This is a genomic window from Pseudomonas sp. IPO3749, from assembly GCF_013386605.1.
Lineage (GTDB): Bacteria > Pseudomonadota > Gammaproteobacteria > Pseudomonadales > Pseudomonadaceae > Aquipseudomonas > Aquipseudomonas azotoformans_A.
The window spans coordinates 1-54,280 of sequence record NZ_JACARN010000008.1; the positions used below are offsets into that span (position 1 = coordinate 1).

The 54,280-nt window shown below is 60.0% G+C and carries 60 protein-coding genes (1 of these 60 cut by a window edge); 20 read left to right on the forward strand and 40 right to left on the reverse strand.

Translation table 11 applies throughout. The features are described from left to right. Positions 1 to 19 precede the first annotated feature (19 nt). Together HX812_RS02140 and HX812_RS02145 are read right to left on the reverse strand one after the other, a co-directional pair. Complete coding sequence (locus tag HX812_RS02140) at positions 20 to 1,438, reverse strand: mechanosensitive ion channel family protein (protein ID WP_038846978.1); 1,419 nt, start codon at positions 1,436 to 1,438, stop codon at positions 20 to 22. Continuing rightward, positions 1,438 to 2,367, reverse strand: a complete 930-nt coding sequence (locus HX812_RS02145; RefSeq protein WP_038846980.1) for a LysR family transcriptional regulator — start codon at positions 2,365 to 2,367, stop codon at positions 1,438 to 1,440. The genes HX812_RS02140 and HX812_RS02145 overlap by 1 nt, the downstream gene beginning before the upstream one ends. Positions 2,368 to 2,783: 416 nt before the next feature. Here HX812_RS02145 and HX812_RS02150 point away from each other — a divergent pair, with 416 nt between their 5' ends. The 4 genes from HX812_RS02150 to HX812_RS02165 all read left to right on the forward strand — a co-directional run bounded on the left by HX812_RS02150 (position 2,784) and on the right by HX812_RS02165 (position 6,773). After that, complete coding sequence (locus tag HX812_RS02150) at positions 2,784 to 4,322, forward strand: sensor histidine kinase (protein WP_080642395.1); 1,539 nt, start codon at positions 2,784 to 2,786, stop codon at positions 4,320 to 4,322. Beyond that, complete coding sequence (locus tag HX812_RS02155) at positions 4,319 to 4,990, forward strand: response regulator transcription factor (protein WP_038846984.1); 672 nt, start codon at positions 4,319 to 4,321, stop codon at positions 4,988 to 4,990. The genes HX812_RS02150 and HX812_RS02155 overlap by 4 nt, the downstream gene beginning before the upstream one ends. Positions 4,991 to 5,071: 81 nt before the next feature. After that, positions 5,072 to 5,440, forward strand: a complete 369-nt coding sequence (locus HX812_RS02160; RefSeq protein WP_038846986.1) for a response regulator transcription factor — start codon at positions 5,072 to 5,074, stop codon at positions 5,438 to 5,440. Positions 5,441 to 5,573: 133 nt separating this feature from the next. After that, a complete protein-coding gene (locus HX812_RS02165; protein ID WP_038846988.1) occupies positions 5,574 to 6,773 on the forward strand; it encodes an NAD(P)/FAD-dependent oxidoreductase in 1,200 nt (399 codons plus the stop codon). A 72-nt stretch (positions 6,774 to 6,845) separates the two neighbouring features. On the opposite strand, the gene aqpZ is transcribed toward HX812_RS02165, so the two are convergent. Next, complete coding sequence (gene aqpZ, locus HX812_RS02170; RefSeq protein ID WP_200864522.1) at positions 6,846 to 7,547, reverse strand: aquaporin Z; 702 nt, start codon at positions 7,545 to 7,547, stop codon at positions 6,846 to 6,848. A gap of 261 nt (positions 7,548 to 7,808) precedes the next feature. On the opposite strand from aqpZ, the gene HX812_RS02175 reads away from it, so the two are divergent. After that, positions 7,809 to 8,096 (forward strand): DNA-binding transcriptional regulator, encoded by a 288-nt coding sequence (locus HX812_RS02175; protein WP_038846993.1) that lies wholly within the window; start codon positions 7,809 to 7,811, stop codon positions 8,094 to 8,096. Positions 8,097 to 8,125: 29 nt separating this feature from the next. On the opposite strand, the gene HX812_RS02180 is transcribed toward HX812_RS02175, so the two are convergent. The 3 genes from HX812_RS02180 to HX812_RS02190 all read right to left on the reverse strand — a co-directional run bounded on the left by HX812_RS02180 (position 8,126) and on the right by HX812_RS02190 (position 10,878). Next, a complete protein-coding gene (locus HX812_RS02180) occupies positions 8,126 to 9,310 on the reverse strand; it encodes a sugar transporter (RefSeq protein ID WP_038846995.1) in 1,185 nt (394 codons plus the stop codon). Positions 9,311 to 9,433: 123 nt separating this feature from the next. After that, positions 9,434 to 9,793, reverse strand: a complete 360-nt coding sequence (locus HX812_RS02185) for a type 1 fimbrial protein (protein ID WP_038846997.1) — start codon at positions 9,791 to 9,793, stop codon at positions 9,434 to 9,436. 86 nt (positions 9,794 to 9,879) lie between these two features. Then, entirely contained in the window at positions 9,880 to 10,878 is a 999-nt protein-coding gene (locus HX812_RS02190; protein ID WP_038846999.1) for a bile acid:sodium symporter family protein, read from the reverse strand. Positions 10,879 to 10,964: 86 nt separating this feature from the next. On the opposite strand from HX812_RS02190, the gene HX812_RS02195 reads away from it, so the two are divergent. Continuing rightward, positions 10,965 to 11,753 (forward strand): helix-turn-helix domain-containing protein, encoded by a 789-nt coding sequence (locus tag HX812_RS02195; RefSeq protein WP_038847002.1) that lies wholly within the window; start codon positions 10,965 to 10,967, stop codon positions 11,751 to 11,753. Here HX812_RS02195 and HX812_RS02200 read toward each other — a convergent pair. The 7 genes from HX812_RS02200 to HX812_RS02230 form a co-directional block, all read right to left on the reverse strand. After that, a complete protein-coding gene (locus HX812_RS02200) occupies positions 11,750 to 12,985 on the reverse strand; it encodes a Zn-dependent hydrolase (protein WP_080642396.1) in 1,236 nt (411 codons plus the stop codon). The two genes, HX812_RS02195 and HX812_RS02200, sit on opposite strands and share 4 nt — an antisense overlap. Continuing rightward, the gene (locus HX812_RS02205) at positions 12,978 to 13,460 is read right to left on the reverse strand and encodes an L-2-amino-thiazoline-4-carboxylic acid hydrolase (protein WP_016977290.1); all 483 of its coding nucleotides are present in this window, start codon (positions 13,458 to 13,460) and stop codon (positions 12,978 to 12,980) included. The genes HX812_RS02200 and HX812_RS02205 overlap by 8 nt, the downstream gene beginning before the upstream one ends. 57 nt (positions 13,461 to 13,517) lie before the next feature. Then, positions 13,518 to 14,657: a branched-chain amino acid ABC transporter substrate-binding protein gene (locus tag HX812_RS02210; RefSeq protein ID WP_038847005.1), complete on the reverse strand. Its 1,140-nt coding sequence runs from the start codon at positions 14,655 to 14,657 to the stop codon at positions 13,518 to 13,520. Between the two features lie 63 nt (positions 14,658 to 14,720). Next, positions 14,721 to 15,437, reverse strand: a complete 717-nt coding sequence (locus HX812_RS02215) for an ABC transporter ATP-binding protein (protein ID WP_033896752.1) — start codon at positions 15,435 to 15,437, stop codon at positions 14,721 to 14,723. After that, positions 15,430 to 16,203 carry an ABC transporter ATP-binding protein gene (locus HX812_RS02220; RefSeq protein ID WP_016977293.1) on the reverse strand — a complete coding sequence of 258 codons (774 nt, stop codon included), beginning with the start codon at positions 16,201 to 16,203 and terminating at the stop codon, positions 15,430 to 15,432. The genes HX812_RS02215 and HX812_RS02220 overlap by 8 nt, the downstream gene beginning before the upstream one ends. Further along, positions 16,200 to 17,285 (reverse strand): ABC transporter ATP-binding protein, encoded by a 1,086-nt coding sequence (locus HX812_RS02225; RefSeq protein WP_038847009.1) that lies wholly within the window; start codon positions 17,283 to 17,285, stop codon positions 16,200 to 16,202. Before HX812_RS02225 ends, HX812_RS02220 begins: the two co-directional genes overlap by 4 nt. After that, positions 17,282 to 18,229, reverse strand: a complete 948-nt coding sequence (locus tag HX812_RS02230; protein ID WP_038847012.1) for a branched-chain amino acid ABC transporter permease — start codon at positions 18,227 to 18,229, stop codon at positions 17,282 to 17,284. The genes HX812_RS02225 and HX812_RS02230 overlap by 4 nt, the downstream gene beginning before the upstream one ends. Before the next feature lie 172 nt (positions 18,230 to 18,401). Here HX812_RS02230 and HX812_RS02235 point away from each other — a divergent pair, with 172 nt between their 5' ends. Further along, the gene (locus HX812_RS02235) at positions 18,402 to 19,298 is read left to right on the forward strand and encodes a LysR substrate-binding domain-containing protein (protein WP_038847015.1); all 897 of its coding nucleotides are present in this window, start codon (positions 18,402 to 18,404) and stop codon (positions 19,296 to 19,298) included. Here the strand turns inward: HX812_RS02235 and HX812_RS02240 are convergent. After that, entirely contained in the window at positions 19,295 to 20,296 is a 1,002-nt protein-coding gene (locus HX812_RS02240; protein ID WP_038847017.1) for an ABC transporter substrate-binding protein, read from the reverse strand. The two genes, HX812_RS02235 and HX812_RS02240, sit on opposite strands and share 4 nt — an antisense overlap. A gap of 164 nt (positions 20,297 to 20,460) precedes the next feature. Here HX812_RS02240 and HX812_RS02245 point away from each other — a divergent pair, with 164 nt between their 5' ends. Continuing rightward, the gene (locus tag HX812_RS02245) at positions 20,461 to 20,889 is read left to right on the forward strand and encodes a hypothetical protein (RefSeq protein ID WP_038847020.1); all 429 of its coding nucleotides are present in this window, start codon (positions 20,461 to 20,463) and stop codon (positions 20,887 to 20,889) included. Here the strand turns inward: HX812_RS02245 and HX812_RS02250 are convergent, their stop codons facing one another. After that, positions 20,890 to 21,639: an SDR family NAD(P)-dependent oxidoreductase gene (locus HX812_RS02250; RefSeq protein WP_038847023.1), complete on the reverse strand. Its 750-nt coding sequence runs from the start codon at positions 21,637 to 21,639 to the stop codon at positions 20,890 to 20,892. A 130-nt stretch (positions 21,640 to 21,769) separates the two neighbouring features. Between HX812_RS02250 and HX812_RS02255 the strand changes: the two genes are divergently transcribed. Next, on the forward strand, positions 21,770 to 22,696 hold the full coding sequence (locus tag HX812_RS02255) for a LysR family transcriptional regulator (RefSeq protein WP_038847026.1): 927 nt from the start codon (positions 21,770 to 21,772) through the stop codon (positions 22,694 to 22,696). On the opposite strand, the gene HX812_RS02260 is transcribed toward HX812_RS02255, so the two are convergent. Further along, complete coding sequence (locus HX812_RS02260) at positions 22,690 to 23,439, reverse strand: SDR family NAD(P)-dependent oxidoreductase (RefSeq protein ID WP_038847028.1); 750 nt, start codon at positions 23,437 to 23,439, stop codon at positions 22,690 to 22,692. The genes HX812_RS02255 and HX812_RS02260 overlap by 7 nt on opposite strands. Before the next feature lie 147 nt (positions 23,440 to 23,586). Between HX812_RS02260 and HX812_RS02265 the strand changes: the two genes are divergently transcribed. Further along, on the forward strand, positions 23,587 to 24,453 hold the full coding sequence (locus HX812_RS02265; RefSeq protein ID WP_038847030.1) for an AraC family transcriptional regulator: 867 nt from the start codon (positions 23,587 to 23,589) through the stop codon (positions 24,451 to 24,453). A 59-nt stretch (positions 24,454 to 24,512) separates the two neighbouring features. On the opposite strand, the gene HX812_RS02270 is transcribed toward HX812_RS02265, so the two are convergent. The 4 genes from HX812_RS02270 to HX812_RS02285 are packed head-to-tail and all read right to left on the reverse strand — an operon-like array spanning position 24,513 to position 27,114. After that, entirely contained in the window at positions 24,513 to 24,977 is a 465-nt protein-coding gene (locus tag HX812_RS02270; RefSeq protein WP_038847032.1) for a nuclear transport factor 2 family protein, read from the reverse strand. A gap of 19 nt (positions 24,978 to 24,996) precedes the next feature. After that, positions 24,997 to 25,956, reverse strand: a complete 960-nt coding sequence (locus tag HX812_RS02275) for a trans-acting enoyl reductase family protein (RefSeq protein WP_038847034.1) — start codon at positions 25,954 to 25,956, stop codon at positions 24,997 to 24,999. Next, positions 25,953 to 26,354 carry a VOC family protein gene (locus HX812_RS02280; protein WP_038847037.1) on the reverse strand — a complete coding sequence of 134 codons (402 nt, stop codon included), beginning with the start codon at positions 26,352 to 26,354 and terminating at the stop codon, positions 25,953 to 25,955. The genes HX812_RS02275 and HX812_RS02280 overlap by 4 nt, the downstream gene beginning before the upstream one ends. Before the next feature lie 16 nt (positions 26,355 to 26,370). Then, positions 26,371 to 27,114, reverse strand: coding sequence for an SDR family NAD(P)-dependent oxidoreductase (locus HX812_RS02285; protein WP_038847039.1), 744 nt, complete (start codon positions 27,112 to 27,114; stop codon positions 26,371 to 26,373). 138 nt (positions 27,115 to 27,252) lie between these two features. On the opposite strand from HX812_RS02285, the gene HX812_RS02290 reads away from it, so the two are divergent. Then, the gene (locus tag HX812_RS02290; RefSeq protein WP_177128210.1) at positions 27,253 to 28,137 is read left to right on the forward strand and encodes an AraC family transcriptional regulator; all 885 of its coding nucleotides are present in this window, start codon (positions 27,253 to 27,255) and stop codon (positions 28,135 to 28,137) included. A gap of 125 nt (positions 28,138 to 28,262) precedes the next feature. On the opposite strand, the gene HX812_RS02295 is transcribed toward HX812_RS02290, so the two are convergent. The 6 genes from HX812_RS02295 to HX812_RS02320 are packed head-to-tail and all read right to left on the reverse strand — an operon-like array spanning position 28,263 to position 34,186. After that, a complete protein-coding gene (locus HX812_RS02295) occupies positions 28,263 to 30,005 on the reverse strand; it encodes an ABC transporter substrate-binding protein (RefSeq protein ID WP_038843653.1) in 1,743 nt (580 codons plus the stop codon). 32 nt (positions 30,006 to 30,037) lie between these two features. Continuing rightward, positions 30,038 to 30,310: a DUF2160 domain-containing protein gene (locus HX812_RS02300; protein ID WP_016977309.1), complete on the reverse strand. Its 273-nt coding sequence runs from the start codon at positions 30,308 to 30,310 to the stop codon at positions 30,038 to 30,040. A 10-nt stretch (positions 30,311 to 30,320) separates the two neighbouring features. Further along, the gene (locus HX812_RS02305; protein WP_003174634.1) at positions 30,321 to 31,121 is read right to left on the reverse strand and encodes a carbohydrate ABC transporter permease; all 801 of its coding nucleotides are present in this window, start codon (positions 31,119 to 31,121) and stop codon (positions 30,321 to 30,323) included. Positions 31,122 to 31,131: 10 nt separating this feature from the next. After that, on the reverse strand, positions 31,132 to 31,998 hold the full coding sequence (locus tag HX812_RS02310; RefSeq protein WP_010209674.1) for a carbohydrate ABC transporter permease: 867 nt from the start codon (positions 31,996 to 31,998) through the stop codon (positions 31,132 to 31,134). After that, entirely contained in the window at positions 31,995 to 33,092 is a 1,098-nt protein-coding gene (locus tag HX812_RS02315; RefSeq protein WP_038843655.1) for an ABC transporter ATP-binding protein, read from the reverse strand. The genes HX812_RS02310 and HX812_RS02315 overlap by 4 nt, the downstream gene beginning before the upstream one ends. Next, on the reverse strand, positions 33,092 to 34,186 hold the full coding sequence (locus HX812_RS02320; protein ID WP_038843658.1) for an ABC transporter ATP-binding protein: 1,095 nt from the start codon (positions 34,184 to 34,186) through the stop codon (positions 33,092 to 33,094). Before HX812_RS02320 ends, HX812_RS02315 begins: the two co-directional genes overlap by 1 nt. A gap of 248 nt (positions 34,187 to 34,434) precedes the next feature. Here HX812_RS02320 and HX812_RS02325 point away from each other — a divergent pair, with 248 nt between their 5' ends. After that, positions 34,435 to 36,252 carry a sigma-54-dependent Fis family transcriptional regulator gene (locus HX812_RS02325; protein ID WP_038843661.1) on the forward strand — a complete coding sequence of 606 codons (1,818 nt, stop codon included), beginning with the start codon at positions 34,435 to 34,437 and terminating at the stop codon, positions 36,250 to 36,252. On the opposite strand, the gene HX812_RS02330 is transcribed toward HX812_RS02325, so the two are convergent. The 3 genes from HX812_RS02330 to HX812_RS02340 form a co-directional block, all read right to left on the reverse strand. Next, positions 36,249 to 37,181, reverse strand: a complete 933-nt coding sequence (locus HX812_RS02330; protein ID WP_038843664.1) for a FecR family protein — start codon at positions 37,179 to 37,181, stop codon at positions 36,249 to 36,251. The two genes, HX812_RS02325 and HX812_RS02330, sit on opposite strands and share 4 nt — an antisense overlap. Next, positions 37,178 to 37,720, reverse strand: coding sequence for a sigma-70 family RNA polymerase sigma factor (locus HX812_RS02335; protein ID WP_038843667.1), 543 nt, complete (start codon positions 37,718 to 37,720; stop codon positions 37,178 to 37,180). Before HX812_RS02335 ends, HX812_RS02330 begins: the two co-directional genes overlap by 4 nt. A gap of 75 nt (positions 37,721 to 37,795) precedes the next feature. Next, positions 37,796 to 39,913, reverse strand: coding sequence for a TonB-dependent receptor domain-containing protein (locus HX812_RS02340; protein WP_038843670.1), 2,118 nt, complete (start codon positions 39,911 to 39,913; stop codon positions 37,796 to 37,798). A gap of 223 nt (positions 39,914 to 40,136) precedes the next feature. Between HX812_RS02340 and HX812_RS02345 the strand changes: the two genes are divergently transcribed. Both HX812_RS02345 and HX812_RS02350 read left to right on the forward strand, forming a co-directional pair. Then, positions 40,137 to 40,295: a hypothetical protein gene (locus HX812_RS02345; protein WP_177077981.1), complete on the forward strand. Its 159-nt coding sequence runs from the start codon at positions 40,137 to 40,139 to the stop codon at positions 40,293 to 40,295. 5 nt (positions 40,296 to 40,300) lie between these two features. Beyond that, entirely contained in the window at positions 40,301 to 40,927 is a 627-nt protein-coding gene (locus HX812_RS02350) for a helix-turn-helix domain-containing protein (protein WP_038843672.1), read from the forward strand. A 50-nt stretch (positions 40,928 to 40,977) separates the two neighbouring features. Here HX812_RS02350 and HX812_RS32050 read toward each other — a convergent pair whose 3' ends face one another. From HX812_RS32050 to HX812_RS02375, 5 genes are all read right to left on the reverse strand, one after another. Next, on the reverse strand, positions 40,978 to 41,475 hold the full coding sequence (locus tag HX812_RS32050; RefSeq protein WP_080642349.1) for a hypothetical protein: 498 nt from the start codon (positions 41,473 to 41,475) through the stop codon (positions 40,978 to 40,980). A 270-nt stretch (positions 41,476 to 41,745) separates the two neighbouring features. Next, positions 41,746 to 42,015 (reverse strand): hypothetical protein, encoded by a 270-nt coding sequence (locus HX812_RS02360; RefSeq protein WP_038843675.1) that lies wholly within the window; start codon positions 42,013 to 42,015, stop codon positions 41,746 to 41,748. Positions 42,016 to 42,149: 134 nt separating this feature from the next. Beyond that, positions 42,150 to 42,863 (reverse strand): hypothetical protein, encoded by a 714-nt coding sequence (locus tag HX812_RS02365; protein ID WP_152514696.1) that lies wholly within the window; start codon positions 42,861 to 42,863, stop codon positions 42,150 to 42,152. A gap of 422 nt (positions 42,864 to 43,285) precedes the next feature. Next, positions 43,286 to 43,603 carry a hypothetical protein gene (locus HX812_RS02370; RefSeq protein WP_038843679.1) on the reverse strand — a complete coding sequence of 106 codons (318 nt, stop codon included), beginning with the start codon at positions 43,601 to 43,603 and terminating at the stop codon, positions 43,286 to 43,288. A 5-nt stretch (positions 43,604 to 43,608) separates the two neighbouring features. Beyond that, positions 43,609 to 43,770, reverse strand: a complete 162-nt coding sequence (locus HX812_RS02375) for a hypothetical protein (RefSeq protein ID WP_177077983.1) — start codon at positions 43,768 to 43,770, stop codon at positions 43,609 to 43,611. A gap of 194 nt (positions 43,771 to 43,964) precedes the next feature. Here HX812_RS02375 and HX812_RS02380 point away from each other — a divergent pair, with 194 nt between their 5' ends. Next, positions 43,965 to 44,822 carry a sensor domain-containing diguanylate cyclase gene (locus tag HX812_RS02380; RefSeq protein ID WP_038843682.1) on the forward strand — a complete coding sequence of 286 codons (858 nt, stop codon included), beginning with the start codon at positions 43,965 to 43,967 and terminating at the stop codon, positions 44,820 to 44,822. A gap of 103 nt (positions 44,823 to 44,925) precedes the next feature. Here HX812_RS02380 and HX812_RS32055 read toward each other — a convergent pair whose 3' ends face one another. Next, on the reverse strand, positions 44,926 to 45,402 hold the full coding sequence (locus HX812_RS32055) for a hypothetical protein (RefSeq protein WP_235165401.1): 477 nt from the start codon (positions 45,400 to 45,402) through the stop codon (positions 44,926 to 44,928). Positions 45,403 to 45,635: 233 nt separating this feature from the next. Next, positions 45,636 to 46,277: a glycoside hydrolase family 25 protein gene (locus HX812_RS02390; RefSeq protein ID WP_038843683.1), complete on the reverse strand. Its 642-nt coding sequence runs from the start codon at positions 46,275 to 46,277 to the stop codon at positions 45,636 to 45,638. Between the two features lie 859 nt (positions 46,278 to 47,136). Between HX812_RS02390 and HX812_RS02395 the strand changes: the two genes are divergently transcribed. Both HX812_RS02395 and HX812_RS02400 read left to right on the forward strand, forming a co-directional pair. Further along, positions 47,137 to 49,398 carry a P-loop NTPase fold protein gene (locus tag HX812_RS02395; protein WP_050572388.1) on the forward strand — a complete coding sequence of 754 codons (2,262 nt, stop codon included), beginning with the start codon at positions 47,137 to 47,139 and terminating at the stop codon, positions 49,396 to 49,398. A gap of 50 nt (positions 49,399 to 49,448) precedes the next feature. Then, the gene (locus HX812_RS02400; protein WP_038843686.1) at positions 49,449 to 50,234 is read left to right on the forward strand and encodes a GIY-YIG nuclease family protein; all 786 of its coding nucleotides are present in this window, start codon (positions 49,449 to 49,451) and stop codon (positions 50,232 to 50,234) included. Positions 50,235 to 50,395: 161 nt separating this feature from the next. On the opposite strand, the gene HX812_RS02405 is transcribed toward HX812_RS02400, so the two are convergent. Continuing rightward, on the reverse strand, positions 50,396 to 51,031 hold the full coding sequence (locus tag HX812_RS02405; protein ID WP_235165405.1) for a 3'-5' exonuclease: 636 nt from the start codon (positions 51,029 to 51,031) through the stop codon (positions 50,396 to 50,398). 85 nt (positions 51,032 to 51,116) lie between these two features. On the opposite strand from HX812_RS02405, the gene HX812_RS32060 reads away from it, so the two are divergent. Beyond that, positions 51,117 to 51,242: a hypothetical protein gene (locus HX812_RS32060; protein WP_256353706.1), complete on the forward strand. Its 126-nt coding sequence runs from the start codon at positions 51,117 to 51,119 to the stop codon at positions 51,240 to 51,242. Positions 51,243 to 51,256: 14 nt separating this feature from the next. Here HX812_RS32060 and HX812_RS32065 read toward each other — a convergent pair whose 3' ends face one another. Further along, on the reverse strand, positions 51,257 to 51,661 hold the full coding sequence (locus tag HX812_RS32065) for a hypothetical protein (RefSeq protein ID WP_235165402.1): 405 nt from the start codon (positions 51,659 to 51,661) through the stop codon (positions 51,257 to 51,259). 120 nt (positions 51,662 to 51,781) lie between these two features. Here HX812_RS32065 and HX812_RS02415 point away from each other — a divergent pair, with 120 nt between their 5' ends. Beyond that, positions 51,782 to 52,111: a hypothetical protein gene (locus HX812_RS02415; RefSeq protein ID WP_038843687.1), complete on the forward strand. Its 330-nt coding sequence runs from the start codon at positions 51,782 to 51,784 to the stop codon at positions 52,109 to 52,111. Positions 52,112 to 52,116: 5 nt separating this feature from the next. Here the strand turns inward: HX812_RS02415 and HX812_RS02420 are convergent, their stop codons facing one another. Together HX812_RS02420 and HX812_RS02425 are read right to left on the reverse strand one after the other, a co-directional pair. Beyond that, entirely contained in the window at positions 52,117 to 53,178 is a 1,062-nt protein-coding gene (locus tag HX812_RS02420; protein WP_152514692.1) for a hypothetical protein, read from the reverse strand. After that, positions 53,150 to 53,866: a hypothetical protein gene (locus tag HX812_RS02425; protein WP_038843689.1), complete on the reverse strand. Its 717-nt coding sequence runs from the start codon at positions 53,864 to 53,866 to the stop codon at positions 53,150 to 53,152. The genes HX812_RS02420 and HX812_RS02425 overlap by 29 nt, the downstream gene beginning before the upstream one ends. An 84-nt stretch (positions 53,867 to 53,950) precedes the next feature. Here HX812_RS02425 and HX812_RS02430 point away from each other — a divergent pair, with 84 nt between their 5' ends. Then, positions 53,951 to 54,280, forward strand: the 5' portion of a protein-coding gene (locus HX812_RS02430) for a DUF4406 domain-containing protein (protein ID WP_235165403.1). The gene runs 183 nt beyond the window's last position; 330 of the gene's 513 nt are visible here — the first part of the coding sequence; it begins with the start codon at positions 53,951 to 53,953; its stop codon lies off the right edge, out of view.

Here is a 54,280-nt window from a genome sequence, read left to right on the forward strand (position 1 = left end):
GCAAGCCCGCTCACTACAATCAGTGTTTTTGGAGCCACCGCAGCAAGCCGGTCCGCTTGGCCGGCGCAGGCTTCTTCAGCACCACCGCATCACGGATGTCTTCGCGCTGATGCTGCAATCGGTCCAACGCCATCAACAAATCACTGCTGTGCTGCAACTGCGCGCCCAGCAGTGATTTTTCGATGCGGAACAACCGCCCGCTGGTGAGGCTGCGAAATTGCCCACGGGATCGCCCGTCCGCCAAGATGCCCTCCTCACCCATCACTTCGCCGGGGCCCATGCGACCGGCTTCGACCACGCGATCACCATCATGGATCGCTACCGACACCACGCCCGTGGCGATGATCATCAGGCTATCGGCGACTTCATCGAAGGCCAACAGCACCTGATTGGCCTGGAAGTCCACGGGGGTCATGGCGTCGGCCAGGCGGTCGCGTTCCTCAAGGCTGAGCGCACGCATCACCCGGACTTCCTCCAGCAATTGACGCTGGCGGCTCCAAGCCTTTGTGTTGGAGCCTTCACCCCAGGTCAGCCCAGCCGCTTCAAGGTGTCGATGGGCCAGGTCAAACATCAGGTTGCGCACGCCGCTGCGGGCCGAGCGTGAGGCGACGAAGCCCTTGAGTTCGTATTCGTTGAATTCCAGTTGCGAGCTCTTGATCGAGACTTTGGGCCCCGGCAGCAAGGCGTGAGTACCCTGCAAGGCTTTTTCCAAGGCCTCCAGTGCCAGGCGAGGCGCGATGCCGCTGGGCACCGCCAGGCTGACGCTGACGCCATGCGCCCCGCCCGGCCGGCTGTGGTTGAGGATCTTGGCCTTGGCCGCCAGGGAATTGGGCACCACAGCGGTGCTGCCCGCTTCCGTCTGCAAATGAGTAGAACGCCAATCGATGTCCAGCACCTTGCCCTCAACCCCATCGATGCTGACCCAATCATCGATCTGATAGGGCTTGGTGGTGTTGATCACGATGCCGCTGAACACGTCGCTCAACGTGCTTTGCAGCGCCAGGCCGAGGATGATCGCCATGGCGCCCGAGGTCGCCAACAGGCCCTTGACCGGAAGTTGCAGCACATAGGCCGCTGCGCCGACGATGGCGACCAGGAAGATCACCGCCCCCAGCACGTCATGCAGCAAGCGCGCGCTCTGCCCCACACGAGTGGTGAGGCCGTGGCCGAGGATCACGGTCAGGGTGCGTGCGGCGAACAACCACCAGCCGATGCCCAGCACGGTCGCCATCAGGTTGAGCACCGCGTCTTCCGGCCAAGGCGGTGGCTGCAAGGGGCTGATGCCGGCCGCCACCATGACCCAGCAAAACAGCGCGAACACCAGCACGCGCAACCCGCTGCGCAAGGTACGTCGCGCCGGGCCAAGGCCTTGCCACAACACCAGGTCCAGCAGGATCAGCACGCCGCCGAGCAGCAAGGGATGAGTAGAGAGGTTCATCAACTGGCCACCGCGAGCACCACCGGCTCGCCCAGGAACACGCTGCAGCGCGACCGCAACCAGCGCTCTCCCGGATCGTTATGGGTGGTGCCGCGCCACACCAGCGCCAGTTCCTGTTCGGGCAGCTCCAGCGGCGCACACTGCGCGCGAAGCCCACCGACTCCGGCCATGGCGCGCGCCACATAGTCGGGCACGATGGCGAGCATGTCGCTGTCGGCGAGCAGCACCGGTAACGCGCTGAAATGCGGCACAGTAAGCACCACTTTGCGCTGGCGCCCGATCAGGCCCAGCGCGCGGTCGGAGTCATCGATCACATTGCCCATGGACGACACGACCGCGTGGGGCCGCTGGCAGAACTCGTCCAGTCCCACGTCCCCTGGCCGGTGATCGGCGCGCAGCAGCATCGGACGCATCGGCCGCAGGCTTTTGCGGCGTGCATTGGCCGGCAGTTCCTGGGTATGGCTGATGCCCAGGGAGATCTCGCCACTGGTGAGCAGTTGCGACATCTGCCAGTGATCGGCACGGCGCACCACCAGGGTCATGTTGGGCGCCTCGATGCGCAGGCGCCGCAACAGGCTGGGCAGCAAGGCGTATTCCACGTCGTCGGACAGGCCGATATGAAAGGTGGCCTCGCTGGTCGCCGGGTTGAACGCCTGGCAGCGACTCAGCGCCGCCGCAATGCTGTCCAGCGCCGGGCCGAGATTGCTGAAGATTTCCTCGGCACGCGACGTGGGTTGCATCAGCCGCCCAGCGCGAATGAACAGCGGGTCATCGAACATCAACCGCAAGCGGCCGAGGGCACTGCTGATGGTCGGCTGGCCGAGGAACAATTTCTCGCCAACCCGGCTGACATTGCGCTCGTGCATCATCGACTCGAACACCACCAGCAGATTGATGTCAGCACGACGCAGGTCATTTCTGTTCATCATGTTAGCCACCCGGCCGCAGGGCCTTGGAGAGGAGTGAGAGGCCTCAGGTTATGGCGGCGCGGGCCGGGCGTCACTCCTACCTGGGGTCAAGGTGGTCATACCTGCGTATAGGGCTCTGAATGGAAAACATTCTCTGTGGTGAGTGGGCTTTTGGTAGTGAGCGAGCTTGCTCGCGCTGGGCTGCGAAGCGGCCCCAGTAAGACCACCGCATTTTTCCAGATAAACCCTAGGGCCTGGTTTTGGGGCCGCTTCGCGCCCCAGCGCGAGCAAGCTCGCTCACCACAAGGCCGCTGCTTGCAACAGAGAGGGCTTGGCAGGATTTCAGGGTTTTGTGTCCTACTCGGTGAGAACGGATGCTTTTAAAGTAAGTGACCCCTGCTCCACCCCCGATAACACCAACGGAGTGCCCGAACGCCATGAAAATTACCGTTCCCGCGAGCGCGCGCCGCGAACAGTCGTGGTTGACCGGCCTCTGGGACCGGCTGGTATTCACCCCCCGACAGACCCACGCACGCGCCTCGTTCGGCATCAGCCCGACCCCAGCGATCAACACCCTGGGCTGGGTGGTCGGGCTGGTCGTGGCCTGCGGCATCTTCGTGATCAACTCCGAAACCCACACCGACTGGGCGCCGACGCTGCTGTACATCACGCTGCTGTTGATGGCGGCCAACCTGTTTTCGATCAATGTGGTGATTGGCGTCGCGCTGTTTTCCATCGCGCTGCTCACTTCGCTGTTTCTCTACAACGGCAACTATGAGCGCTGGGAATCGATCACCGGGTTCTTCCGCTGCCTCACGGCGCTGTCCGCCATTACCTTTCTTGCCCTGCGCAGCAAGTACGCGGCGGACAGCCTGCGGCACAACGAGGCCTACCTGGTGGGCGCCCAGCGCCTGAGCCAGACCGGCAGCGTGAGCTTTCGTGGCGACAGCGATGCCATGTCGTGGTCCGAGGAATTGGCGCGGATCTTCGAATACCCGCACCAGCAGACGCCCACGGCAGCAATGGTGCTGGAGCGCACCCATCCCGACGACCGTCACCTGGCCCGCGAGGTCTTCGCCAAGGCCCTGAACCGCGAGCCGCTGATCGAGGTCAAGCACCGCCTGCTGATGCCGGATGGACGCGTCAAGCACCTGCATATGATCGCCAGCCCCGTCGAGAGCCGTGGGCATTTCGAATACCTGGGCGCGGTGAAGGACGTCACCGCCGACAAGCTCGCCGAAGAGGCGTTGTTCCATGCACAGAGCCAACTGGCCCACGTCACCCGCATCACCTCCCTGGGCGAATTGGCCGCCTCGATTGCCCATGAAGTGAACCAGCCGTTGACCGCCATCACCAGCAGTGGCGAAGCCTGTCGCCGCTGGCTCGACCGCGCCGAACCCGACCTCAATGAAGCCCGCCAGTCCCTGGACCGCATCGTCTCCAGCGCCTGCCGCGCCAGCGAGGTGATCAGCCGCATTCGCGCGCTGTCACGCAAGTGCGACCCACTGCGCAAACCCGAGTCGCTGGACGCCATCGTCAACGAAACCCTGGGCCTGGTGCAGCACGAACTGTCCCGCCATAAAGTACGCAGCCGCGTGGAACTGGGCGTGCTCGACGCACAGATCAACGCCGACCGCGTGCAGCTGCAACAGGTGCTGATCAACTTGATCATCAATGCCTGCCACGCCATGGAAACCGTTGCCCCGCGCCAGCGCCTGCTGCGGGTGCGCACCTGGGTAGACGGCGACAATGTCCTGCTCGAAGTGGCCGACCAGGGCATCGGCATTGACGCCAAGGACCTACCGACCTTGTTCCAACCCTTCTTCACCACCAAGCCCGATGGCCTGGGCATGGGCCTGTCGATCTGCCGTTCGATCATCGACTTCCACGGCGGCCGCCTCTGGGCCGCCAGCACGCCCGGCGAGGGCACCGCATTCACCTGCTCACTGCCACTGTTGGCCAAGGAGGCCCCATGAACGACCTTCACCCGATGAACCGCGTAATCAGCCAGGAACCCTGGGTGTATATCGTCGATGATGATCGCCCGCTGCGCGAATCCCTCGGCAGCCTGTTGCGCTCGGTGGGCCTGCAGGTCCAGCTGTTTGCTTCGGCCGCCGAGTTCATGCATTTCCCACGCCCCGACCTGCCCAGTTGCCTGGTGCTCGACGTACGCCTGCAAGGCACTAGCGGCCTGGATTTCCAGAATGAATTGGTGGCGGCGCGGATCAACCTACCCATCGTGTTCATGACCGGCCACGGCGACATCGCCATGACCGTGCGCGCGATGAAAGCCGGTGCCGTGGATTTCCTGGCCAAGCCGTTCCGCGAGCAGGACCTGATCGACGCGGTGTGCGCCGCCCACGCCAAGGACAAGGCGCGGCGTGAAGCCGAGCGCGGCGATGATGAACTGCGCAGCCGCTACGCCACCCTCACCCCCCGCGAGCAAACGGTGATGGCACTGGCGGTTTCCGGCCTGATGAACAAGCAGATTGCCGGCGAAATCGGCCTGAGTGAAATCACCGTGAAGATCCATCGCGGCCAGGCGATGCGCAAGATGCTCGCGCGCTCTTTCGCTGATCTGGTACGTATGGCCCAGGCCCTCGGCATCCCGGTCAAGCAGCAGGTTGGGTATACGCACGTATAGTATGTTGCCGGTGTGGACGGCGTATCGTGGGGTGATGGCGGGTTGCTTCCATGTGCAGCCCGATAGCCTCCAGGTAACGAAATGTCCGACACGAAGATAATTGCCATCGTCGATGATGATGAGTCCGTTCGCCTGGCACTGGATGGGCTGCTGCGCTCCAACGGCTACAGCGTCCGGCTCTATGCGAATGCCGAAGCCTTTCTCGGCTCCGATGCCCCCCGCACCACCGCCTGCCTGATCAGCGACATCCAGATGCCTGGCCTCACCGGCATCCAGCTCTACGAAACCCTGCATGCCGATGGCGTCTCACTGCCGGTGATTTTCATCACCGGCTACCCCGGCCCGCCGCCCAGTATCGACCCGGCATTGCCGCCGCCGATTGCATTCTTTCCCAAGCCGTTTTCCTGCGCCCAACTGATGGCCTGCCTCGCCGATGTGCTGGGCCGCTAATACCTTGGTATAGCCGCCTCACACCTACGCATGCCTGCATTGACCCTAGGTAGAAGTGTTCAAGGCAGGCCACCTGGATAGTCTGGCTCCACACAGTCCCACTCACGCAACAACGCCTCTCCAGGAGCAAACCATGAAACAGCACATTCTTATTATTGGCGCAGGGTTCGGTGGTGTCTGGAGCGCGTTGAGCGCGGCCCGCCTGCTGGACAAACATGACCGCAACGACGTGCAGATCAGCTTGCTCGCCCCGCAACCGGAACTGCGCATCCGCCCACGTTTCTACGAGCCCGATGTGCACACCATGATGGCGCCGCTGGGCCCGTTGTTCGACGCGGTGAACGTGACGTTCATCGAAGGCGCGGCGGACAGCATCGATGAAAACGGCAAGCAAGTGACCTACCGCGACGCAAGCGGCACTTCGACTACGATCAAGTACGACCGCTTGGTGCTGGCCGCCGGCAGCCGCCTGAATCGTCCGCAGATGCCAGGCATAGAGCATGTCTTCGATGTGGACCAGATCGAAGACGCCACACGCCTCGAAGCGCATATCAAGGCCTTGAAGAACCTGCCTGACAGCGCAGCGCGCAATACCGTGGTGGTCGCCGGGGGTGGTTTTACCGGTATCGAGACCGCCACCGAAATGCCGGCGCGCCTGCGTGAAGTACTGGGTGACAAGGCTGACATTCGCATCGTGGTGGTTGACCGTGGCCCGCAGATCGCCGCGTCCATGGGCGATGGCATTCGTCCCTCGATCATCGAAGCGAGCACCGAATTGGGCCTGGATTGGGTGCTTAACACTTCTGTCGCCTCGGTGGATGCCGGCGGCGTGACCCTGGCGAATGGGCAACGGATCGAATCCAGCACTGTAATCTGGACCATCGGTTTTCGCGCCAACCCGCTCACCGAACAGGTCAGCGGCACCCGCGACCCCCAGGGCCGCCTGCATGTGGACGGCAACCTCAAGGTCAAGGGCCAGGCTGACGTGTTCGCCGCTGGCGACGTGGCCTACGCCGCCACCGATGACTTGGGCAACTTCGCCGGCATGTCCTGCCAGCACGCCATCGCCCTGGGCCGTTATGCCGGCAATAACGTGGCCGCCGACCTGATCGGCGTCGCGCCGATGACCTACAGCCAGCCCAAGTACGTGACCTGCCTCGACCTCGGCGCCTGGGGCGCGGTGTTCACCGAAGGCTGGGACCGCCAGCTGAAACTGGTCGGCCAGGAAGCCAAGGACCTCAAGCACCAGATCAACACCGTGTGGATCTACCCTCCGGCCGCTGATCGCACCGTGGCGCTGGCGGCGGCGGACCCGTTGATTCCGGTGGCCTGATCTCCGTACTCCCTACACCGGCCAGCTCACTCCTTGCTGACCCGGTCATTCCCGAGCGCCCGCCGATGATGTTTAGGCGGGCGTTTTTTTATCGTCCTCACCCAACGAACGCGCCGCCAAGGCCCCCATCACCCCGCCCACCATCGGCGCCAGCCAGAACAGCCAAAGCTGCGCCAGGTACTCGCCCCCGGCAAACAACGCCGGCCCGGTGCTGCGTGCCGGGTTCACCGAAGTATTGGTCACCGGGATCAACACCAGGTGTATCAGCGCCAGCGCCAAGCCAATCGCAATCGGCGCAAAGCCAGGCACCGCGCCCGGTGCGGTCACACGCATGATGATGAACAAGAAGAAAAACGTAGCGATGAACTCCGCGAGCAACGCGGCCTTCATGTCGAAGTGGCCAGGGCTCAACGGACCATAACCGTTGGCGGCAAACCCACCCACTGTGAAATCCGGCTGCCCATTGGCAATCAGGTACAAGGCGGCCGCCGCGCCCATCGCACCGGCAACCTGCGCCGCGATATACGGCAGCACATCACCGCCGGCCACACGACGCCCCGCCCATAAGCCCAGGGTCACTGCCGGGTTGAAATGCCCACCGGAAATACCGCCTACCGCATAGGCCATGGTCAGCACCGTGAGCCCGAACGCCAGTGAAACGCCGACAAACCCAATGCCCAGTGCCGGGAAAGCCGCCGCCAGGATGGCGCTGCCACAGCCGCCGAACGTCAGCCAGAAAGTACCGATAAACTCGGCGGTCAAACGCTTTTGCACAATCGACTCCATTGCTGTTCAAGTGCCGTCACCACAGACCGTGGGCGGTCGTGGGGGACGGTAGCAATGGGTATCAAAAGGCTGTGTAAGACTTGTCTGGATTAATGCTTTTGAACGTTTAACGTCTGGAGAGTGAATAGGGGTCTTTGAACTAAAACCCGCTTACAACTGAACAGATGATCCAGCTGTCTGACTGCACTAGCATTGCCGACGACTAAGTCAATGGCGTACAAACAGCGTCATCGAACACTGGAGATAACCATGAGCAAATTTTTTGATGAGCTGATGGAAAGCGTGCAACAAATGGACGAAATAGTCCGAGGCGAGCGTCAGCCCTCTCGCGAATTTATTGTTGACGCGCTTCAAGCCAAACAAATCCGTAAGGCAACCGGCCTGACTCAAGCCAAATTCGCTGCGATGATCGATGTTCAAATCGGCACACTGCGTAATTGGGAACAGGGGCGACGGGAACCAACAGGGCCGGCCAAAGCGCTGTTGAGGGCCATCTACAATGACCCTGTGCATGTGTTGAATGCATTGGCGCCTTAGCCCAACGGTGGCTGGCGCGGGGTTTTGACTCAGGCTCGCGCCACACCCTGCCCAAACCGGCGGATCGCCAGGCAATACCCAATCAACGCCAGCGCCGCCAGCAACCCGCCCGCCGCGCCGATCCAGGCAAAGCCAAACTGGCTGCCGACCCAACTGCCCATCAGGGCGCCGCCGCCGATGCCGATGTTGTAGATGCCGGAAAACATCGCCATGGCCACGTCGGTTGCATCCGGGGCCAGCACCAGCACCTTGGATTGCATCGCCAGGCCAAAACCCATGATCGCCATGCCCCAGAACACGCTCAACACCACCAGGTAGGATTCTGCACCACTCAACGGCAGCAGCAGCGCCAGGCACGCGGCGAGGATGAATACCGCGCCGACCACGAACAGGTGCGGGTTGAATCGGTGCACCAGGCTGAACAGCAGCGAGCCGATGATGCCGGCGCCGCCGAACACCAGCAGGATCAGGGTGACCGCGCTGCCGCTCATGCCGGCGACGCCTTCGACGAAGGGTTCGATGTAGCTGTAGGCCGTGAATTGCGCGGTCACGGTCATGGCCGTGAGCACGTACAACGCCACCAGCGCCGGGCGCTTGAACAGCAGCGGCAGGCTGCGCAGGGAGCCGGAATTCTGGCTCGGCAGCAGCGGCAAGGTGCGCGCCAGCCAGAACACCAGGGCGGCGGCGAACGCGCCGATCACCAGGAACGTGGTGCGCCAGCCCATGGCTTCGCCCAGCAGGCGGCCCAACGGGATACCCAACACCATCGCCAAAGAAGTACCGGTAGCCAACAGGCCGAGGGCTTGCACCTGCTTGCCTTCCGGCGCCAGGCGCACTGCAAGGGACGCGGTGATCGACCAGAACAAGGCGTGGGACAAGGCAATGCCAATGCGGCTGATCATCAGGAGGCCGAAGCTGTTAGCGACACTGGAAAGGATGTGGCTGACGATAAACATGCAGAACAGCACGATCAGCAGCTTGCGCCGTTCGACGTTGCGAGTCAGTAGCATCACCGGCAGCGAGGTCAGGGACACGATCCAGGCGTAGATGGTAAGCATCAGGCCGACACTGGACACGGGCATGTCGAAGCTGGCACCGATGGCGCTGAGCAGCCCGACGGGCACGAATTCGGTGGTATTGAACACAAAGGCGGCCAACGCGAGGGCGATGACCGGTTGCCAGTTGGCTTGGGGCGTTGCGGCTGAAATGCTCATTGAAGGGCGCGGTACTCGGACGATGATCAGACGGCCACCCAGGACAAGCGCCGCCGCCGAGCATTCTATAGGTTTCTGGCGCGGCTGTTGACGCCGATCCGGCTCAAAACAACCTCAACCCCATTACGGCGCGCTCAGGGTGACCACGTAGGCCCCCGATTGAATGGGCTTGCCGAGGGCGTCCACCAGCACATACCGTTGGTCGTAATAGCGCCCATCACTGCTGTCGGCGACCAACCTGACCTTGGCCTGCGCAGTGCCCAGCGCTTTCACCGTGCCCACCGGTTGCACCGCCAACTGGCTGCCACGCAGGGCCTGGGGGCAGCCTTTGAGTTCCACCGTCGACCCACCCGGCGCAGCCGAATTACAACTTGGCTCGACAATACTGCCGTGAAATTGAATGACGCCTGAGGGCGCCGCCAGGCAAGCCCCCGCCCATACCGCAAGAACGCCGGTAACCAGTGACAAACGTTTAACGTTCATGTCGACGCTCCTTCTTGGGTAGTTAAGAAGGTAGTCGTCTGGCCCGGCGTTTACTTGAGCTTATTCGGCAAAGGCTGTGACGTAGATCAAGGATCCACCTGCCCCATCATTTCCGGGATGCTTTCCGGCCGCTTGGCGTAACGCTGGGCCAACGCCGCGCAAACCATCAGCTGAATCTGGTGGAACAGCATCAGCGGCAGAATCAGCACGCCCATGGTTGCCCCGGCAAACAATACCTGGGCCATCGGCACGCCGGTTGCCAGGCTCTTCTTCGAACCACAGAACAGGATGGTGATGCGGTCTTCCTGATTGAAGCCAAAGGCCTTGCCCAGCACGGTCGAGGCCACCAGCACCAAGGCGAGCAACACGCAGCACGCCACCACCAACCCACCCAGCTCCCACAACGGGATCTGGTGCCAGATGCCTTCGTTGACCGCTTCGCTGAACGCGCCATAGACCACCAGCAGAATCGAGCCCTGATCAACGAACTTCAGCCAGGATTTATTGCGGCCGACCCACTCGCCGATCCAGCGACGGGCAATCTGCCCGGCGATGAATGGCAACAGCAATTGCACGCTGATCTTCAGGATCGCGTCGACGGTTGAGCCACCCTCGCCGTGCACGTTGAGCAACAGTGTCACCAGCAACGGCGTGAGGAAGATCCCGAACAGGCTGGACGCCGCCGCACTGCAAATCGCCGCCGGAATATTGCCCCGCGCCAGCGACGTAAACGCAATCGCCGATTGCACCGTGGCCGGCAGGGCGCAGAGGTAGAGCATGCCCATGTACAGGTCTTTGCCGATCAGCGGCGACAACACCGGCTTGAGCGCCAGGCCCAGCAGCGGGAACAGCACGAAGGTCAGGCTGAACACCAACAAATGCAGGCGCCAGTGCCCGGCACCGGCAACAATCGCCTGGCGCGACAGCTTGGCACCGTGCAGGAAGAACAGCAGCGCAATCGCAAGGTTGGTGACCCAGCCGAAGGCCACGGCGGTCTGGCCGCTGGCGGGCAGCAGGGAAGCGAGGATCACCGTGGCGATCAGCGTCAGGGTGAAGTTGTCGGGCAGAAAACGGGGGCGAGTCATAAGCAGGATCTTCCAGGGGTTGCCAAGAGCGTCGTCGCGACTCTAACGTAACGGCTTGTTACCGACTAACGCCAATGAGCCAGTAAATGCCGCCTAAAGGACATGATAAGACCGTCCGCCGCAGTGTGCCTGGGCTTTCCAGCCTGCCACGGCCGGTGTACGGACGCACCGAATCCTTGCCCAATCGTGCGCTGACCCGTCGCCACAGCCACCCGTGGGTGCAATTGTCCTACGCGATTTCCGGGGTGCTGGAGATCCAGACCAGTGTCGGCCGCTTCGTCGCGCCGCCTCAGCGCGCGGTGTGGATTCCGGCGGGTATGCCGCACCGCGTGTTCAGTTCGCCCCACACGGAGATGCGCAGCCTGTACCTGGATTGCAGCGTCACCGCCTGGGCGGATGAGCGCTGCCATGTGCTGGAGGTGAGCAGTTTGCTGCGGGAGTTGATCCGCAGTTTCAGCGAACTGCCGGTGGAATATGCCGAAGATGGGCCGGATGGGCGTTTGGCCCAAGTGGTGCTGGACCAACTGGCGGCGGCGCCGCAAGTCGACTTGATGCTGCCGCTGCCGCTGGACCCGCGTTTACGCCAGATCTACCGCAGCTTGAATTCACACCCGGAGCAGCAGACGACCTTGGGCCAGTGGAGCCAGAAGCTGGGGGTGAGCGAGAAGACCCTCAGCCGCTTGTTCCTGAGCGACACCGGGCTGACCTTTCGGGCGTGGCGCCAGCGTTTGCGATTGCTCACCGCCCTGCCCGCCCTGGAGCAGGGCGAGCGGGTGACGGATGTGGCGCTGGGGTGTGGGTATGAATCCACCTCGGCGTTTATCAATGCATTTCGCCAGCAGTTCGAGGCGACGCCGGGTGAGTTCTTTCGCTAGGCGGAAGCCTTCGCCAGCATCGCCTGGAGCAACACATCCGCGCCCGCCGTCGACCATTCCTGGGAAATTTCTTCCGCCTCGTTATGGCTCAACCCATCCACACAGGGCACAAAGATCATCGCCGTCGGCGCCACCTGGTTCAGGTAGCAGGCATCGTGCCCGGCGCCGGAAATCATCGGCCGATGGCTATAGCCCAACGCCTGCGCCGACGCCCGCACGACTTCGACACAGCCCGCATCAAAGGCAATCGGCGCGTACTGGAAGATCTGCTTCACGCTGTGCTGCAAGCCAATGCCGTCGGCAATCTGCGCCACGGCATCACGCAACTGCTGGTCCTGGCGTGCCAAGACCGCTTCATCGGGGTGACGGAATTCCACACTGAAAAACACCCGCCCCGGCACCACGTTGCGTGAGTTGGGGAAGATATTCGCCATGCCCACCGTGGCCCGCCCTTCGGCGCCCTGCTCCAGGCCCAGCCCGTTGACGGCCTCGACCACCCGGGCAAAACCGAGCAAGGCATCCAGGCGGTGGTCCATGGGCGTGGTGCCCGCGTGGGCGCTGCGGCCGCTCAGTTCCACTTCGTACCAGCGCTGGCCCTGGGCGCCGGTGACCACGCCGATGGTAATGCCCTGTGCTTCGAGGATCGGGCCTTGTTCGATATGCAGTTCGAACGCGGCGTGGATCGCTTGGCCGCCCACCGGCTCGGTGCCAGCGTAGCCGATTTGCTGCAGCGCCTGGCCAATGGTCACGCCGGCTTTGTCTTCACGGGACAGCCCGTATTCCAGGTCAAACACGCCCGCGTAGACGCCCGACGAAATCATCGCCGGCGCAAAGCGTGAGCCTTCTTCGTTGGTCCAGTTGACCACTTCGATGGGCCGGTCGGTCTCGATCCCCAGGTCATTCAGGGTGCGCAGCACTTCCACGCCCGCAAGCACGCCGTAGATGCCGTCGTACTTGCCGCCAAAGGGCTGGGAGTCGCCGTGGGAACCGGTCATCACCGGGGCCAAATCGTCGAAGCGCCCTGCGCGACGGGCGAAGATATTGCCCATGGCATCCACGCGGATGCTGCAACCGGCCGCCTCGCACCACTGCACGAACAGGTCGCGGCCACGGCGGTCTTCGTCGGTCAGCGCCAGGCGCGAGACGCCGCCTTTTTCGGTGGCGCCGATCTGCGCCATTTCCATCAGCGAAGCCCACAGACGTTCGCCGTTCACACGCGCCAGCTTACTCATGGGGTTTGGCCCGATAGCGGAAGTCACAACGGTGATCGCCGCCCATGATGGTTTGGGTGCGGGTCAACTGGATGTCAGGGTTGTAGCCGACGATAAACAACTCGTCACGGTTGCACGACAGCAGGTGGCCGATCTCGCCCAGGCCCATCTCGTGGTACATCTCGGCGTAGCGGCAGCGTTTGACGTCGTAGTCGTAGTGCTCGGCGTCACTGGCGATGATCTCGACCTTCAGCGCGTCGTCCTTCTCCCACAGCACTTGCAGCTCGACGAAACTCTTGAGGTCGGCGCCCTGCTCTTCCAGCGACGCAAAATGCTTGCCGGCCTGGATCGCGGCATTGCCCACGGCTTCACCGATCACCGCAGCGGCAAAGTCCTTGCCCTGTTCGCGCTTGAGGATCTCGTAGATCGGCTTGATGATTTCGGCCTCGATGCGCCGCCGGGCGAGGATGCCCAGTTCACCTTCCAGTTTGCTCATTGTGTGCCTCCATCAGCTCCACAGAACCGGGTGCCCAACAGGCACCCGACAATACGATTATTGACCGCCTGCCACGCTCACCGGCTGCCATTGATTGGCCTTGACCTGGTAAACGGTGAACGTCGGTTTCTTCAAGTTACCTTCGCCGTCAAAGGCGATGGTGCCGGTCACGCCCTCATAGCTGATGGCGCGCAGCACCGGCAGGTATTTCTGTGGGTCCACCGAATCTGCTTTCTCGATAGCCGCCACCAGCACGCCTACACCGTCGTAGGCGAACGGCGCGTGCAGCTCGATGTTGGTTTTGTAGCGCTCCTTGTAAGCCTGCTCGAATGCCTTGCCGCCCGGCATCTGCGCAATCGCCAGGCCCGGCTCCAGGGCGATCACGCCTTCGCCTTCGTTCTGCGCCAATTGCAGGAAGGTCTGGCTGACGAAACCACCGGCGCCCATCAATGGCGCCTTGATACCCAGTTGCTTGATGCGACGGGCCAACGGTGCGGCCTGGGCGTCGACGCCGCCGAAGAAGATCAGGTCCGGGTTCTGGCTGCGGATATTGGTCAGCACGGCGCTGAAGTCGATGGTCTTGTCGTCCACGTATTCGCGGGACACCACCTTGGCGCCACCGGCTTCGATGGATTTGACGAACTGGTCCGCCAGGCCCTGACCAAAGGCGGTGCGGTCGTCGATCACGGCGATACGCTGGGCCTTGAGGGTTTTCAGGGCATAGTCGCCGGCGACCTGACCGCCATCATCGTCGTGGCCCATGATGCGGAAACTGGTGTCGAACCCTTGCTGGGTGTAAGCGTGACCGGTAGCCACCGGCGCCACCTGGGCGATGCCCGCGTCGTGGTAAACCCGTGCCGCCGGGATGCTGGTGCCGGTGTTCCAGTGGCCGACCACGCCCACCACGCCCTCGTCGACCAGGCGCTGGGCCACGGTGACGGCGGTGCGTGGGTCGGACTGGTCGTCTTCGGACACCAGCTTGAAGGTCACGGCTTCACCGTTGATCTTCGGGTGCTTGGCGTTGGCCTGGTCGATGGCCAGTTGCGCGCCGTTTTCCAGGTCCTTGCCGATCCGGGCCGACGGGCCCGTGAGCGGGCCGGCGAGGCCGATCAACACAGTCTGGTCGGCCTGGGCCACGGCGCTGGCCAGGCTGCTCAGGGCCAGGCCGATCAATGCGGTTTTCTTCAAGGTGTTCATGGGTTATTCCTGCTAAGTGTCGGGCGGGTCGGAACACGCCGGGCGTCCGGTAGCGTCATGGTTTTATTCGCCGAGGTAAGCACTGCGCACCTCGGGGTGTTCAAGCAAATCCTGGGAAGGGCCGGTCAAGGTGATGCGCCCGGTGTCCATCACGTAGGCACGGTCGGTGACTTGCAGCGCCAGCCGTGCGTTCTGTTCAACCAGCAACAGGGTCATGCCCTGGCGACAGACGTCGTCGATCACCTGGAAAATCTTCTCGACCATGATCGGTGCCAAGCCCATGGACGGTTCGTCCAGGATCAACAAGCGCGGGCGTGACAACAGCGCACGGGCCAGGGCGAGCATCTGTTGCTCACCACCGGACAGCAGCCCGGCGGACTGGTGCAGGCGTTCTTCCAGGCGCGGGAAGTGTTCGAACAACTGGCGCATTTCGCGCCGTACTTGCTCGTTATCGCGGCGCAAAAAGGCGCCAGCCTGCAGGTTTTCCAACACACTCATGCGCGCGAAAATCCCACGGCCCTCGGGGACCATGGCGATGCCCTGGCGCAGCAGGTGTTCCGGGGCCTGGCCGAGAATCGATCGCCCGGCAAAATGGATCGACCCCTTGGCCGCCGGCAGCAAGCCGGTCAAGGCCTTGAGGCTGGAGGACTTGCCCGCGCCATTGGCGCCGATCAGCGTGACACGCTCGCCTTCAGCGATATGCAGGTCCAGGGACTTGACGGCTTCGATGGCGCCGTAGCGCACCTGCAAGCCCTCGACGTTCAACAAGGCTTCAGACATGCGCACTGGCTCCCAGATAGGCCTGGATCACCGCCGGATGCTGACGCACTTCGGCGGGCGGGCCGACGGCGATAACCTGGCCATAGTCGAGCACGCTGATGCGGTCGCATACGCCCATCACCAGCTTGACGTCATGTTCGATCAGCAACAGCGTGTGGCCGTCGTCACGGATCTTTTCCAGCAGGCCGCGCAGTTGCACTTTCTCGCTGGCGTTCATGCCCGCCGCCGGTTCATCCAGGGCCAGCAAGCGTGGCTCGGTGGCCAGGGCGCGGGCGATTTCCAGGCGGCGTTGATGGCCGTAGCTGAGGCTGTCGGCGCGGTAATGGGCAAAGCCGGCCAGGCCTACATACGCCAACAGACGATGGGCATGGGCGCGGGTTTGCGCCTCTTCTTCCTGCGCACGGCGGTGACGGCTCAAGGCCGCCCACAGGCCGTTGCGGGTGCGCACATGGCGCCCGACCATCACGTTTTCCAGGGCGCTCATGGCATTGAACAGGCGGATATTCTGGAACGTACGGGCAATACCGGCCTCGGCCACCTGATGCACACTGGTGGGCTGGTAGTCACGACCATCGAGCTGGAAGCGCCCGGAGTCCGGGGTGTACAAGCCGGTCATCACATTGAAGAACGTGGTCTTGCCCGCGCCGTTCGGACCGATCAACCCGTAGATCTCACCGGGCTGGATGCTCAGGCTCACATCGGTCAGCGCCGCAACGCCGCCGAAGTGCTTGTTGACCTGGTCTATCTGCAACAGCGGTGCGTTCATCGTGCCACTCCTTTGGGCCACAGCCCGGCCGGTCGGTAGAGCATCGCCAGGATCAGCGCCAGGCCGTAGAACAACTGGCGGATGATTTCCGGGTCCACCAGCACCTGGCCGAACAGCGCCTGTTGCAGTGGGCCCATGCTCGCGCGCAAGGCTTCGGGCAAGGCCGCCAGCAACACGCAGCCGAGGATCACGCCGGGGATATGGCCCATGCCACCCAGCACCACCATGGCCAACACGGCGATGGACTCGTTGAGGGTGAAGGACTCCGGCGAAACAAAACCCTGGAACGAAGCGAACAGCGCCCCGCTCACCCCGCCGAACGCCGCACCGATGGCAAACGCCAACAGCTTGAGGCGCACGGTATTCACGCCCATGGCCTGGGCCGCCTCTTCGTCTTCACGGATCGCCACCCAGGCGCGGCCGATGCGCGAGCGCTCCAGGCGGATGCAGGCAAACAGAATCAGCACCACCAGCGCAGCAAACAGGTAGTAATAGAGGTAGACCGACGGCAGGCGCAGGCCGAACAGCTCCTGGGTGCGACCGAGGTTCACGCCCAGCAGGTTGACCGGATCGACCTGGGCAATGCCTTTAGGCCCGTTGGTGAGATTCACCGGGCGATCAAGGTTGCGCAGCAGGATGCGGATGATTTCGCCAAAGCCCAGGGTGACGATGGCCAGGTAATCGCCGCGCAGGCGCAGGGTCGGTGCACCCAGCACTACGCCGCAACCGGCAGCAAGCAGCGCGCCCAACGGCAGGATCAGCCAGATCGAGGTGTGCATCCCTGCCGGCAACAGCGCGGCCAATGCCGGGAACTGTTGCAGCAGATGGGGTGACGAGAGCAACGCTGCCAGATAGGCACCCACCGCGTAAAACGCGATGAAGCCCATGTCCAGCAGCCCGGCGTAACCGACCACGATATTCAGGCCAAGGGCGAGCATGATGTACAGCAGGGCAAAGTCCAGGGTACGCACCCAGGTGTTGCCGCCGGCATGCCCGACGATCCAAGGCGCCAATACCAGGGCCACGGCGAACAGCAGCAAGCCAAGGCTGGCGCGTTTATTGGGAGAGAGAGACGTGATCATGCGCGGGTCGCCAAACGTTCGCCCAACAGCCCGGAAGGACGGAACACCAGCACCGCGATCAACACGATAAAGGCGAACACATCCTGGTAATTACTGCCGAACACGCCGTTGGTGGCCGCACCCAGGTAACCGGTGCCCAGGGCTTCGATCAGCCCCAGCAGCAGGCCGCCGAGCATGGCGCCCTTGAGGTTGCCGATGCCGCCCAGGACCGCTGCGGTGAAGGCTTTGATACCGGGCAAAAAGCCCATGTAGAAATGCGCGCTGCCATAGTTGCTGGCCATCATGATCCCGGCGAGTGCTGCCAGGGCGCCGCCGATGGCGAAGGTGATGACGATAATCCGATTGGGGCTGATGCCCATCAGGCTGGCGACCTGGGGGTTTTCCGCCACGGCACGCATGGCCCGGCCGAAGCGCGTGCGCTCCACCAACACCAGCAGCGCGACCATCACCGACAAGGCGATGGCAATGGTAGTCAACGCCGTGACGTTGGTAATCGCCGGGTGCGCCGAGGCTCCGGCCAACACTTCAATCGGCGCCAGCGGCAGCAGTTGCGGGAACATCTGCGGGTTACGGGTCCAGACCAGCATGGCGATGGTTTGCAGCAACAGCGACACGCCAATCCCGCTGATCAGGGGCGCCAGGCGCGGAGCATGGCGCAGGCGGCGATAGGCGACGCGTTCAATGACCACCGCGAGTACCGCGCAAAACGCCATGGCCACCACGGTTGCACAGAGCAGCACCAGTACTGGCGGCAGTTCTGGAAAGGTCGCCTGCAACAGGCGAATCATCGACAACCCCACCAACGCGCCGATCATCAACACGTCGCCGTGGGCAAAGTTGATGATGCGCAAAATGCCATAGACCATGGTGTAACCCAGGGCCACCAGCGCGTAGAGACTGCCCGTCATCAAACCATTGAGCAGTTGTTGGATAAACCCATCCATCAGGACCAGAAACCTCAGTGCGTGCAAGGGCGGCACACTAAGCATCTATTCTGTTTTTATCAAATATCAGAAAGTCATATGCATATATCAAACGAATAACAGGCCTTTTATGCCAAAAATACGGCACTTATGGCTCTTTATTCAGATTAAAAGTTAGTATTTAATTCAACACATGAATAAATCAGAACAATTAGCCAACGACCCTCCCCTGCGTGCCGTGCGCACCTTCGAAGCGTTCGCGCGCCATGGCGGCGTGAATGCCGCCGCGCGCGAACTGGACGTGTCCGCCTCGGCCATCAGCCATCAATTGCACTTGCTGGAAGATTTCCTGCAACAGCCACTGACCTTGCGTCAGGGCCGCAACCTGGTACTCACCGATGAAGGCCGCGAGTATTACCGCGCGATTCGTTCGGCCTTCGCCGTACTGCGCAGCGCCACCGAGTACGTGCGCGAAAAAAGCGCCACGCGCCAGGTGACCATCAGCCTGATCCCGCTCTTTGGCATCAACCTGTTCATCCCGCGCCTGGCGGATTTTCTGAAGGACCACCCGGCGCTGGACATCAACGTGACCTACGCCAACCACCGCAGTTACCCCAGCGATGCGGCCGACTTGTCGATCCGCTTCGGCACCGGGCATTGGCCGGGTTATCACAGTGAGCCGCTGATCTCCGGCGCGGTGACGCCCTATTGCAGCCGCGATTTCCTGGCGCAACATGGCCCCATCGACTCGCCCGAGGCGTTGAGCCAGCTGCCACTGCTGCACGACGAAGAACGCGGCACCTGGGGCCAGTGGTTCGAAGCGGCCGACGTGGACACCACGGCGCTGAATGGGCTGTTGTTGGAAGACGGCCAACTGGCGCTCACCGCCACGCTCACCGGCCTCGGCTGCGCCTTGCTGCGCGAGCCGTTGGTGGCGCCCCTGGTAGCCAGTGGCGAGTTGGTGAAGTTGTTTGAACGGGAGGTCAATGATGGCCGCCAGTACTACCTGTGCCGGCGGGCCAACAGTGAATTGTCGAGCGAGGGGAATGACTTGTATGACTGGATCAAGCGCAGCTTGATTGCCGGTTAGCTGCCATTGCCGCCATGGGCTTCTTCGAAGAAGTAGTCCTTCCAGCTGGCGGCCTTGTTTTTCAGCACACCGAGTTCCTGCAATTTTTCGGCGTAGATGTAAGTGCGCTGCGGCACGATGGTGAAGTCGATTTCCGGGTCCTGGACGATTTTTTCAACCAGGTCCAACGGCAACTTCGACTGTTCTACGCGAATATAGGCCTTGGCCGCAGCCGGTTTGTCGGCCTTGATAATGGTCTCGGCCTCGGCCAGCGCGTCATAGAACGCCTTGTAGGTCTTGGGGTTTTCGTCGTGGAATTTCTGCGTGGTGTAGAGCACGTTGAACGTCGCCTGCCCGCCCAGGATGTCGTAGGAACTGAGCACCTTGTGCACGTTGGGATTCAACAGTTCCTGGTACTGGAACGGCGGGCTGGAGAAGTGCGAATTGATCTCCGAGCCGCCGGCAATCAGCGCGGCGGTCGCGTCGGGGTGAGCCAGGCTGATGGAGATGTCGTCAAACTTCTTGTAGTTGGCGTCGCCGAACTGCTTGGCGGTCTCGATCTGCAAGGTGCGCGACTGGAAACCCACGCCGGCGGCGGGCACGGCGATGCGGTCTTTTTCGGTGAAGTCCTTGAGAGTCTTCACGTTGGGGTTGTTGGTCAGCAGGTAGTTGGGCATCGAGCCAAGGGAAGCGATGGCCTTGACGTTCTGCTTGCCCTGGGTGCGGTCCCACAGGGTGAGCATCGGCGGCACCCCGGCCGAGACCACGTCCAACGCACCCGCCAGCAGCGACTCATTCATCGCCGTGGCGCCGGAAATGCTGTTCCACTCCACCTGGATGTCCAGGCCCTGTTCCTTGCCGTGCTTTTCGATCAGGTGCTGGTCGCGCACCACGTCGAGGATCAGGTAGCCGATCCCGAATTGCTGGGCGATGCTGATCTTGCCTTCGGCCTGGGCACCGATACTGATCAAGGCGGTTGCAGCGGCCAGCAAGGTCAGGGAAGAACGCTTGAACGTCATAGGAGTCTGCCGGGTTTTTAAGAAGGTGATGGAGCCTAGCGGCGATTTTTAAGACAGGAAAAGAATATCGGGATCTATTGTTATGCAAATAACCCACAAACGGGCGTTCGGCTGGTATCGTGCCGCGCTTTGAAAACCTGCCGCACACTGCGAGGAAATGGACGTTGAACACTGACGAAAAAATGACCGGGGACCTGTTCGAGGTGGATAAGCGCCTGTCACTCAAACCCGTGGTGGACTTCAACGCCTACCTGCGCAGCGCCTTCGGCGACGGCCCATGCAGCTGCATCCGCTGCACGGCCAGCCAAGGTAATGAAACTGGCTATGAGTTCCAGCACACCTTCACCTTCGACGGCAAACCCACCCACCGCCGCTTCGCCACCACGGCGGGCAGCGATGTGTTGCAAGCGTTGAAGAAAGCCTGGTTGTCGTACACCAAGGCCGAGCTGCCATTGAGCGGTGTGCTGGCACTGGACACGGTGAAGGAGTTTGTCGAACCGCAACTGCACAAACGCCTGGCACCGCTGTTTTTGGCCAGTGGGTTGGTCAAGGAGGTAGAGGGGGTGTTGCAGGTTCAGCCGCAGGCGGCGTGATCAGCTGTTCTGACCGCCGTCGACATTCAGCGTGGCACCGGTGATATAGGCGGCGTCCTCACCGACCAAAAACGCCACCACTCCGGCGATTTCTTCCGGCTGGCCATAACGCCCCAATGCGGTCATCTGCTTGACCAGCGGCGCCATATCGCTGGTCTCTGGGTTCATTTCGGTGTTGATGGGCCCCGGCTGTACAGTGTTCACCGTGATTGCGCGCGGCCCCAAGTCCCGTGCCCAGGCGCGGCCGTACGCCGCCACGGCTGCCTTGCTGGCGGCATAGTCCCCGACACCGGCAAAAGGTACTCGACTGGCAAACATGGTGCCGATCGATACGATGCGACCGCCATCGGCCATCAGCGGCACGGCAGCGCGTACTGCGGCCACCACGCCATTCAGGTTAATCGCTTGCTGGCGGTCCAAAGCGACTGTATCGGCCGCGGGATCGCCCACCACACCCATGCTAAAGACGCCGGCGCTGTTGACCAGGATATCCAGGCGCCCGAAGTGTTCATGCACGGTCCTGACCAATGCGGCAACCGCCCCACCATCAGCTTGATCCGCCGCGACGGCAAGCCCCTTCACCCCATAGGCCTTGATCCCACGCAACACGGCCTGCGCACGCTCGGCGGAGCGGGAGTAACTGAACGCAACGTCTGCACCATCAGCGGCCAGGCGCAGGGCGATGGCGGCGCCGATACCGCGAGACGCACCGGTGACCAATACGACTTTACCTTTGAGAGACTGGGTCATGGTGATTCCTTGAAAAACGGTCGATTCACGGGTTGCGAACCGTAAATCAAGGTAATCTCTTCAACTTAAGTGATAAACGCTGCATTTCTGTATTCCGTATCACTCAACCAGTGACAATCCGCGAGACTCCATGGACTACTTCCAGGCCGTACAGGCGTTTCTACGCATCGTGGAGACCGGCAGTTTTGTCAAAGCCGCCGCACAGTTGCAGGTGCACCCCAATGCCGTGACCAAGATGATGCAGGCGCTGGAGTCTCACTTGCAGGTGAGGTTGCTCAACCGCACCACCCGCACGGTGACGCTGACCCCGGAAGGCAGCGCCTATCATGCCCGCATGAGCCGAGTGCTGGACCAATGGCTGGAAGCCGAGTCAGACATGGCCGTATCCCGCAACCAGCCCAGTGGCAGGCTTCGAATCGACATGGGCACTTCCATCGCCACGTTGCTGGTGATCCCGGCCCTGCGCGATTTTCATGCGCGTTATCCGCAGATCCAGATCGATATCGGCGCCAGCGACCGTACCGCCGACCTGGCCAGTGAAAGCATCGACTGCGTGATCCGGGGTGGGCACTTGGCAGATTCGGCATTGATCGCACGACGTTTGGGCAGCCTGGACTTTGTCACCTGTGCCACACCGACTTACCTGGCAGCCCACGGGATACCCAGCCACCCTGCAGAACTGGAAGAGGGCCACACGCTGGTGCGCTATTTTTTCCCCGGCAGCGGCAAGCAAAACAGACTGGAATTGTCACACGGAGAGGAAAAAGTTGCGGTGGAGGGTCGGCATTTCGTGGCGGTCAACGACAGCAACGCCTACCTGGCGGCAGGCCTGGCCGGACTGGGAATACTCCACACGTTGCGCTTCATGGTGCAACCGCACATCGATTCGGGCGCACTGGTGCCGGTGTTACACGAATGGTCAGCGGCGCCCAATCCATTGTCGGTGGTGTACATGCCCAACCGGCATCTGAGTGCACGGGTGCGGGTGTTTGTGGAGTGGCTGGTAGAGTTGTTTGCCGCACACCCTCATGTGCGGCAAGGATCAGACCGTCAGTAACCCACACCCCGCACACCACCGGAAGCCCGGATCGATTCGCCGGTCACCCAATGAGCCTCATCGGAGGCGAGGAACACAGCCAGCGGCGCGATATCTTCCGGCTCACCAAAGCGCCCAAGGGGCGTACCGGCGATCAGCGACTGGCCAAATTCGCCGGCAAAATTGCCATCGGTGGCCGGCGTGTTGGTATGGCCCGGCAGGATCGAGTTGACCCGGATCCCCTTCGGCCCCAATTCCCGCGCCAGGGCGAAGGTCAGCGTGTCCACTGCGCCCTTGGTGGCCGAGTACACGCTGGAAGCCAGGTAGGGGTCGGTGCTGAGGATCGAGCTGATGTTGATGATGCTGCCGCCCTGCTCCAGCAACTTCACCGCTTCGCGCGCCGCCAGCAGATAACCCAGCACGTTGAGGTTGAACTGTTTGTGAAAGGCCTCTTCGGTCAGGTCTTCAATCATCTGGAACACCGCGACGCCTGCGTTGTTGACCAGGATATCCAGCGTGCCGAATTGCTCACCGACCGTTGCGAACAGCCGCGTAACGTCGGCGCCCACACTCATGTCCGCCTGCACACTGATCGCTTTGCCGCCGTGCTGCTGGATATGCGCAACCACTGCGTCGGCGTCTGTTTGACTGGTGGCGTAATTGACCACCACGGTCGCGCCGGCTGCCGCCAAGCCTTTTGCGATCCCTGCGCCGATGCCTTTCGAGGCACCGGTGACCACTGCAATTTTTCCGTCGAGCTTCATGATTCTGGTCTTCCCAAGGTTGAGTGATGTCGCTTGCCACCAGTATTCGGCCCCCCATAGGAATGCCGGTTGCCGGTTCTTCTCCCATGCTTGCCTATTCTTCTCAGCCGGCTTGCTTTGCCCGTCGACCTGGCTCAAGGTCGCTGCATGAACGACGACCTGGATGAACTGCGCCGCCTTGTGATGCGCGCCGACAACAAATGGACCGACACCGGCCTGCCTCGCGTGGCGATGGTGCGCGCCGAAGCGTGCGCGGATCAGGTGTATCAGCCGATGCTGCACCTGGTGCTGCAAGGTTCGAAGACACTCTCCATCGGCGATCAGGTCGCGACCTACGGGCCGGCCAGTTACTTCGTGGTGCCGGTGGAGGTGCCGGCTACCGGCCAGGTCCATCCTTCGGCCCCCACACTGCCCTACCTGGCGCTCAGCCTGACCCTGGAACCCTCGATGATTGCTGCCGTGCTGGCAGACGAGCGTCAACCCGCCGAACGCCCGCGCACCCAACGGTTCGCGGCGGTGCAGGCGTCGGAGGAAATGCTGGATGCATGGCTGCGTATGCTGCGGTTGATGGATCGACCCAACGAGGCGGCCGTACTGGCGCCCCTGATCGAGCGGGAAATCCTGTTTCGGGTCCTGCAGGGTCCGCTGCGCGAAACCCTGGTGGACATGGCACGCCCCGATGGTCGCCTGGCGCAGATCCGCCGCGCCACCGAGTGGATCCGCCAGCACTACACCGAACCTTTTCGCGTGGAGCCGCTGGCGGCCATGACCGACATGAGCGTGGCGGCGTTCTACCGGCATTTCAAAGCCATCACCGCGATGACGCCAATTCAATACCAGAAACGCTTGCGCCTGTTGCGGGCGCGTTGGTTGCTGCTGTTCGACACCCTGGATGCCGCGTCCATCGCCTTCACCGTGGGTTACGAAAGCGCCTCGCAGTTCAGCCGCGAATATGCGCGGCTGTTTGGTTTGCCACCGGTGAAGGACGCGGCCCGGTTCAAAAGCCCGGCCTGACGCTGTTGTGGTGAGTGAGCTTGTGTGGTGAGCGGGCTTGCCCGCTCACCACAGGAACGTTACACGCCCGCCAGTACCGCCGGATCACCGGAACGCCAGACGTTATCCACCGTCACCCGTTGGATCAGCCAGACGCTGGCCTCCCTGACCAACTCAACGTCATAACGGTTCTTCATCAAGTAGTGCCGCGACGGGTCGCTTTGCGGCACATGTTGCGCCTCCACCAGCGCGTCCAGGCGGGCGCTGTCGCCGTCCAGCGTCACCCGCGCGTTGCTCACGGAGTGTGTGGTGTCGAGCTGGCTGAGCGCCCCCGACAGCGCCGCGACGATGGTGTCGCGGCCTTCCAGCACGGGGTATTCAAAGCCGGCCTTGGCGGCCGCCGGACGAAAATCCGACACGGCGTTTTGAGTGAAGGCCGAAGCCAGCAGGGCCGGATCGTTCTGGTCGATGCCCGCCGCAAAGCGATGCAGGGTGTCGATCACCGCGAACGTGTCGGCGGTGGTTTGAAACTCAGTAGACGTCATGGGGCGATTCCTGTGGCGATTAATAATCGATGATCCGGGTGCCGGCAATCGTCTGGGCAAAGCCCACGCCGAACAGTTTGGCCGGGGTTTCGAAACCGGCCCGGCGTTCGCCGCCGAGTACACGGCGTGCCGCTTCCACGGCGGCCAGTGGGGTGTAGCTGTAGCCGTTGATGGTCTCGATCACAGAGCGCGCCACCGAACCATCGAGGCCGGTGACTTCGGCCACGGCGCGCGCGCGGTGGGCATCACGCTGGGCTTGGGTAGGGCCGTCGGGCAGCAGCGACAAGTCGCCCTCAGGGAAGGCTTCGCCGGTGATGTGCACGTACAGGGCGATCGTCGGGATGGCGCTGGAATGCCAGGCAGTCACCAGGTCACCAAACGACAACGGCGCGCACAGAGCCGGTCCGTCGCCAAAGTCCAGGTGCTGAGGCTGGGCGTCCGGTGTGGCGACCAGTTCACCCTCGATGCGCACCATCACGCCTGCACCGATGATCTCGCTGACACTCATGGCCGAACCACGGGACATCGCGCCGGGCACCTGCAAGGCGATTTTTATCGACTGCGGCTGCTGCACACGGCTGGCGACGTGCATGGCCAGGCAGTCGGTGGGCACCACGTCCCAGCCCACGCCGGGCAGCAACATCACGTCCGCTTCGGCGCCGAGTTGCTCGGCAAGGCGGTACACGTTGATTTCGGCGGTGATGTCCAGGTAGTCGGTGCCATTGGCAATACAAGCGCGCATCAGCGCTGCGGCGGTCTGGGCAAACGGCCCGGCAAAGTTGAGCAGCACGTCGATGCCTTCCAACTGGGCGGTATCTGCCGTGAATACGCGGTACGGCGCGTCCAACTCAACCGCCAGGGAGGCGAGGCGCTCGGCGTTGCGGCCGGCCAATACCAGGTTGAGACCCAGTGTTTTCGCGTGGTGCGCCGCCATGCGTCCGGTGTAGCCGGTGGCGCCGTAGATCATCAAGGTTTTCATGAGGTGTGCTGCCAGTTCTTGTAGACGAATTCGAGGCTGTAGCCGTCCGGGTCCAGCACGTTGGCCGCGTAGTAGTTGGGGTCGTAGTGCAGGCGTGCGCCCGGTGCGCCGTTGTCGGTGGCGCCGTTGGCCAGGGCGGCGGCGTAGGCGTTTTCCACCTCGGCGCGGTTATTGGCGACGAAGCCCACATGCACCGCTCGCCCCTCCACCACGCCTTCGCGCAGCCAGAAGAACATCCGGCCGTGGGCGCCAAAGCCCTTCAGGTCCGGATGGCCGGGCGGGCCGTCCTTGCCGTCGTAGTCATGCCGCGCGGTGATGCCGAGCGGCGTCAGGGTGGCTTCGTAGAAGCGGATCGAGCGTTGGATATCGCTCACCGAGATAAACAGATGATCGAGCATGGTGGAGCCTCCTGATTCAAATGATGTAGCCGCCCGCGACCTCGACGGTCTGGGCATTGATCCAGCGGCCTTCTTCCGACAGCAACAGGGCGATAACCCGTGCCACGTCTTCCGGTTCGCCTACACGGCCGAGGGCGGTTTGCCCGGCCAGCAGGGCTTCGAATTCATCGTTCAAGCCACCGCCCAGTTCGGTGCGTATGGCACCGGGGGACACGGCGTTGGCACGGATACGTCGCTCACCGAACTCCTTGGCCATGTAGCGCGTGAGCACATCCAGGCCGCCCTTGAACGCCGCGTAAGGCGCAACGCCCGCCGTCGCGACACGAGTGGTGGCGCTGGTAAGGTTGACGATGCTGGCGTGTTCTTCCAGCAGCGGCAGCAGGGTTTGGGTCAGGAAAAACGGCCCCTTGAGGTGCACGTTGAACAGGCCGTCGAACTGCGCTTCGGTCACCGACTCAAGGGGGTTGAACAGGCCGTAGCCGGCGTTGTTCACCAGGCCGCTCAAGGTGCTTGCGCCCCAGGTGGCCTGCAGGGCGTGCGTCACCGCCTCACGGAAGACAGGGAATGTGCTGACAGCCGCAACGTCCAATTCCAGCGCCACGGCTTTCCCGCCGCTGGTCTCGATACGCTGGACCACCGCCTGTGCCGCATCCGGGTTGCGGTTGTACGTCAGGATCACGCCATGCCCCTGACGTGCACACAGCTCGGCAGTACTGGCACCGATCCCACGGCTGCCTCCGGTAATCACGATAACGCCCATGGCCTGCTCCACTGCTGAAAAGTTGAGTGACCACAGTAGTCATCGCCCGACTCTTAGACGCAGCCGTTCCTACTCCAATCCTGCCTGTTTCTGCTTTTTGCTTGCGCAGGGCTCAACGCAAGGCACAGCATGGTCGCCATGAATACTCAATTGATTGAACTGCGCGCCTTGGCTGCCAAGGCCGAAAACCGCCGCACCGAGACCGGTATCCCCCGCGTGGCGATGGTCCAGGGCGCGATTCCCGAGCATATGCTCGCGGCGGTGTATGACCCGATGATCAACCTGATCCTGCAGGGCAGTAAGTGCATGACCGTGGGCGACCGCACGCTGCATTACGACCCGGCGACGTATTTTGTGATGTCCATCGAGTTGCCCGCAGTCGGCGTGGTGAACCCGGCGATCACGGGCGAACCCTACCTGGCGGTGAGCCTGACGCTTGATCCGACCGTGCTGACCACCCTGCTCAATGACCTGCCGGCCCCCAACGGGCGTTGCGAACAGGAAGCCGGTTTCTCCGTGGCGGCCGTCACGCCCGCCTTGATGGATGCCTGGGTGCGCATGCTGCGCCTGATGGGCGACCCAGTGGCGATTGCCGCCTTGGCGCCCGCGTATGAACGGGAAATCCTCTACCACGTGCTGCAAGGCCCCCACGGCTGGATGTTGCGCGAGATTGCCGCGCCGGATACGGCCATGGCGCGGATCAGCCGAGCGATCCAGTGGATCCGGCGCGACTATGCCGAGCCGATTCGTGTGGAGGCGTTGGCGCAGAAGGCTGCAATGAGTGTTTCGGCATTTCACCGGCACTTCAAGGCCGTGACCAACCTGAGCCCGTTGCAGTACCAGAAACGCGTGCGGCTGTTGCAGGCGCGCACGTTGATGGTGGCCAGTGCCAGCAGCGTGACCAGTGCGGCGTTTGAGGTGGGGTATGAAAGCGCGACCCAGTTCAGCCGCGATTATGCGCGGGTGTTCGGGTTGCCGCCGGCGAGGGATACGGCGCGAATCTTGGCGGCGGCGCGAGGCTGATGTGGCGAGGGAGCTTGTCGAACCGTCCCGCTGGACTGCGCAGCAGGCCCATTTTTTGGGGCCGCTTCGCGGCCCAACGGGAGCAAGCTCCCTCGCCACAGGTTCAGCGTCAATGATTCAATGCGTTACTTGCGCGCAGCCTCCCACTGTTTGAGCAAGTCGCCGTAAGCCACGGTCTCGCCTTTCGGCTTCTCGTTGGCCAGTTTCGGTTTCGGCGCGCCCGGCTGGTCGAACCAGTATTGCGCGTCACGCTCGGGGTTCATTTTCGGGCCGCACACCGGTTGCACTTTGGAGCGCTCCAGGCGCGTCATGATCGCGTCCTGTTCCTTGGCCAGGTTGTCCAGTGCTTGCTGCGGGGTTTTCTCGCCGCTGGCGGCCGCCGCGATGTTGCTCCACCACAGTTGTGCCAGGCGTGGGTAGTCCGGCACGTTGGTGCCGGTCGGCGACCATTCGGTACGGGCCGGGCTGCGATAGAACTCCACCAGGCCGCCCAGTTTCGGCGCCATGTCGGTCATGGCCTGGGAGTTGATGTCGGACTCACGAATCGGCGTCAGGCCGACGATGGTTTTCTTCAGCGAGACGGTTTTCGAGGTCACGAACTGCGCGTAGAGCCAGGCCGCGAGTTTCTGCTTCTCAGGCGTCGACTTGAGGAAGGTCCAGGATCCTACATCCTGATAGCCCTTCTTCATGCCCTTTTCCCAGTAAGGTCCGACGGGCGACGGCGCCATGCGCCATTTTGGCGTGCCGTCGGCATTCACCACCGGTAAGCCCGGTTTGACCATGTCGGCGGTAAACGCGGTGTACCAGAAGATCTGCTGGGCGATGTTGCCTTGCGAAGGCACCGGGCCGGATTCGGAGAAGGTCATGCCCGCCGCTTCCGGTGGCGCGTAGGCTTTCATCCAGTCCACGTATTTCTGGGTGGCATACACGGCGGCCGGGCCGTTGGTGTCGCCGCCACGGGTGACGCTGGAGCCGACCGGGTGGCAGTCCTCCACGCGAATGCCCCACTCGTCCACCGGCAAGCCGTTGGGCAAGCCCTTGTCGCCGCCACCGGCCATGGAGAACCAGGCATCGGTGAAGCGCCAGCCCAGGGACGGGTCTTTCTTGCCGTAGTCCATGTGCCCATACACGCGTTTGCCGTCGATTTCCTTGACGTCTTCGCTGAAGAACTTGGCGATGTCTTCATAGGCCGACCAGTTCACCGGCACACCGAGGTCATAGCCGTACTTTTCCTTGAACTTGGCTTTCAGGTCCGCGCGTTCGAACCAGTCGGCGCGGAACCAGTACAGGTTGGCGAACTGCTGGTCGGGCAGTTGGTAGATCTTGCCGTCCGGCGCAGTGGTGAATGAGAGGCCGATAAAGTCCTTCAAATCCAGGGTCGGCGAGGTGTAGTCCTTGCCCTCGTTGGCCATCAGGTCGGTGATGGATTCGGTCTTGCCGTAGCGAAAGTGCGTACCGATCAGGTCCGAGTCGTTGACCCAGCCGTCATAGATGTTCTTGTCGGACTGCATCTGGGTTTGCAGCTTTTCCACCACGTCGCCTTCCTGCAGCAGGTCGTGGGTCAGCTTGATCCCGGTGATTTCGCTGAAGGCCTTGGCCAGCACCTTGGACTCGTACTCGTGGGTGGTGAGGGTTTCCGACACCACGTTGATCTTCATCCCACGGAACGGCTCCGCCGCCTTGATAAACCACTTGAGTTCCTCAAGCTGCTGTTCAGCCGTGAGGGTCGACGGTTTGAATTCGCTGCCGATCCATTTTTTCGCGGCATCTTCGTACGCATCGGCCCAGGCCGAAGCGCTCAAACCACTGAGGGCCAGTACGGCGGCCAATGAAATGCTATGTCGCAGCTTATTGTTCTTATTCAACATAGAGACCTCCAGGTTGTTTATTCACAAGGGCATCAGCCCCAACGCATCACACTCAACAGCCATACCAGGGAGAGCGCGGACGCCACCCAGATGCTCCAGTCGGTAGCGCCGATCACCAGCAAATGCAGGTAGGCGCTGCCGAGAAGACCGATAAACAAACGATCACCACGGGTGGTGCTGATCGGTAACAAACCGCGCCGAGGGATGCTCGGCGAACGCAATTCCCAGGTGGTCATGCCCGCCAGGATCAGGGCTATGGCACCAAAGAACAGCGCAGTGGGGGTGGTCCAGGCCATCCATTCCATCATCGACTCCTCAGACCCGGCCCAGGGCAAAGCCCTTGGCCACGTGGTTGCGAACAAACCAGATCACCAGCATGCCGGGAAGGATAGTCAACACCCCCGCCGCCGCCAGCACGCCCCAATCGATACCCGACGCCGAGACCGTGCGCGTCATCACCGCCGCGATGGGCTTGGCGTTGACCGAGGTCAGGGTGCGCGCCAGCAGCAGTTCGACCCAGGAAAACATGAAGCAGAAAAACGCGGTCACACCGATGCCGGAGCCGATCAACGGGATAAAGATCTTCACGAAGAACTTGGGAAACGAGTAGCCATCGATGTAGGCGGTTTCGTCGATTTCCTTGGGCACCCCAGACATGAAGCCCTCCAGGATCCATACCGCCAATGGCACGTTGAACAGGCAGTGCGCCAGCGCCACCGCGATATGCGTGTCAAACAGACCAATCGACGAATACAGCTGGAAGAACGGCAGCAAAAACACCGCCGGTGGCGCCATGCGGTTGGTCAGCAGCCAGAAGAACAGGTGCTTGTCGCCCAGGAAGCGGTAGCGCGAAAACGCATAGGCCGCCGGCAGCGCCACGCTCAGGGAGATCACCGTGTTCAGGCTTACGTAATACAGCGAGTTGAGGTAACCGGTGTACCAGCTCGGGTCGGTGAAGATCACCTTGTAGTTGGCCAGGGTGAAGTCCTGCGGAAACAGCGTCAGCCCGCCGAGGATTTCGGTGTTGCTCTTGAAGGACATGTTCAGCAGCCAGTAGATCGGCACCAGCAGGAACAGGATGTAGATCAGCAGCGGAATAACCTTGCGCTTGCTCATGTTGGCGGCCTCAGCGGTTGGCGTCGGAGTGGGTCATGGCGGTGTAGAACAGCCAGGACACCAACAGGATGATCAGGAAGTACACCAGCGAGAAGGCGGCCGCCGGGCCCAGGTCGAATTGACCTACAGCCATCTGGGTCAGCGTCTGACTCAGGAACGTGGTGGCGTTACCCGGCCCGCCGCCGGTGAGGACGAACGGCTCGGTGTAGATCATGAAACTGTCCATAAAGCGCAACATCACCGCGATCAACAGCACGCTTTTCATCTTCGGCAACTGGATATGTCGGAAAACCGCCCAGGGCGATGCACGATCAATCCGCGCGGCCTGGTAGTACACGTCCGGAATCGCCCGTAGGCCTGAGTAGCAGAGCAGCGCCACCAGCGACGTCCAGTGCCATACGTCCATTACCAACACCGTCACCCAGGCGTCCATGGTGTTGGCGGCGTAGTTGTAGCTGATGCCGAGGGCGTTGAGGCTGTAACCCAGCAAACCGATATCGGCGCGGCCGAAAATCTGCCAGATCGTACCCACCACGTTCCACGGGATCAGCAGCGGAATGGCGAGGATGATCAGCACCAGCGACGACCAGCGCCCCTTGGTCGGCATGGTCAGGGCGATGGCGATGCCCAGCGGGATTTCGATCAGCAGCACGCAGGCCGAGTAGATGAACTGGCGCAGCAGCGAGTCATGCAAACGTGGGTCGAGCAGCACCTGCTTGTACCAATCGGCACCGACAAAGTAGCGGCTGGATTGGTCGAAGATGTCCTGCACCGAGTAGTTGACCACGGTCATCATCGGGATCACCGCACTGAACGCCACCAGCAGGAACACCGGCAACACCAGCCACCAGGCCTTGTTGTTCTGCACCTTGTTCATGGCTGCACCTCCAGCAGATAATCGTCGGCGTACACCATCAGCCACTGCGCGGGAAAGCTGATGGAGGCCTGGCCTTCGGGCACCGGTTTGTCTTCGGCCAGGCGCACCTTGAGCACGGCGCCATCCAGATTGAGGGTAATGATCTTGTAGGTGCCGAGGTCTTCCAGGTGTGTGACATCGGCCTGCAGCGCGTCAGGGTTGTGCTCGTCCCACACGTGGATGAATTCCGGGCGGATGCCGACCTGCAATTTCTTGTAATCGGTGTCGGCAATGCGTTGCTGCAAGGCTTCGGACAACGGCAGATGGGTGCCGGCAAAGCGCACCCCGCCCGCCTCGGCCTGCACCTCGATCAGGTTCATCCCGGGGCTGCCGATGAAATAGCCGACAAAGGTGTGGCTCGGCCGTTCAAACAGATCACGGGGCGTGCCAAATTGCACGATCTGCCCGCCGTACATCACCGCGATCTTGTCGGCGAAGGTCGAGGCCTCCAACTGGTCGTGGGTGACGTAGACCATGGTGATGTTGAACTGCTCGTGGATCTGCTTGAGTTTGCGCCGCAGCTTCCACTTGAGGTGCGGGTCGATCACCGTCAGCGGCTCATCGAACAGGATTGCCGACACGTCATCACGTACCAGGCCACGACCCATGGAGACTTTCTGTTTTTCGTCGGCGGTGAGGTTGCGCGCCTTTTTGCTCAGCAGGTTTTGCAGGTCGAGGACTTCGGCAATTTCCTGCACCTTGCTGTGAATCTTCGCCTCGGCCATGCCCTGGTTGCGTAGCGGAAACGCTAGGTTGTCGAACACCGTCATGGTGTCGTACACCACCGGGAACTGGAACACCTGGGCGATGTTGCGTTTTTCCGGGGTGAGGTCGTTGACCACCTTGGTGTCAAACAGCACTTGCCCTTCGGACGGGCTGAGCAGGCCGGAAATGATATTGAGCAACGTCGACTTGCCGCAGCCCGACGGCCCGAGCAAGGCGTAGGCACCGCCCTGCTCCCATACGTGGTTCATTTCCCGAATGGCGTAGTCCTCAGGGCCGCTCGGCGTAGGGCTGTAGCTATGCGCCAGGTTCTGCAAATGGATCTCGGCCATCAGGCGACCCTCGCGACACGGCGCCCGGGAGCCTGGACCAAACGGCGCTGACCATCGAACACAAACAGTTTATGGGTGGGGATGTACACGCGGATCGGCGCGTCGACGTCGTATTCGTGCACCCCCGGCAGATGCAGCACCAGCAGGAAGTGTTCGCTGCGCACATGCAGGAAGGTTTCCGAACCACTGATCTCCGCGACTTCCACGGTCACCGCCAATTCCAGGTCGTCGTCGTTGCTCGGCACCAGGCTGATATGGCTGGGGCGTACGCCGAAACGGAACTCGCCCTCACCAATGGGGCGCAGGTCGACGTTCAGCGGGAAGTGCACGAAATTGGCGAAGCTCACTTCATTGCCACTGATGCGGCCCGGCATCAGGTTGATCGGCGGCTCGGAAAACAGCTCGGCGGCCAGCACCGTCTGCGGCTGGTGATACACCTCGGCGGCCTTGCCGCTCTGGATCACCCGGCCTTCGTGCAGGATAGTGGTGGTGCCACCGAGGGCCAGGGCCTCATTGGGCTCAGTGGTGGCGTAGATGGCAATGGTGTGGCGCGCGGCGAACAGCTCGCGCATTTCCTGACGCAGTTCTTCGCGCAGTTTGTAGTCCAGGTTCACCAGCGGCTCATCGAACAGGATCAACTCGGCATCCTTGACCAGCGCGCGGGCCATGGCCGTGCGTTGCTGCTGGCCGCCGGAGAGTTCCAGCGGGTGGCGCTGGAGGAATTTTTCGATGCGCAGCATCCGGGCGGTTTCCAGCACCTTGCTCTGGATCACCTCGTGGGACACACCGGCCTGGCGCAACGGCGAAGCGATGTTCTCGAACACCGTCATGGTCGGGTAGTTGATGAACTGCTGGTACACCATCGACACGTTGCGCAGGCGCACCGGTTTTTGCGTGACATCCACGCCGTTCATCAGGATGCGACCGCTGTTGGGCTTGTCCAGGCCGGCCATCAGGCGCATCAGGCTGGTCTTGCCGGACAGGGTGCGACCGAGCAGGACGTTGAAGGAACCGGCTTCGAAACGCAGGGTGGCGTCGTCGATCCAGGTCTGGCCTTCGACAACGCGGGAGACATTTTCCAGGGTCAATGACATGACACGACCTTTTTTATTATTGGAATGAATCTGGCAATCAGCTAGAGCGAGTTTCGTGCCAGAACCGTCAGGTGCTTGATCCACAAGGAAATGGCAAGAATTCGATGTTCAGGAGTGAACAGAAATGAACAACCCTGGCTGAACAACTGAACACTCAGGGGGTTGACAATGAACAGTACTGAACAACACTAATTAGGCCCCCGCGCCTGCGGGGCCCCATAAAAACAATAAAAAGCAGAAGGTCGCCCATGGCCGAACCCTTGGCTCACGACACCCTTATCCAGGAATCCTGGCGCCGTTGCCGCGCCTTCGGCCTGGACCACCAGAGCACGCCCAGCTTCGACCAACTCCCCGCCGAGGGCATCAGCCAATTGCTGGAAAGCCAGCACTCGCTGGTGCAGACCACCCATCAGGAAGTGCTGCCCTACTACGAGAACATCCTCAGCAATTCCAATTGCCTGATCATGTTGGCCGACAACCAGGGCCAGGTACTGACCAGTTGGGGCACCCAGCGATTTATCGAGCCCAAGCTGGCGCGCGGTTTCAACCCTGGCGCCAGTTGGATGGAGCGCTCCAGCGGCACCAATGCCATCGGCACCGCGCTGGCGTGTGCCCAGGCCGTGCATATCGAACACGATGAACACTTCCTCAAGGCCAACCGTTTCATGACCGGCTCGGCGGCGCCGATCTTCGATGCCCAACGCGAGATCATCGCGGTGCTGGATGTGTCCAGCGACAGCTACCTGCCACCCTCCCATACCCTGGGCATGGTCAAGATGATGAGCCAGACCGTGGAGAACCGGCTGATCCTCAACCTGTTTCGCGGAGAGCACTTCCAACTGACCTTCAACACTGGCCTGAGCAACCTCGACAGCCAGTGGGCCGGCCTGTTGATTTTTGATGAGAGCGGCCAGGTGCTGTCGGCCAACCGGCGTGCCGACAACCTGCTGGGCATCAGCCTGTCGCGGGTGATGATCGACAGTTTGTTCAAGGTGTCATTGCTGGAGCTGTTGAACCAACCAGAAGGGCTGCCCTTCTCTCTGCAAGCCGCGGGACGCAACCGTTTCCAGTGCTTGCTCAGACGCCCCAAACAGACATCGGTGCAGGCACGGGTGTTCACCGAACCGACGCCACCGAAGCCCGCGCCGATTGGCCTCAAGACCTTGCATTTTGGCGATGTGCGCGTGGAAAAAGCCGTGCGTCAGGCCGAACGTTTACTGGAGAAGGACATTCCGCTGCTGATCCACGGTGAGACCGGCGTGGGCAAGGAAGTGTTCGTCAAAGCCCTGCACCAGGCCAGTTCGCGCAGCCAGAAGGCATTTATCGCGGTGAACTGTGCGGCGATTCCCGCTGAGCTTGTGGAATCGGAACTGTTCGGCTACGAAAAAGGCGCCTTTACCGGCGCCAATCAGAAAGGCAGCATCGGCCTGATCCGCAAGGCCGACAAGGGCACGCTGTTTCTCGATGAGATCGGCGATATGCCCCTGCCAACCCAGGCGCGTCTACTGCGGGTGCTACAGGAACGTTGCGTGCAACCGGTCGGCAGCAGCGAGTTGTTCCCGGTGGATTTGCGCATCATCTCGGCCACCAACCGCGCACTGCGGGACTTGGTGCAGGCCGGGCGTTTCCGTGAGGACTTGTACTACCGCATCGGCGGCCTGACCCTGGAACTGCCGCCGTTGCGCGAACGCACCGATAAGCAGGCACTGTTCCAGCAACTGTGGCAGCAACACCGCGAGCCGACTCAATGGGCGGGCCTGAGCGCCGAAGTGCTGGCGCTGTTCGAGCAGCATCCGTGGCCGGGGAACCTGCGTCAGGTGAGCAGCGTGTTGCAGGTGGCACTGGCCATGGCTGAAGAACAGCCGATCCGTGCAGAGCACCTGCCGGATGATTTTTTTGTGGACTTGAAGGTGGAGCCGCCGCTGCCCACCAGTGAATATCTGGATGACAACATCGACCTGAACCAGCGCTTGAAGGCGGCGGGCGGCAACATCTCCCACCTGGCGCGGGAGCTGGGGGTGAGCCGCAACACCTTGTACAAGCGCCTGCGCCAGCACGAAAGCTAGCGCGGCTTCACCACCACCAACAGGTCAGTGAAGTACTCCACCTGGATCGGCAGGTTGTCCGCCAGTGACGACAGCGCCGCCGCCGTGTCATCCAGCTTGAACACGCCGGACACCCGCAAGTTTTGCAGGGCCAGGGGATCGAAGCGCAGCATGCCGTGGCGGTAGCTGGCGAGGGTTTGCAGCACCTCGCTCAGGGGTTGGTCGTTGACCTTGAGCAGGCCACGCGTCCAGGCGTCCGGGTCGCTGTTGCCGATGGATTGCGGCGGCTGGGCGCGACCGTGGTCGAGGACCGAACGCTGGCCGGCGGTGACCTTCACACCGTCACTGGCATCACCTTGGACCGCGACGGTGGACTCGATCACCGTGACCACCGTGGTGCCGTCTGCCGCACGCTTGACCAGATAACGCGTGCCCAATGCCGTCGCCGTGCCCTGGTCTGTTTGCACCACAAAGGGCCGTTGCGCATCCTTGGCCACGTCCACCCAGAGTTCGCCTTGCAGCAGTTCGATGACCCGTTGATGGCCGTCGAACTTCACGTCCACCGCCGAATTGCTGTTGAGCTGCAACTGGCTGCCGTCTTCGAGGGCGATCTGGCGGCGCTCGCCAACGCCGGTGCGTTGGTCGGCCATCCAGACTGGCAGATGTTGCAAGCCCAGCCAGCCGCACAAGACTACGCCAAGCAAACCCACCACTTGCGCACCGCGCGGACGTCGCGGGGCGAATGCGCGGTTCAGGGCCATGCGTGCGGGTTTGGCCGGCAGCGTATCGAGGCTGCCCCAGAGTGCGCCCATGCGTTCGATGGCCACGGCGTGGCGCGGGTCGGCCGACCGCCAGGCGTTGAACGCCTGGCGGTCGGCTTCGTTGACGTTTTCATCGTGCAGGCGGGTCAGCCACTGCGCCGCTTGCTGGATGATCTGTTCGGAACTCATGCCAGCGGGTCTGCCGGGTGCAGGCTGTGATAACAGTGCACCAAGGCGCTGGAGATATAGTTTTTGACGGTGCTGGAGGACACGTCCAGGCGCGTGGCGATTTCGCTGTAGGTCAGCCCATCGAGGCGACTCAAGAGAAACGCTTCGCGCGCCTTGGCCGGCAATCCGGCGAGCATTTCGGCGATGCGCTCCAGGGCTTGCAGTGCCACATGAATGGCCGCCGGGTCGGGCATGCCGGCGTCCTCGCATTGGATCACCAGGGCTTCCATGTAGGCTTTTTCGATGCGACGACGACGGGCGCCATCGATCAGCAACCGCCCTGCCGTGGTGGCCAGGAACGCGCGCGGCTCTTTGATCTGTTGGGGTTCGGCCAGCATCAAGACGCGAATGAACGCGTCATGGGCAAGGTCGGCAGCATGTTGGGAACACCCGAGTTTCTTGCGCAGCCAGCCATGCAACCAACCGTGGTGCTCGCTGTACATCGCCGTGAGGGTCTGCTGCCGGACGGAGTCGCCCAGCGCGGCCGGAATGTCATGCATGCGCAAAAAGATCTCAAATGGGAAGAGTTACCAATTGCGCAGACAATGCCAGTAAATCGGGGTTTGGGCAAGGGCTCAGCGCCAGCTCCAAGAGACGCCGGTGTAGATGCCACGGCCATCCGCAGGCGTGGAACGCGCGACATCCAGGCCTTTATCGTCATACCCCGGCGTGACGGTATTGGCATAACGACGGTTGGTGAGGTTGCGCAGATCGACCCAGGCTTGCCAATCCTGCTGGGGGGCGTCGTAGCCGAAGGTGGCGCCGAGAAGGGTGTAGGACGCGGCGTAGTAGGAGTTGGCGTAGTCCACCGCCACTTTTGATGAATGCTCGGTGTTGATGCTGGTGTAGAAACCGGTCGGATGGCTGTAGCGTACTTGCGCCTGATAGTAGTGCTTGGGGATGCCCGGCAAGGTGTTGTCGCCGAAACGGTCGTCATCACGGTAATGGAAGTCACTGAAGGTGTAGGCCTGGCGCAGAGTGAGCTGGCCGTTGCGGCCGCCCTCCCACAACGGGCTCAGCAGGCTCAACTCCACGCCCTGGTGAATCGTCGGGCTGGCATTGTTTTCGGCGACGATGGCGTTGCTGGTCGACGTCTGGGCCTGGGTTTCCACGGTGAGCAATTCGTGGCGCACTTCGGAGCGGTACAGCGCCAGGTCCCACTGGCCGAGCCATGCTTCACCACGTCCGCCGATTTCCAGGGTGGTGGCGGTCTGGTTTTTCAGGCTCACGCCTTCACGCTGCAGGCCGGTGGCCGCTCCACTGCCTGCCGGGAAGTATTTGTTGGAACCCCAGATCATCGACCACGCATGCGGCGGCTCGACCGAACGGCTCAGGTTGCCATACACCTGCAGTTGCGGCGTGAAGTCATAACGCAAGCCGACACGCGGCGCATAGTCCCAGTCATGTTGGCTGAGCGGCGCCTGGCCCTCAGGATAGGTAACTTGGGTTTCGCGACGGGTATAGATCGCCGCCAGGCCGGTGGTCAGCCACAGGTCCGGAACCAGTTCGAGGTCGTTGCCGATATGCAGCACAGTATCGGAGCCCAGGTAGCTGTAGTCACGGGTCTTGGTGCCAGGCGCGTAGCCAGCGGTGTTGCCGGCCGGCGTGCGCACGTATTCCGAGGCGCCGTTGTTGGGCATCGCCTGGGTAGTGCGCAGGCCGACGGTGGTTTTGCTGTCGTGGCCGAACAGCGTGTCCTGGCGAATGTAATTGAAGGTGCTGCTGATATCGGTATAGGCGACTTTCAGGCGATTGGTGCCTTCGCGCAGGTCCATCGGGTAGTCGTGGTACGCCAGGCCGACTTCGACCCGGGAGCTGTCATCCAGTTGCAAGGTGGTTTTGTTGGCGATCCAGGTCGACCCCGGTTGCAGGCGCTTGGAATCGCGGGCGGCGTTGAGGCTGTTGGCCGCGCGTGGGTCGTGGCTGATCTGGCTGCGCGTGAGTTTGCCGGGGGTGTCGTTGGTGGTTTCGCGGTAGCGGAAGTAGAAGCGGGTTTCCAGGTCCGGGTTGAACCGGTAGCCGAAGTTCGCGGCCACGCCCTTGCCGGTGGCGGCACTCTGCCGTTGGTAGCCGTCGGACTCGGAGTCGGTGAGGCTGATGTAGTAGTCGGCATCCCCTAGCACCTGGCCCGAGCTGATTTCGCGCTGGACATAACCTTTGCTACCCGCTTCATAGCGCAGTTGCAGCTTGGGCGCGTCGTAGCCGGTACGCGTCACGTAGTTGACGGCGCCACCGAGGGCCAAGGCACCCTGGTCAAAACCGTTGGCGCCCCGCAGCACCTCGACGCGGCTTTGCCACAACGGGTCTTTGAGTTCATAAGGTGTACCGCCGGGGCCGGTCAGCGGCAGGCCGTCGAACATTTCGTACAGGCCGGAGGCATGGGAACCGGGACTGCGGTTCAGGCCCGACCCGCGAATCGAGAGTTTCACCCCTTCGTTGTTCGCCGCCTTGGCGTACACCCCGGCCTGGTACTTGAACACGTCTTCGTTGGTGCTCACCCGCCCCTGCTGCACGCTGTTCATGTCGATGTAATTGGTGCCGCCGGGCACGCTCTTGAGCTGCGCCTCGGCCACTTCACCGGCGCTGGCTTCGCTGCTGGTGACTTCGACTGGGGCCAATTGCAGGTCTTCGGCATGCACCAGTGAGCTAAACGTCAGGGCGGCAAACAGCAACGGAGGGTGGCGCAACAGCATCGGGCAGGTCCTTGGAATTCGGGGGGCACGTGGTGGGAAGGCTGGGACGCCCGCCAGGTCACTCCTTATTAACGGACCAGACCCTTCTGACAACAGTTTCGGATCGGGATTCTTTGCTAAGTCCGAAATCGAATTACCACATGCAAACTCAGTATTTAAAGAAATAACCGCCACGCATTACTGTGGAGTCACTGAGTCACCCACGCCCCCCGAGATCGCCCCCATGCAAGTATCCGCCACCGTCATCGACTTCACTCTGCACCGTAAACGCCGCCAGGCGCGTGCAGCGGCCGAGTTGATGTGGGCGATGTACGCAGCGCGTGCCGGGCTGGCGGTGTTTACCGCTCAAGCCGCCTCGTCCAGCGATACCCGCCGGGCGTAAGGCCGATGAATTTCCTGCACGTGATTCCCGAACCACCTGAACCGCTGCCCAAGCCCTCCACTGACGACGATGTGATCAGCCAGTGCGTCGCCCACAACCTGCAACGCCTACGCAGTAAACGCCATTTGTCCCTGGATGGATTGGCGCGCGCCTGTGGCGTGAGTCGGGCGATGCTGGCGCAAATCGAATCCGGGCGTAGCGTGCCGTCGATCAAGGTGCTGTGCAAAATTGCCAAGGGTTTGAAGGTGTCGGTGGCGGCGTTTCTGGAGGACCGCGCGTTTGAGGGGGTGGAGGTGCTGCCGGCGCAACAGAGCAAGCGCCTGGTCAGTGCCGATGGTGCGTTTATCAGCCGAGCGTTGTTCCCCTACGATACGGCGCGCCAGTCAGAGTTCTACGAGATCCGCCTGCGGGCGCTGGGCGAGGAGATTTCCGAAGGCCACGGGCCCGGCATCCAGGAAAACCTGGTGGTGGCCCAAGGGGTGCTGGAGGTCAGGGTCAACGATGAGCGCTACCTCCTTGCTACCGGCGACTCGATTCTGTTCTACGCTGATCAGCCTCACCGCTACCGCAACCCGGCAGACAGCGAGGCGGTGGCCTTCCTGGTGATCACTTACCCCGAGCGCCTGGACTGAAATGCAAAACGCCCCGAATCATCGGGGCGTTTTTTAGTGCGCCGGACCTATCAGCAGGTGCAGCACATCATCGGCATGCCGTTGCAGCTCATCATCATCGGCATGGCGCAGTCGTTCATCATTTTGTTCATCAGCATGCAGCAGTTTTTCATCATGTCCATGCTCATGCCCGGCATTGGCATCATTTTGCACATCATGCTGTCACCCATCAGGGTGCATTCCATCACGCACTTCATCATCGGCATTTGCATGCCCATCATCGGCATCATGTTCATGCCAGTCATCATGGCCATGGCATCGGCCGACATGCACACCATCGACATGTTGGCGCACTGCATCATCATCGGCATGCCGCAGTTCATCATCATCGCCATCATTTCGGCGTTGGTCTTGAACTGAGCCATGTCCATGCCGGCGGCCGGCTTCATGGTGCACATCATGGCGTCCGCGGCCATTTCGCATTTCATGGTGGCCATCATCATCGGCATGCCCATCATCGGCATCATTGGCATGGCGGTGTTCATTGGCATCTGCATGGCATTCATCATCTTCGAAACTCCGTAATCGACAGGAAATGAGTAAGTTCTGGCGCCGATTCTAAAGCCGGAGAACGGCGGCGCAAGACGGCGGCAGAGCAGCAGGAATGGGCGTTCGGAGGGAAGCTTAGTTGAATAAAACAGTGACATTGGATGTGATAGCTGACCATTGGACGTTATTGCATCCAGTGTGTTTGTTAACCGAGCCAAAACGACGTCATGGATATTCCTCCCAGGAATGTCGACCAACGTTATGGAAATAAACGATCTAACAGGACACGCTTAACGTTCAGGTCGCATGAGCATTTGCATCAATTCATCGGCTTCCGACCCTGGCGTAAGCCTGAAACCCTCCATTTCATCTGTCGCCAGAATCTCGCGCAATGCATCGAGCAACTGCGCCTCGGTCGGCGAATCACGCAGGAGTTTGTGCGCAGGCAACAACAGTTCGGCGCAGACACCCTGAACACTCGCCGCATCGATCACGGCAAACAGGATAAAGCGCAGGCGTATTTCTCTTTCAGTAGGCCAAACCGTTTTTCGCTTACCCATGGTAAAGGCCTCATATTTCAGAAAAATCCGAGGCTATTGATGACAGAGGGGTGTTTCAAGCATTGGGCGCCAAGATAGGCCGATTCCTACGCGGGAAAGGGAAACACCGCACCTTTATGCTGATGCTGCGCCGTTTATTGCACCGGCAGGAAGTTCATCAGCAACAAACTCTGCGCATAGTTCAAACCGATACGCCGGTAGCGTTCATCGAGCATCTGGGTCAGCAGGTCGAGGCGCGCGACGATCTTGCCGAACTCCACCGCAAAACTGAGGTTGCTGCCCTCCTCCGAAATCTCGTTGGAAAACAGCAGCAGCACGCCATTCGCGTCCTGGCGCTTGCTCAGCAACCAGGTGGCCTTCTCGATATTGCGCGCGGCATTGCTGACGAACTGCGGGTTGATCGAATCAGTGATGTAAAACTCGGTACGCCCGCCGTGGGCGGTCACGATCATGCTGCCGATGGCATAGATGAAGGCGCCGACCCGATCGCCTTTGAATTCAGGGCTCAAGGAATAGCTCAGCGCCGCCAGGTCACGACGCTCCCCAAGGGCCGGTAGCGCGCGACGTTGCTCGATGGCCTGGCGAATCTCCCGCGCCGCCGTCACCGCGTCCGGGTACCCCGACTGCCGCCACTGGCTGGGATTACGCAGATAGAGCTTGTTCATCAGCAAATACAGGCTTTGCAGGTTGTCGCGCATGCCCAGCGTCGCCATGCGATCGACACTGGTCTGAAAAAACTCATCGGGCTTGCCATTACTGAACTGCTTGGCGATATCCCGACCCTGTTGCTGGCTGCAACCACTGGCACAGAGCATCAACAAGGCCGCCAGCAGCATTGGCTGGCGCATCCGTCGGAAGTTGAAACAAGGAAACGTGCGATCCATCGGCACCCGGTCAGATTCATCTGCCCACGCGGGGGATCGGCGGGGCTGGGACAAGGATAGAGCGGAGAAATCCAGAAAAGTGCAGTAGGCGGGGGTAGATAGTTGTAACTGGAGACCGTTTGGCAGATGAATAAGCTTGATTCTGAATAATTCTTTTGAGGATCTATACTCAAGGCAACCGCAGTACATAAAGGTGACGGCAATGAAACATCCAATTCGTGCACAAATGGTTGTTCAGATGATTTGCCTGCTTTCGGTGGCCCAGCTTTTTTGCTGAGCGGCGGATCACCGTTTTAATACTCAGCTGTCGTTGCGGCGGTGGAAGGTATTGCCAACGACGCACCCGAATCTGGCCCGGCATCGGAATACCGGACCAGAACGTGCAGCTACAGCAAGACAGTGGCCAACATGCCCAGGGCGCCCAGGCAAAACCCGATCAATGCGCCTCGTCCGGGAAGTTCCTGGAACAGCGCCCAGATCACGATCGGCTCCAGCAACAATAACGAGGTCACGGAAACCACCGTGACCACCCAGATATCACCCACCGCCAAATACCCAAGCCAGTAAGCCCCCAACAGACAAAGCCCCGCGACGCACATCACTACCACCGGCATGATGAACGCCTGCCATGAGCCGTCATTGGCTTGCGCCAACCTGGCGGTTACCACCTCACTGTAGATTGCACAAAACTCACCAACGATCATCAAGCCTAGAGCAGAAACTCCGAGTAATTCTTTGGACATATCAAAAACTCCTTCGTATTCAACGCACTGTTTTTCAACTCCCAGCGGGCAATGCCACTGCCGAGGGTGTCGTCGCAGAGATACGAAGCAGCCTTGAACAGGCCTGAATTGCCGAAGTGCTTTTGCATGCTCATGTCCTTATATTGGGGGTGAGTCTCGGCGCCTCGATAAAGCGCTGGTTCTGATCATACGGTTGGCCGGCGGTTTTGAACACTCGGGGCACAATTGGCATGAACGGCATTAAAAATTTGCAATCCTCCTAGCCGCCTTTCGTGATGATCGGGCTATGATCGGCCCATCTGAACCGGATGCCCTATGCCCCATGCCCGTTGACCTGCAAGCCCTTTATCCCAAACTGATCCACTTGATGCTGGATACGGTCTTCGTCGTCGACAGCGATAACCAGATTGTCTTCGTAAGTGATGCCTGCGAGGCACTGCTCGGTTACCGCGCCCAAGAGCTCACCGGCACCCTGATCACCGACTACATGCACCCTGAAGACCTGGCGCGCACCCGCGCCTCCATTGTGCGGGTCATGAATGGCCAACCCCATGTCGACTTCCGCAATCGTTACCTGCGCAAGGATGGCAGCGTCGTGCACATCCTGTGGGCGGCCTTCTGGTCCAAGGACGTCGGTGCGCGGATCGGTGTCGCGCGCGACGTGACGGCGCTCACCCAGGCCGAGGAAGAACTACGTTTCCTTGCTCATCATGATCCGCTGACGGCCCTTACCAATCGCTCGCTGTTCAATGATCGGCTGGACCAGGCCCTGCATGCTGCGCGGCGTCACAACCACACGCTCGCGTTGCTGTTTCTGGACATCAATGACTTCAAGGGCATCAACGATGTGCACGGGCATGCCATGGGCGATCGCGTCCTTTGCGTGATCGCCCGACGACTGGAGCGCTGCGTACGCGAGAGCGACCTGGTGGCGCGGATGGGCGGGGATGAATTCACGGTGCTGATCACGGACATCCAGTCGCAGGACGCAGTAGCCGGGAAAGTGGCGCAGATCCTGGCGGTCATGGCTGAGCCGTTGGGCGCTGAGTTTGGCGGGGTGAAGATGCCGTCCTGCAGCGTTGGCGTGGCGTTTTATCCGGGGGATGGGGAGGATGCGGATACGCTGCTGAGTCATGCGGATGGGGAGATGTATCGGGTGAAACGGTTGCGCTGTAACTGACCGACACCAAGCAAATGCCCCGACAGGTCAGGGCATTTTCAAGCCTTACGCGACTCACCAGAGCTTCTTGGACCAAGAAGCACTCGCGGTGGGTCTGCCTGCATTACTTGGCTTGGCGCAGCACAAGCTCCGACAGACGAGTCTTCACCCGGAAGCAGAATTCACGAATTTGAAATTGATAGGCGGGCATGACCATATAGTTCAAATCAGGACCCAATGAGTCTTTGATTTCCATGTATTTAGCGGTCTTGGCAGCAATGGCTTGGTATTCCGCCTCGTATTTAACGTAGGACGGCTTGTTGTAAACCTTCAGAACATCCAGCTCTTTACGGCATTGCTCAGCACGACTGGTTTCAGACTCTGGCTGAGCGGCCTCTGGAGAGGTATGGGCTGGAACGTCAGCAACAGGGGCAGCCTCATACCGCACGGTGTAATTGGCAGACGACGCAGGTGCGACTTCAGGTGGTACTTCATGGACGACGGCGGGGGGCGGAGTCACTTCAGTTTTTTCTGGAGTTTTCGTAGCGCATCCCGCGAGGGCAAGTCCTACCACTACAACGATGCCACACATTTTATCCATCGGTTTCACCAAGAAGTAATTATGGTTGGCTGAGTCGTAAGGTTCTGGGTAAAAGCAATAGCTCACTCAATGTTCGAGTGTAGATTTTCTACCAGACTCAAGGCGCTCAGCCTCTCTTCCTTGAGCGCACAGACGGGTAATAATAGTAAAAAAACAAAGAGATGACGAGGAAAAGCTAAACGGAAGGTACTCCATAGCAACGGCCCGGAATGGGGCCGTTGTGATGTTGGCCATTAAGACTTGACCCAATCCAAGTCTACCGCCCCCTGAATACCGTCAACCCTGCCCTTGCTGCTGTGCTGCCACCACTCCCAGCTTTTACCTTTGGCGCTCCAGGTTTCAGGCACTGTGGGCTGAGCCACTTCCCAATGGGCAATCCACAGCGGGCACTCACTGAAATCGTACTTGCGCCAGGCCACGTGGTTACTCCAGATGCTGGGAGAGGCGTAAATATGCGGGTATGCCCCCTCCAGCAGCGATACCCTGACCAGCGTCACCAACTGAAACAGGGCATCGGCCATCTGATCCGGGCTGGCACCTTCGTTGCGATTGGTCTCGACATCAATCACCAGCCTATCCCGCCCGGCTTTGAACGCCACCTCGGCCAAACGCCCCTTGATGTTGTTCAGCTGCTCGCACGGCGTACTGCTCAAGGCACGGAAATAATGATAGACCCCGGCTTTCAAACCGTTTGCCTGCATGCCTTGGAAGTTCGTGACAAATTTTGGATCGGTGTAGTCTCCACCCTCCGTCATTTTGGCGATTGCATGGGTGATGCCCGCCTTCGCAACGCGGCTCCAGTCAATATCGCCCTGCCAGCGCGACACATCGATGCCCCGCGCATTTTCGTTTTTTATCGGTTCGTTGCAATTCATCTGTGCGTTCCTGCAATGGATGTCGGGTCAATTCTTTCATCGACATACATCGGCAATGCACTATGGGAATACCGCACCCGGTGATAACGAAATGACAGGCAAAAAAAATCCCGCAAAGCCTCTGGCTCGCGGGATTTCTTTATCTGTTTGGCGGGAAACCAGGCCGACAAAGGCTTATCATTCGAACATTTCATGCTGAATCAGGTTGCACTAGGAGGATTCAATGGCCCGAGGTAGATAGGGCTGAAGCCGATATTCGGTTGCGAATACAGTTTCATATTCAGTCATGGCATCCGAGCAAATCGCGTCAGAAACGGGGGTACAGACTGGGGTATGCAGCAGCATTTGTCGTTTGGCGGAGGAAAATTCGAACCTGTCATATTGTCGAAGGTGGCAGCTCGTCTTCACGCAATAACTAAACACTCGTCAAAGCCCGGTGCTGCAGTCCCCTCGTCTGCCCTCTGAAGCCCCCACAACCAGCGCTGGCTACTTTGTCTTAATGCTACCCAAAAAATTGATGGCAAACGAATCACGCTCCTGATGGTGACACATGGCGAAATGCTTGCTGCCTGCGTTATTCTGACAAAACAAGGGGCCTTTGCGCCCATGATTTCAGCGGCAACCGAGAGCTGCAATTAAAGTCGAGAAGACCATTCCCGCGCTTGTATTCCCGCCACTGCTGTGACGCATCGACGGGGCAGATAGGTGCCTGCCGGAAGATATTGGCGAAGTATCTGAGTATAAGAATTTTATGGTAGCTCTGACTGAGTAGCGCAGCGCGTCGGACTCTTTAATTCAACCTTGTCAAAATGGCTATGCGCAAATTCGGGAAAGCCGTAAGCCCTTAAAAGGAATTGAGATGTTCAAAAGGATCAAAGCGTTTTTCATCAGCGAAAAAGTATCTGTCGACGTGCCGCCGCCCGAGCCCGCCACTCCGGGACATCAATACGCCTCGGACCAACCGATTGTCACCCGCGCCGACGACCGTTTCAATCGTGCACCTTTTGCCACACGCATGGCCGATACAATTGCAACACGAGTAGATCCTGCGAGCATCGTCATTGGACTCTATGGACCGTGGGGAGACGGCAAAACATCCGTACTGGAAATGATGGAGGAGGCGCTGAAAGCCTACCCAGATGTAATCTGCGTGAAATTTAATCCCTGGCACTTTCAGTCTGAAGACCAACTACTCCGTGGCTTTTTCGCAACACTCGCAGGGGCTTTAAATCAGTCGCTTCCCAATTTTAAAGAGCGTGCAGGCGACGCACTACAGCAATACGGCTCTTTGCTGTCGCTCGGCTCACTAACAGTTGCCGGAGTGCTTCAAATCAACCCTGGAGATGCTGCAAAGGGGCTAGGGGAATCGCTATCAGCGGTCAAATTGGAAGAGCTGAAGCAGAGGATAGAATCGATTCTTGAGAAATGTGGCAAACGCGTGGTCACATTTATTGATGACATAGACCGTCTAGATCGCAACGAAACCCATGCAATATTCAAGCTGGTGAAATTGTCAGCAAGCTTTCGTCATACCTCTTACGTACTGGCCTTCGATGATGCCGTCGTATCCGCGGCATTGGGCGAACGCTATGGCCAAGGCGGCGAGCGCGCGGGCCGTGCATTTCTTGAGAAAATCATTCAAGTTCCGCTCCACCTTCCCCCAGCTGATGAGAAAAGCCTGCGCAACCTGACGTTTGAAGGGGTACAGGCAGCTTTGGATCAGGCTGAAATCCCACTCACCCAATCAATGGCAGATACGTTTGGACGGCATTTTGTTGATGGCCTCGAACCGCGCCTCACTACACCGCGCCTTGGGAAATTGTATGCCAACGCGTTGACCTTTGCGCTTCCATTGCTCAAGGGTGAAGTCGACATTGTGGATCTCATGTTAATTGAGGGTATACGTATATTTTACCCTAACTTGTATGCCGAAATCCGCAGCAATCCTGATTTGCTCTTGAAGCAAGCTCAAGCTCAGAACCAAAACGCATTCGCGCAAGCACCTCAAGAAAGCCCCCTCGACACCTTACTTATCCGTAGTTTGCCTGAGGCCACTCAGCAAGAACGCCTGCGTGTCAGAAGAGGGCTGCTTGAGCCGCTCTTCCCTCGCATAGGCCGCATGGGTTACGGCAGCGAATGGGATCAAACATGGGCGCGAAAGCAAAAAGCCTGCTCAAGCGAATATTTCGCACGCTACTTCACGTACGGTATTCCTCACGGGGACGTGGGGGATGCTGCGATTCATTCGCTGCTGGAAAGTCTCACACGGGCCAATGACGCTGAGCGAATTGAACTCCTCACGGACTTTTCGTCGCGCGGAGCCTTTCCAAAACTTGTTCAAAAACTTCGTGCACACGCTGAAGAAATATCAGAAGAGCAGGCATACGCACTGATGGTCACGCTTTCTGCCAATGCAACCCTGATGCCCCGAGAGCGCGGGCCAATGGTGATAGGCGGTACCATCATGCAAGGGGGCATGCTGGTATCTGAATTACTGAGGCGGATACCTGATCCTGACGCCCGACAACGTGCCGCAGAAGAAGTAATCGAGGCCGCTAATCCGCTAGGATTTGGAATGGAATGCTGTCGATGGATTCATCACCATGAAGGACGCCATGAAGACGAGCGCGTTTTTTCTGATGCCATTGAGGAGATCTTAAACCAACGTCTGGCTCACAAAATTTGCAATGCTGACAGCGAACGCCCCCTCTTTGTTTCTGACCCCAAAGACATGCCGAGTCTTTACTGGCTTTGGAATAAACATCTTGGAAATACGTCTGTACGAAAAGCACTCACTGCTCACTTCGAAGCGGATCCAATTGGTGTCGACACTTTTCTGGAGTGCTTTGTTGGTGAGGGTTGGTTTGTAGAGTCAGGGCTGCCTGTCAGGTCTGACTTTGAAAGGCGCAGCTACGATTCTGTCGCGGACCTAATAACGCCAGAGTTGATCGCAGAGAACCTGCGAACCCGTTACGGTAACGCATTGCGCGATCCGGTGTATCACCCGGAAGAACATTTACCGCCTGCTTTGAAAACAGCCCATCAATTTATGTACATCCACCAGCAGGTATTGAATGACCCAAAGCAAAACGATCCCACTCCCTCATCCGGCGCAAAGTAAGTGCCGAATCTTGACGCGCTGACTTAGGCAACTTGAGGCCAAACGGATCTATGGACTGGATGTTAGAAAAGTGCACGCGATATCTCTACGTGCTTGAGCTCGCGAACGGTAAATTCTATGTGGGACAATCCAAAGATCCAGACAAGCGCATCCGCAAACATTTCAATGGGAGCGGTTCAGCGTGGACACGCCTACATCCGCCGGTGAAAGAACTGACGCGAAGTCGCCTTGAGTACGTGGATTACCGAATGGGTGAACTGGCAGAAAACGAATTAGTTCTACAGTTGATGCACCAGCATGGCTATCAAAATGTGCGCGGAGGATTCTTTTCCAACACCAACGTTGAGCACGTTGAAAAAGGGCTCATCAGCCATGGCTACGGTTTAATACTTTCGGCTGCTACATCTTCAGAATGCCTCGCAAACACGGAATGTATCCTCGTCCCCAGCCTGCCAAGCAACCCAAGCGTGCTTGAAACCGTGACTCAAACATCGAGTCCGACGAAGCAAAACACCGAGTATTTCCTGTTTGTTCTGACGCTGGAGGATGACTGCTACTACGTTGGCTACAGCAGCAAGCCCGATGTGCGAATCAAACGCTACTTTTCCGGCAAAGGCGCAACCTGGACAGCGCTTCACAAGCCCATCGGAGTGTTGACCACTCGTTCACTAGGCCTCCTGTGCGAATCTGACGCCGCTGCCAAGGCTGCCGATGCCACGCTATCCATGATGAAGCTGTTCGGTTGGCGCAACGTGCGTGGTGCGGCCTGGAAGTCGGTGGATCCTGACATAACTTTTAAACAGCTTAGAACCTATGGTTACGTGCCTTCGAACTAGGCTGGCAGGATAACAAACGCCACAATCTGGCACTCCGTAGCTAGAAACGAGAATGTCAGCAGCTTCGAGCAGAGCGGCAACTTCGACGAGGTCAACCACGGAGAAATTGGCAGGACGTTGCCAGATCGTGACCTGCGTGCCACCCTTATATTTATTCATGCTCAAGGTGTTTGCCAGTTCTGAACGTAGCCAAGAAATTCGCCATGTGACCTACGCCTAGTACGCCAACTATCTATGTCAGCTAGCTTATCCCTAGTCTGAGCGGTTGTGACCACCAGGCGCCTCTTGGCACGCGAGATCCCCACGAAGAACGTACAGCGGACTTCATGGGTGTCCTTGCCCCAATAGGCCTCCTCCTCCACACCGTGCAAAATCACCGAATCAAACTCCAGGCCCTTGCTCTTGTGGACAGTCAGAATCCGGATCGACTGATCATCGGACAGTTGGGCGAGCGCCTTGAGCAAGTCAGGCTCTTGGCCGAGTGCTGCATCGATGTGCTTCTTGATATCGCGGATGATCTCCTTAAAACGATCACGCGACTCGTAATCATGGGAAAGGCTCGTCAGCAGGCTCACGCCCACCATGGACAGAAACTCTTTGAGTAACGTCCACCTCTGAGCATAGTTTTTTGCGGCAAGGTCCTCGGCAGCAGTCTTGCGTGCCTCCTTGATGAACCTGTTCCAATCGTTTCGAACGGAACCGCCATGTTCGCCATCATCTGCGGGAATGATCCGCCGCAATAACCTCGTCCAAGCTTTCGGTTCGCGCGAACCATAGAGGCACAGCAGAAAGTCCACGACGACCAAGGCAGCTCTCTGAGCGCGTGAAGACCTTCTAGGAAATCCTTGAAGACCGCATGAACCAAGTGCTGGGGATCGCAGCATGATCAGCAACCACCTAAGCCTGGTCGAGGCACTACGGCCAGCATCGGACGAACTTGCAGCAGCGGTTGACCAGTACCTGGCGGCCGGCGGCAAGATCGAAGTAGCTGAGCCCATCGGCTACTAGCCAAAGCCCATCACCTACAGTAACCAGATGCCGCCGGCGCCAAACCGTTCGTTCGGCGGCGTGTTGAGCCTATCGAGCCGCCGCCCCCTACCCCGCTTGAGATTCGGCAGGAGCAGCGCCGCAAGCGTGTTGATCTGGTGATGCAGCTCGCACGCACTCACACCCAGTCCGAAGTCATCGATGCCACGGGCATTGGCCGGCGCACGCTGCTCGCCATGTCGAAAGAGTTCGACTTCAAGTTCAAGCGATCCGCCCAGGGCGGCCACAACAGTCCCGAGCGAAAGAAGGCCTTGGCTGAGCGCGATGCAGTGCTGGTCGAGCGGATCAAGGCTTACAAAGAGCTTGGCATCAGTCAGCGACGGGTATGCGTAAAGCTCCACATCACCAGCGGCACACTCAAGCGGATACTCGAAACCCACTCAATCGACTATCCCATGTCTGCTGCAGGTGGTAACCGATGCGCCGCATAGCCCGCACCCAGCAACGCAAACGTCAAACCTGGCTCGCACTGCCGGCCAGCGGAATAGAAGAGGTAGGCCATGGCCAAGACTGTGCAGGAACGATCTGCCAAGGCAGCGCAGAAGCGGCTTGCCGTCGCCGAGAAGGAATTACGGCACAAAGTCAGACCGGGTATCGAGCAGGCTATGGAACGGATCCGGCTGCGCGGCCAAGTACCGATCATCAGCGAGGTCCTGCAGATCGCTATGATGAAGATGGACTTGATGGGCGACGACGAACTCGCGGCCTTTTTGGCTTATCCGCGCCACGAAATCGTGATTAGCGAAAACGTGGCGCGGATGTTTCGGATCGAGAGCCTGGCAGAACTAAATCGAGATCCGGGCGATGAAGTAATACCTCCCGCCCGCTAAATTTATCAAATCGTTTCATATGGTCTGGATGTCGAAAAATCAGACTCCGTACCTATCAACGGCACATAGACTTCACTGATCGGTACATTCGGAAATTCCGTGACTTCGAAAATACTGTACCGAGGAGAGTCCATCACATCAAATAAACTAGGACCCCATTGCGTCACCTGTAGTATATGCAACGCAGCACACGCATTCAGCACGTGTTCCAGTGTGGACCTGTGAAAGTTTGATTCACGATCGTGTTTTACTGCATTGTAAGCATCGTACCAGGTTAATGACGAAGTAGGGGCAGTGCCGTCCCATGAAACGTATGGAGAAAAGCTACAATGTGGGTAGTCCTTCAATCGTGCCTTGTAACTTCCGAGCCGGAGGGGCGCCTTCAGTAAAAAGTAGTCTTTTGTGGTATGTCGAGTAACTTGTTTGCTCGGGTAATTCAGGTCATATATTGGCTTCCAATTGGCCTCAATCTCCGTACAAAGCAATATAAGCAACTCTCTGAGCTTATGACTGAAAACCCCATAATTCGGTTGGTCAGGCTCCACAAACCTGAAAACCTCACTAACCTCCTTGAACAGACTTTCAGACGCTACCACCGAGCCCATGAACGAGCGGCCATAGACTAGTTGCGGATTTAGTACATCATATTGATCAAGAAACGGATTACCTCGGTGCCCTCTCCATATGCGAGGCAAGAACTCGCCGGCGTCGAGCAACACCTTTTTGAAATCTGCAGGAGTCAAATGCTTTTGATCACTTAGCAATGGCGAAAGATAATTTAGGAGAGTTGCCTCGTCTCTGAGTTTATCTGCCCCTCCTAAATCATCTATCGTGTGAAGGGAGATGGAGTGAGCGCCATAGGACACATCCTTCTTCACAATCTGAACGCCGTCCGTTTGGACTGTTACCCACGCCAGGCCTTCGACCCCACGGTCATAAACGTACCTATTTCCAATCATTCGCGCCTCCCCGTGACCCGGCCTCATGCCGGGCCGAACACAAATACCCCATTTCAACGAATCACACCAGCTGGCGAGGCTACCATGGCCTGTTTGGCGATCTGCCATTTTTTACCATCCAGGTTAAAAATTCATTTCCCCTAGGCGCAATAAAAAGAGCATCGTCCGTCTTTGTTATAAGCTCCCTGACAACCAAAAAATCTATAAATGGGGTCATCTCCCATTCATTAAGATGCGGAGCGAAACGCTCTTTGTAGGCCTGCCACTCTCTCACAGCTTCATCATTTGGAAAGCCAGCGACTCCTCGTTCGTTCAGCAGTTGAAGCAATTGAATCTGCCCACCAAAAATAACCGAATACGTATTTTCAAATAACCACAACACCCGCCAGTTCGCGTCGGTCATGACAAGATACTGGATTTGCTCAGTTTGATTTTTGTTAAGAATCTCACCCTGTATTAAACCTAATGCAACCGCAAAGGTACTTGGGTAATCACCACTATGGGCATGCTGAAGTTTCTCTTCGTCTCTAAGTGACGGCTGCACAAGTGGAGGTTGCGGATCAACCTCAACACCAGTCGCCCCCACTTTTTTAATTCGAGGAAGAATGCTTTTTATTTCACTGCTGAAGCAATAAACACTGACGATGAAGATTATTAAAGTCGCGTGCGGCCAGCCCAGACCGCCCCAGATTGTGGCAAATAGGTGTTGAAACCATTCCCATACTGCCACTACGCCCGCGATAAATAACGACCAGTTACCACTGGCTTCAGTTGCACTATTCAATAGCCCCCCCATTCCCGGCCCCATGCCAGCCTTAAAGCAATAGCCCACATGCTCAAATTACGCCACCGCCCGGGCATGGCCCGGCAAGGACTCCCCATGCCTACAGAAAACCGAAACCACCCTGAAGACCACTCCGCTATCGAACGCCTGCACCAGAACTATGTGGGCAAGATCGAGCGCTTCTCCGATGAGCTGATGACCTTTCAGGATGCGGCATACGCCATGGGATTGGATCGCGGAAAGAAGCTCGCCAGCAAGCCCGGCGTAACGCTCCAGGCTGACCGCTCCAACCGCGTGTACGTGGCCGGACCCATGACTGGTATCGCCGACTTCAACTACCCGGCCTTCAACACCGTGGCCGACCAGCTTCGCGCCCAGGGGTTCGAAGTCGAGAACCCGGCAGACCACGGCATCGTCGAGGGTGCC

Excerpts from the sequence above, each read along its gene's own strand:
- HX812_RS02140 (WP_038846978.1), bottom strand. The coding sequence starts at position 1,438 with ATGAACCTCTCTACTCATCCCTTGCTGCTCGGCGGCGTGCTGATCCTG.
- HX812_RS02145 (WP_038846980.1), bottom strand. The coding sequence starts at position 2,367 with ATGATGAACAGAAATGACCTGCGTCGTGCTGACATCAATCTGCTGGTG.
- HX812_RS02150 (WP_080642395.1), top strand. The coding sequence starts at position 2,784 with ATGAAAATTACCGTTCCCGCGAGCGCGCGCCGCGAACAGTCGTGGTTG.
- HX812_RS02155 (WP_038846984.1), top strand. The coding sequence starts at position 4,319 with ATGAACGACCTTCACCCGATGAACCGCGTAATCAGCCAGGAACCCTGG.
- HX812_RS02160 (WP_038846986.1), top strand. The coding sequence starts at position 5,072 with ATGTCCGACACGAAGATAATTGCCATCGTCGATGATGATGAGTCCGTT.
- HX812_RS02165 (WP_038846988.1), top strand. The coding sequence starts at position 5,574 with ATGAAACAGCACATTCTTATTATTGGCGCAGGGTTCGGTGGTGTCTGG.
- HX812_RS02175 (WP_038846993.1), top strand. The coding sequence starts at position 7,809 with ATGAGCAAATTTTTTGATGAGCTGATGGAAAGCGTGCAACAAATGGAC.
- HX812_RS02180 (WP_038846995.1), bottom strand. The coding sequence starts at position 9,310 with ATGAGCATTTCAGCCGCAACGCCCCAAGCCAACTGGCAACCGGTCATC.
- HX812_RS02185 (WP_038846997.1), bottom strand. The coding sequence starts at position 9,793 with ATGAACGTTAAACGTTTGTCACTGGTTACCGGCGTTCTTGCGGTATGG.
- HX812_RS02190 (WP_038846999.1), bottom strand. The coding sequence starts at position 10,878 with ATGACTCGCCCCCGTTTTCTGCCCGACAACTTCACCCTGACGCTGATC.
- HX812_RS02195 (WP_038847002.1), top strand. The coding sequence starts at position 10,965 with ATGCCGCCTAAAGGACATGATAAGACCGTCCGCCGCAGTGTGCCTGGG.
- HX812_RS02200 (WP_080642396.1), bottom strand. The coding sequence starts at position 12,985 with ATGAGTAAGCTGGCGCGTGTGAACGGCGAACGTCTGTGGGCTTCGCTG.
- HX812_RS02205 (WP_016977290.1), bottom strand. The coding sequence starts at position 13,460 with ATGAGCAAACTGGAAGGTGAACTGGGCATCCTCGCCCGGCGGCGCATC.
- HX812_RS02210 (WP_038847005.1), bottom strand. The coding sequence starts at position 14,657 with ATGAACACCTTGAAGAAAACCGCATTGATCGGCCTGGCCCTGAGCAGC.
- HX812_RS02215 (WP_033896752.1), bottom strand. The coding sequence starts at position 15,437 with ATGTCTGAAGCCTTGTTGAACGTCGAGGGCTTGCAGGTGCGCTACGGC.
- HX812_RS02220 (WP_016977293.1), bottom strand. The coding sequence starts at position 16,203 with ATGAACGCACCGCTGTTGCAGATAGACCAGGTCAACAAGCACTTCGGC.
- HX812_RS02225 (WP_038847009.1), bottom strand. The coding sequence starts at position 17,285 with ATGATCACGTCTCTCTCTCCCAATAAACGCGCCAGCCTTGGCTTGCTG.
- HX812_RS02230 (WP_038847012.1), bottom strand. The coding sequence starts at position 18,229 with ATGGATGGGTTTATCCAACAACTGCTCAATGGTTTGATGACGGGCAGT.
- HX812_RS02235 (WP_038847015.1), top strand. The coding sequence starts at position 18,402 with ATGAATAAATCAGAACAATTAGCCAACGACCCTCCCCTGCGTGCCGTG.
- HX812_RS02240 (WP_038847017.1), bottom strand. The coding sequence starts at position 20,296 with ATGACGTTCAAGCGTTCTTCCCTGACCTTGCTGGCCGCTGCAACCGCC.
- HX812_RS02250 (WP_038847023.1), bottom strand. The coding sequence starts at position 21,639 with ATGACCCAGTCTCTCAAAGGTAAAGTCGTATTGGTCACCGGTGCGTCT.
- HX812_RS02255 (WP_038847026.1), top strand. The coding sequence starts at position 21,770 with ATGGACTACTTCCAGGCCGTACAGGCGTTTCTACGCATCGTGGAGACC.
- HX812_RS02260 (WP_038847028.1), bottom strand. The coding sequence starts at position 23,439 with ATGAAGCTCGACGGAAAAATTGCAGTGGTCACCGGTGCCTCGAAAGGC.
- HX812_RS02265 (WP_038847030.1), top strand. The coding sequence starts at position 23,587 with ATGAACGACGACCTGGATGAACTGCGCCGCCTTGTGATGCGCGCCGAC.
- HX812_RS02270 (WP_038847032.1), bottom strand. The coding sequence starts at position 24,977 with ATGACGTCTACTGAGTTTCAAACCACCGCCGACACGTTCGCGGTGATC.
- HX812_RS02275 (WP_038847034.1), bottom strand. The coding sequence starts at position 25,956 with ATGAAAACCTTGATGATCTACGGCGCCACCGGCTACACCGGACGCATG.
- HX812_RS02280 (WP_038847037.1), bottom strand. The coding sequence starts at position 26,354 with ATGCTCGATCATCTGTTTATCTCGGTGAGCGATATCCAACGCTCGATC.
- HX812_RS02285 (WP_038847039.1), bottom strand. The coding sequence starts at position 27,114 with ATGGGCGTTATCGTGATTACCGGAGGCAGCCGTGGGATCGGTGCCAGT.
- HX812_RS02290 (WP_177128210.1), top strand. The coding sequence starts at position 27,253 with ATGAATACTCAATTGATTGAACTGCGCGCCTTGGCTGCCAAGGCCGAA.
- HX812_RS02295 (WP_038843653.1), bottom strand. The coding sequence starts at position 30,005 with ATGTTGAATAAGAACAATAAGCTGCGACATAGCATTTCATTGGCCGCC.
- HX812_RS02300 (WP_016977309.1), bottom strand. The coding sequence starts at position 30,310 with ATGGAATGGATGGCCTGGACCACCCCCACTGCGCTGTTCTTTGGTGCC.
- HX812_RS02305 (WP_003174634.1), bottom strand. The coding sequence starts at position 31,121 with ATGAGCAAGCGCAAGGTTATTCCGCTGCTGATCTACATCCTGTTCCTG.
- HX812_RS02310 (WP_010209674.1), bottom strand. The coding sequence starts at position 31,998 with ATGAACAAGGTGCAGAACAACAAGGCCTGGTGGCTGGTGTTGCCGGTG.
- HX812_RS02315 (WP_038843655.1), bottom strand. The coding sequence starts at position 33,092 with ATGGCCGAGATCCATTTGCAGAACCTGGCGCATAGCTACAGCCCTACG.
- HX812_RS02320 (WP_038843658.1), bottom strand. The coding sequence starts at position 34,186 with ATGTCATTGACCCTGGAAAATGTCTCCCGCGTTGTCGAAGGCCAGACC.
- HX812_RS02325 (WP_038843661.1), top strand. The coding sequence starts at position 34,435 with ATGGCCGAACCCTTGGCTCACGACACCCTTATCCAGGAATCCTGGCGC.
- HX812_RS02330 (WP_038843664.1), bottom strand. The coding sequence starts at position 37,181 with ATGAGTTCCGAACAGATCATCCAGCAAGCGGCGCAGTGGCTGACCCGC.
- HX812_RS02335 (WP_038843667.1), bottom strand. The coding sequence starts at position 37,720 with ATGCATGACATTCCGGCCGCGCTGGGCGACTCCGTCCGGCAGCAGACC.
- HX812_RS02340 (WP_038843670.1), bottom strand. The coding sequence starts at position 39,913 with ATGCTGTTGCGCCACCCTCCGTTGCTGTTTGCCGCCCTGACGTTTAGC.
- HX812_RS02345 (WP_177077981.1), top strand. The coding sequence starts at position 40,137 with ATGCAAGTATCCGCCACCGTCATCGACTTCACTCTGCACCGTAAACGC.
- HX812_RS02350 (WP_038843672.1), top strand. The coding sequence starts at position 40,301 with ATGAATTTCCTGCACGTGATTCCCGAACCACCTGAACCGCTGCCCAAG.
- HX812_RS32050 (WP_080642349.1), bottom strand. The coding sequence starts at position 41,475 with ATGATGAATGCCATGCAGATGCCAATGAACACCGCCATGCCAATGATG.
- HX812_RS02360 (WP_038843675.1), bottom strand. The coding sequence starts at position 42,015 with ATGGGTAAGCGAAAAACGGTTTGGCCTACTGAAAGAGAAATACGCCTG.
- HX812_RS02365 (WP_152514696.1), bottom strand. The coding sequence starts at position 42,863 with ATGCGCCAGCCAATGCTGCTGGCGGCCTTGTTGATGCTCTGTGCCAGT.
- HX812_RS02370 (WP_038843679.1), bottom strand. The coding sequence starts at position 43,603 with ATGATCGTTGGTGAGTTTTGTGCAATCTACAGTGAGGTGGTAACCGCC.
- HX812_RS02375 (WP_177077983.1), bottom strand. The coding sequence starts at position 43,770 with ATGCAAAAGCACTTCGGCAATTCAGGCCTGTTCAAGGCTGCTTCGTAT.
- HX812_RS02380 (WP_038843682.1), top strand. The coding sequence starts at position 43,965 with ATGCCCGTTGACCTGCAAGCCCTTTATCCCAAACTGATCCACTTGATG.
- HX812_RS32055 (WP_235165401.1), bottom strand. The coding sequence starts at position 45,402 with ATGGATAAAATGTGTGGCATCGTTGTAGTGGTAGGACTTGCCCTCGCG.
- HX812_RS02390 (WP_038843683.1), bottom strand. The coding sequence starts at position 46,277 with ATGAATTGCAACGAACCGATAAAAAACGAAAATGCGCGGGGCATCGAT.
- HX812_RS02395 (WP_050572388.1), top strand. The coding sequence starts at position 47,137 with ATGTTCAAAAGGATCAAAGCGTTTTTCATCAGCGAAAAAGTATCTGTC.
- HX812_RS02400 (WP_038843686.1), top strand. The coding sequence starts at position 49,449 with ATGGACTGGATGTTAGAAAAGTGCACGCGATATCTCTACGTGCTTGAG.
- HX812_RS32060 (WP_256353706.1), top strand. The coding sequence starts at position 51,117 with ATGATCAGCAACCACCTAAGCCTGGTCGAGGCACTACGGCCAGCATCG.
- HX812_RS02415 (WP_038843687.1), top strand. The coding sequence starts at position 51,782 with ATGGCCAAGACTGTGCAGGAACGATCTGCCAAGGCAGCGCAGAAGCGG.
- HX812_RS02420 (WP_152514692.1), bottom strand. The coding sequence starts at position 53,178 with ATGGCAGATCGCCAAACAGGCCATGGTAGCCTCGCCAGCTGGTGTGAT.
- HX812_RS02425 (WP_038843689.1), bottom strand. The coding sequence starts at position 53,866 with ATGGGGGGGCTATTGAATAGTGCAACTGAAGCCAGTGGTAACTGGTCG.